Source organism: Halopseudomonas sp. MFKK-1 (assembly GCF_027474385.1).
Lineage (GTDB): Bacteria > Pseudomonadota > Gammaproteobacteria > Pseudomonadales > Pseudomonadaceae > Halopseudomonas > Halopseudomonas aestusnigri.
In genome coordinates, this window is record NZ_CP114836.1 from 461,078 (window position 1) to 517,363 (window position 56,286).

At 61.5% G+C, this 56,286-nt stretch carries 57 protein-coding genes and 3 tRNA genes (2 of these 60 only partly in view); 27 read left to right on the plus strand and 33 right to left on the minus strand.

What is annotated here, in order from left to right; all coding sequences use genetic code 11:
• Positions 1–69, plus strand: the 3' end of a protein-coding gene (locus tag O5O48_RS02040) for a Tim44 domain-containing protein (RefSeq protein WP_269688021.1). It extends 789 nt beyond the left edge of the window; 69 of the gene's 858 nt are visible here — the last part of the coding sequence; its start codon lies beyond the left edge, outside the window; it ends in the stop codon at positions 67–69.
• Positions 70–278: 209 nt separating this feature from the next.
• Here the strand turns inward: O5O48_RS02040 and O5O48_RS02045 are convergent, their stop codons facing one another.
• A complete protein-coding gene (locus O5O48_RS02045; RefSeq protein WP_269688022.1) occupies positions 279–833 on the minus strand; it encodes a response regulator transcription factor in 555 nt (184 codons plus the stop codon).
• Positions 833–2,101 carry an ATP-binding protein gene (locus tag O5O48_RS02050; protein WP_088274615.1) on the minus strand — a complete coding sequence of 423 codons (1,269 nt, stop codon included), beginning with the start codon at positions 2,099–2,101 and terminating at the stop codon, positions 833–835. The genes O5O48_RS02045 and O5O48_RS02050 overlap by 1 nt, the downstream gene beginning before the upstream one ends.
• Positions 2,102–2,253: 152 nt before the next feature.
• Here O5O48_RS02050 and O5O48_RS02055 point away from each other — a divergent pair, with 152 nt between their 5' ends.
• Entirely contained in the window at positions 2,254–2,955 is a 702-nt protein-coding gene (locus O5O48_RS02055) for an SIMPL domain-containing protein (protein WP_228245402.1), read from the plus strand.
• A gap of 31 nt (positions 2,956–2,986) precedes the next feature.
• Here the strand turns inward: O5O48_RS02055 and O5O48_RS02060 are convergent, their stop codons facing one another.
• Together O5O48_RS02060 and O5O48_RS02065 are read right to left on the minus strand one after the other, a co-directional pair.
• Positions 2,987–3,202: a hypothetical protein gene (locus O5O48_RS02060; protein WP_088274611.1), complete on the minus strand. Its 216-nt coding sequence runs from the start codon at positions 3,200–3,202 to the stop codon at positions 2,987–2,989.
• A 62-nt stretch (positions 3,203–3,264) separates the two neighbouring features.
• Positions 3,265–3,948, minus strand: coding sequence for an energy-coupling factor ABC transporter permease (locus O5O48_RS02065; RefSeq protein WP_269688023.1), 684 nt, complete (start codon positions 3,946–3,948; stop codon positions 3,265–3,267).
• 147 nt (positions 3,949–4,095) lie between these two features.
• On the opposite strand from O5O48_RS02065, the gene O5O48_RS02070 reads away from it, so the two are divergent.
• Together O5O48_RS02070 and O5O48_RS02075 are read left to right on the plus strand one after the other, a co-directional pair.
• Positions 4,096–4,272: a DUF3094 family protein gene (locus tag O5O48_RS02070; RefSeq protein ID WP_088274608.1), complete on the plus strand. Its 177-nt coding sequence runs from the start codon at positions 4,096–4,098 to the stop codon at positions 4,270–4,272.
• 105 nt (positions 4,273–4,377) lie between these two features.
• Positions 4,378–5,703 carry an NAD(P)/FAD-dependent oxidoreductase gene (locus O5O48_RS02075; RefSeq protein ID WP_088274606.1) on the plus strand — a complete coding sequence of 442 codons (1,326 nt, stop codon included), beginning with the start codon at positions 4,378–4,380 and terminating at the stop codon, positions 5,701–5,703.
• 571 nt (positions 5,704–6,274) lie between these two features.
• Here O5O48_RS02075 and O5O48_RS02080 read toward each other — a convergent pair.
• The 6 genes from O5O48_RS02080 to O5O48_RS02105 form a co-directional block, all read right to left on the minus strand.
• A tRNA-Lys gene (locus O5O48_RS02080) sits at positions 6,275–6,350 on the minus strand.
• 14 nt (positions 6,351–6,364) lie between these two features.
• Positions 6,365–6,441, minus strand: a tRNA-Pro gene (locus tag O5O48_RS02085).
• A 12-nt stretch (positions 6,442–6,453) separates the two neighbouring features.
• Positions 6,454–6,529: transfer RNA gene (locus tag O5O48_RS02090), tRNA-Asn, on the minus strand.
• A 325-nt stretch (positions 6,530–6,854) separates the two neighbouring features.
• Positions 6,855–8,402, minus strand: coding sequence for a phosphoenolpyruvate carboxykinase (locus O5O48_RS02095; RefSeq protein ID WP_088274604.1), 1,548 nt, complete (start codon positions 8,400–8,402; stop codon positions 6,855–6,857).
• A 176-nt stretch (positions 8,403–8,578) separates the two neighbouring features.
• A complete protein-coding gene (hslO, locus tag O5O48_RS02100) occupies positions 8,579–9,460 on the minus strand; it encodes an Hsp33 family molecular chaperone HslO (protein WP_269688024.1) in 882 nt (293 codons plus the stop codon).
• A 32-nt stretch (positions 9,461–9,492) separates the two neighbouring features.
• Positions 9,493–9,900, minus strand: coding sequence for an RNA-binding S4 domain-containing protein (locus tag O5O48_RS02105; protein ID WP_233049005.1), 408 nt, complete (start codon positions 9,898–9,900; stop codon positions 9,493–9,495).
• Positions 9,901–10,002: 102 nt separating this feature from the next.
• Between O5O48_RS02105 and rimB the strand changes: the two genes are divergently transcribed.
• Entirely contained in the window at positions 10,003–10,464 is a 462-nt protein-coding gene (gene rimB, locus O5O48_RS02110) for a retropepsin-like aspartic endopeptidase RimB (RefSeq protein WP_228245405.1), read from the plus strand.
• 57 nt (positions 10,465–10,521) lie between these two features.
• A complete protein-coding gene (gene rimK, locus O5O48_RS02115) occupies positions 10,522–11,427 on the plus strand; it encodes a 30S ribosomal protein S6--L-glutamate ligase (protein ID WP_088274596.1) in 906 nt (301 codons plus the stop codon).
• 207 nt (positions 11,428–11,634) lie between these two features.
• Here rimK and yrfG read toward each other — a convergent pair whose 3' ends face one another.
• On the minus strand, positions 11,635–12,309 hold the full coding sequence (gene yrfG, locus O5O48_RS02120) for a GMP/IMP nucleotidase (protein ID WP_269688025.1): 675 nt from the start codon (positions 12,307–12,309) through the stop codon (positions 11,635–11,637).
• A 138-nt stretch (positions 12,310–12,447) separates the two neighbouring features.
• Between yrfG and nudE the strand changes: the two genes are divergently transcribed.
• Positions 12,448–13,014 (plus strand): ADP compounds hydrolase NudE, encoded by a 567-nt coding sequence (nudE, locus tag O5O48_RS02125; RefSeq protein ID WP_269688026.1) that lies wholly within the window; start codon positions 12,448–12,450, stop codon positions 13,012–13,014.
• Between the two features lie 12 nt (positions 13,015–13,026).
• Positions 13,027–13,674, plus strand: coding sequence for a peptide-methionine (S)-S-oxide reductase MsrA (gene msrA, locus O5O48_RS02130; protein WP_269688027.1), 648 nt, complete (start codon positions 13,027–13,029; stop codon positions 13,672–13,674).
• Positions 13,675–13,683: 9 nt separating this feature from the next.
• Here msrA and O5O48_RS02135 read toward each other — a convergent pair whose 3' ends face one another.
• On the minus strand, positions 13,684–15,192 hold the full coding sequence (locus tag O5O48_RS02135; RefSeq protein ID WP_269688028.1) for an HDOD domain-containing protein: 1,509 nt from the start codon (positions 15,190–15,192) through the stop codon (positions 13,684–13,686).
• 125 nt (positions 15,193–15,317) lie between these two features.
• On the opposite strand from O5O48_RS02135, the gene O5O48_RS02140 reads away from it, so the two are divergent.
• Together O5O48_RS02140 and O5O48_RS02145 are read left to right on the plus strand one after the other, a co-directional pair.
• Positions 15,318–16,061 (plus strand): helix-turn-helix domain-containing protein, encoded by a 744-nt coding sequence (locus O5O48_RS02140; RefSeq protein WP_228245409.1) that lies wholly within the window; start codon positions 15,318–15,320, stop codon positions 16,059–16,061.
• Positions 16,062–16,146: 85 nt separating this feature from the next.
• Entirely contained in the window at positions 16,147–17,013 is an 867-nt protein-coding gene (locus tag O5O48_RS02145) for a DMT family transporter (RefSeq protein ID WP_332367348.1), read from the plus strand.
• A 3-nt stretch (positions 17,014–17,016) separates the two neighbouring features.
• Here O5O48_RS02145 and O5O48_RS02150 read toward each other — a convergent pair whose 3' ends face one another.
• From O5O48_RS02150 to O5O48_RS02165, 4 genes are read right to left on the minus strand one after another with little or no spacing between them, the layout of a single operon-like run.
• A complete protein-coding gene (locus O5O48_RS02150) occupies positions 17,017–18,195 on the minus strand; it encodes an AI-2E family transporter (RefSeq protein ID WP_228245410.1) in 1,179 nt (392 codons plus the stop codon).
• Positions 18,192–18,464, minus strand: coding sequence for a hypothetical protein (locus O5O48_RS02155; protein ID WP_228245411.1), 273 nt, complete (start codon positions 18,462–18,464; stop codon positions 18,192–18,194). Before O5O48_RS02155 ends, O5O48_RS02150 begins: the two co-directional genes overlap by 4 nt.
• Entirely contained in the window at positions 18,433–18,912 is a 480-nt protein-coding gene (locus O5O48_RS02160; protein WP_228245412.1) for a hypothetical protein, read from the minus strand. Before O5O48_RS02160 ends, O5O48_RS02155 begins: the two co-directional genes overlap by 32 nt.
• Entirely contained in the window at positions 18,909–19,208 is a 300-nt protein-coding gene (locus O5O48_RS02165; protein WP_140418569.1) for a glycine zipper domain-containing protein, read from the minus strand. The genes O5O48_RS02160 and O5O48_RS02165 overlap by 4 nt, the downstream gene beginning before the upstream one ends.
• A 310-nt stretch (positions 19,209–19,518) precedes the next feature.
• On the opposite strand from O5O48_RS02165, the gene O5O48_RS02170 reads away from it, so the two are divergent.
• Positions 19,519–20,697, plus strand: a complete 1,179-nt coding sequence (locus O5O48_RS02170; protein WP_269688029.1) for a saccharopine dehydrogenase family protein — start codon at positions 19,519–19,521, stop codon at positions 20,695–20,697.
• Positions 20,698–20,813: 116 nt separating this feature from the next.
• Here the strand turns inward: O5O48_RS02170 and O5O48_RS02175 are convergent, their stop codons facing one another.
• The gene (locus O5O48_RS02175; RefSeq protein WP_269688030.1) at positions 20,814–21,656 is read right to left on the minus strand and encodes a 23S rRNA (adenine(2030)-N(6))-methyltransferase RlmJ; all 843 of its coding nucleotides are present in this window, start codon (positions 21,654–21,656) and stop codon (positions 20,814–20,816) included.
• Between the two features lie 152 nt (positions 21,657–21,808).
• On the opposite strand from O5O48_RS02175, the gene O5O48_RS02180 reads away from it, so the two are divergent.
• Positions 21,809–23,035 (plus strand): ubiquitin-like protein, encoded by a 1,227-nt coding sequence (locus O5O48_RS02180; RefSeq protein ID WP_269688031.1) that lies wholly within the window; start codon positions 21,809–21,811, stop codon positions 23,033–23,035.
• A 36-nt stretch (positions 23,036–23,071) separates the two neighbouring features.
• Here O5O48_RS02180 and O5O48_RS02185 read toward each other — a convergent pair whose 3' ends face one another.
• Entirely contained in the window at positions 23,072–24,871 is a 1,800-nt protein-coding gene (locus tag O5O48_RS02185) for a GspE/PulE family protein (RefSeq protein WP_269688032.1), read from the minus strand.
• A gap of 70 nt (positions 24,872–24,941) precedes the next feature.
• Complete coding sequence (locus O5O48_RS02190) at positions 24,942–26,345, minus strand: CYTH domain-containing protein (RefSeq protein ID WP_269688033.1); 1,404 nt, start codon at positions 26,343–26,345, stop codon at positions 24,942–24,944.
• 127 nt (positions 26,346–26,472) lie between these two features.
• Between O5O48_RS02190 and O5O48_RS02195 the strand changes: the two genes are divergently transcribed.
• The 5 genes from O5O48_RS02195 (at position 26,473) to O5O48_RS02215 (ending at position 32,556) form a co-directional block, all read left to right on the plus strand.
• Positions 26,473–27,150 (plus strand): TIGR00153 family protein, encoded by a 678-nt coding sequence (locus O5O48_RS02195; RefSeq protein WP_228245417.1) that lies wholly within the window; start codon positions 26,473–26,475, stop codon positions 27,148–27,150.
• A gap of 91 nt (positions 27,151–27,241) precedes the next feature.
• A complete protein-coding gene (locus O5O48_RS02200; protein WP_228245418.1) occupies positions 27,242–28,501 on the plus strand; it encodes an inorganic phosphate transporter in 1,260 nt (419 codons plus the stop codon).
• An 86-nt stretch (positions 28,502–28,587) separates the two neighbouring features.
• On the plus strand, positions 28,588–29,736 hold the full coding sequence (argE, locus tag O5O48_RS02205) for an acetylornithine deacetylase (RefSeq protein ID WP_269688034.1): 1,149 nt from the start codon (positions 28,588–28,590) through the stop codon (positions 29,734–29,736).
• A gap of 63 nt (positions 29,737–29,799) precedes the next feature.
• A complete protein-coding gene (gene argA, locus O5O48_RS02210; RefSeq protein WP_269688035.1) occupies positions 29,800–31,083 on the plus strand; it encodes an amino-acid N-acetyltransferase in 1,284 nt (427 codons plus the stop codon).
• Between the two features lie 168 nt (positions 31,084–31,251).
• Positions 31,252–32,556: an OprD family porin gene (locus tag O5O48_RS02215; protein WP_233048998.1), complete on the plus strand. Its 1,305-nt coding sequence runs from the start codon at positions 31,252–31,254 to the stop codon at positions 32,554–32,556.
• Between the two features lie 59 nt (positions 32,557–32,615).
• Here O5O48_RS02215 and O5O48_RS02220 read toward each other — a convergent pair whose 3' ends face one another.
• Positions 32,616–34,097, minus strand: a complete 1,482-nt coding sequence (locus O5O48_RS02220) for a carboxylesterase/lipase family protein (protein ID WP_269688036.1) — start codon at positions 34,095–34,097, stop codon at positions 32,616–32,618.
• On the opposite strand from O5O48_RS02220, the gene O5O48_RS02225 reads away from it, so the two are divergent.
• The 3 genes from O5O48_RS02225 to O5O48_RS02235 all read left to right on the plus strand — a co-directional run bounded on the left by O5O48_RS02225 (position 34,072) and on the right by O5O48_RS02235 (position 38,236).
• Positions 34,072–34,437: a hypothetical protein gene (locus O5O48_RS02225; protein ID WP_269688037.1), complete on the plus strand. Its 366-nt coding sequence runs from the start codon at positions 34,072–34,074 to the stop codon at positions 34,435–34,437. The genes O5O48_RS02220 and O5O48_RS02225 overlap by 26 nt on opposite strands.
• A gap of 44 nt (positions 34,438–34,481) precedes the next feature.
• Positions 34,482–36,320, plus strand: a complete 1,839-nt coding sequence (gene ilvD, locus O5O48_RS02230) for a dihydroxy-acid dehydratase (RefSeq protein WP_269688038.1) — start codon at positions 34,482–34,484, stop codon at positions 36,318–36,320.
• A gap of 236 nt (positions 36,321–36,556) precedes the next feature.
• Positions 36,557–38,236, plus strand: a complete 1,680-nt coding sequence (locus O5O48_RS02235; RefSeq protein ID WP_269688039.1) for a putative bifunctional diguanylate cyclase/phosphodiesterase — start codon at positions 36,557–36,559, stop codon at positions 38,234–38,236.
• A gap of 3 nt (positions 38,237–38,239) precedes the next feature.
• Here the strand turns inward: O5O48_RS02235 and O5O48_RS02240 are convergent, their stop codons facing one another.
• Genes O5O48_RS02240 through O5O48_RS02255 form a run of 4 tightly spaced genes read right to left on the minus strand, consistent with a single transcriptional unit; the run spans position 38,240 to position 41,126 of the window.
• The gene (locus tag O5O48_RS02240) at positions 38,240–38,752 is read right to left on the minus strand and encodes a dihydrofolate reductase (RefSeq protein ID WP_269688040.1); all 513 of its coding nucleotides are present in this window, start codon (positions 38,750–38,752) and stop codon (positions 38,240–38,242) included.
• The gene (locus tag O5O48_RS02245) at positions 38,749–39,543 is read right to left on the minus strand and encodes a thymidylate synthase (protein ID WP_233048993.1); all 795 of its coding nucleotides are present in this window, start codon (positions 39,541–39,543) and stop codon (positions 38,749–38,751) included. The genes O5O48_RS02240 and O5O48_RS02245 overlap by 4 nt, the downstream gene beginning before the upstream one ends.
• Positions 39,540–40,334, minus strand: a complete 795-nt coding sequence (lgt, locus tag O5O48_RS02250; protein WP_088274555.1) for a prolipoprotein diacylglyceryl transferase — start codon at positions 40,332–40,334, stop codon at positions 39,540–39,542. Before lgt ends, O5O48_RS02245 begins: the two co-directional genes overlap by 4 nt.
• A 9-nt stretch (positions 40,335–40,343) precedes the next feature.
• Entirely contained in the window at positions 40,344–41,126 is a 783-nt protein-coding gene (locus tag O5O48_RS02255; RefSeq protein WP_228245425.1) for a sulfite exporter TauE/SafE family protein, read from the minus strand.
• Positions 41,127–41,351: 225 nt separating this feature from the next.
• Between O5O48_RS02255 and O5O48_RS02260 the strand changes: the two genes are divergently transcribed.
• The 3 genes from O5O48_RS02260 to O5O48_RS02270 all read left to right on the plus strand — a co-directional run bounded on the left by O5O48_RS02260 (position 41,352) and on the right by O5O48_RS02270 (position 43,596).
• Positions 41,352–42,128: a DUF4397 domain-containing protein gene (locus tag O5O48_RS02260; protein ID WP_269688041.1), complete on the plus strand. Its 777-nt coding sequence runs from the start codon at positions 41,352–41,354 to the stop codon at positions 42,126–42,128.
• Positions 42,125–42,655 (plus strand): DUF4397 domain-containing protein, encoded by a 531-nt coding sequence (locus O5O48_RS02265; protein ID WP_269688042.1) that lies wholly within the window; start codon positions 42,125–42,127, stop codon positions 42,653–42,655. Before O5O48_RS02260 ends, O5O48_RS02265 begins: the two co-directional genes overlap by 4 nt.
• Before the next feature lie 185 nt (positions 42,656–42,840).
• Entirely contained in the window at positions 42,841–43,596 is a 756-nt protein-coding gene (locus O5O48_RS02270) for an NRDE family protein (RefSeq protein ID WP_269688043.1), read from the plus strand.
• Between the two features lie 3 nt (positions 43,597–43,599).
• Here O5O48_RS02270 and ptsP read toward each other — a convergent pair whose 3' ends face one another.
• A complete protein-coding gene (gene ptsP / locus O5O48_RS02275; protein WP_088274548.1) occupies positions 43,600–45,867 on the minus strand; it encodes a phosphoenolpyruvate--protein phosphotransferase in 2,268 nt (755 codons plus the stop codon).
• 2 nt (positions 45,868–45,869) lie between these two features.
• Positions 45,870–46,358, minus strand: a complete 489-nt coding sequence (rppH, locus tag O5O48_RS02280; protein ID WP_088274547.1) for an RNA pyrophosphohydrolase — start codon at positions 46,356–46,358, stop codon at positions 45,870–45,872.
• A 156-nt stretch (positions 46,359–46,514) separates the two neighbouring features.
• Here rppH and O5O48_RS02285 point away from each other — a divergent pair, with 156 nt between their 5' ends.
• The gene (locus O5O48_RS02285; RefSeq protein WP_228245429.1) at positions 46,515–47,168 is read left to right on the plus strand and encodes an HAD family hydrolase; all 654 of its coding nucleotides are present in this window, start codon (positions 46,515–46,517) and stop codon (positions 47,166–47,168) included.
• Positions 47,169–47,361: 193 nt separating this feature from the next.
• Here the strand turns inward: O5O48_RS02285 and O5O48_RS02290 are convergent, their stop codons facing one another.
• Positions 47,362–48,555 (minus strand): class I SAM-dependent rRNA methyltransferase, encoded by a 1,194-nt coding sequence (locus O5O48_RS02290; RefSeq protein WP_269688044.1) that lies wholly within the window; start codon positions 48,553–48,555, stop codon positions 47,362–47,364.
• Between the two features lie 114 nt (positions 48,556–48,669).
• Here O5O48_RS02290 and O5O48_RS02295 point away from each other — a divergent pair, with 114 nt between their 5' ends.
• On the plus strand, positions 48,670–49,554 hold the full coding sequence (locus O5O48_RS02295; RefSeq protein ID WP_088274542.1) for an HDOD domain-containing protein: 885 nt from the start codon (positions 48,670–48,672) through the stop codon (positions 49,552–49,554).
• A 28-nt stretch (positions 49,555–49,582) separates the two neighbouring features.
• Positions 49,583–50,098, plus strand: a complete 516-nt coding sequence (locus tag O5O48_RS02300; RefSeq protein WP_228245431.1) for a glycine cleavage system protein R — start codon at positions 49,583–49,585, stop codon at positions 50,096–50,098.
• 42 nt (positions 50,099–50,140) lie between these two features.
• Here O5O48_RS02300 and trkA read toward each other — a convergent pair whose 3' ends face one another.
• The 5 genes from trkA to O5O48_RS02325 form a co-directional block, all read right to left on the minus strand.
• Positions 50,141–51,529, minus strand: coding sequence for a Trk system potassium transporter TrkA (gene trkA, locus O5O48_RS02305; protein ID WP_088274886.1), 1,389 nt, complete (start codon positions 51,527–51,529; stop codon positions 50,141–50,143).
• 27 nt (positions 51,530–51,556) lie between these two features.
• Positions 51,557–53,005: a TrkH family potassium uptake protein gene (locus O5O48_RS02310; RefSeq protein ID WP_088274538.1), complete on the minus strand. Its 1,449-nt coding sequence runs from the start codon at positions 53,003–53,005 to the stop codon at positions 51,557–51,559.
• A 63-nt stretch (positions 53,006–53,068) separates the two neighbouring features.
• Entirely contained in the window at positions 53,069–54,124 is a 1,056-nt protein-coding gene (locus O5O48_RS02315; RefSeq protein WP_269688045.1) for a DUF2955 domain-containing protein, read from the minus strand.
• 8 nt (positions 54,125–54,132) lie between these two features.
• Positions 54,133–55,197, minus strand: coding sequence for an HlyD family secretion protein (locus O5O48_RS02320; protein WP_269688046.1), 1,065 nt, complete (start codon positions 55,195–55,197; stop codon positions 54,133–54,135).
• Complete coding sequence (locus tag O5O48_RS02325) at positions 55,194–55,682, minus strand: MarR family winged helix-turn-helix transcriptional regulator (protein ID WP_228245434.1); 489 nt, start codon at positions 55,680–55,682, stop codon at positions 55,194–55,196. Before O5O48_RS02325 ends, O5O48_RS02320 begins: the two co-directional genes overlap by 4 nt.
• A 173-nt stretch (positions 55,683–55,855) precedes the next feature.
• Between O5O48_RS02325 and O5O48_RS02330 the strand changes: the two genes are divergently transcribed.
• Positions 55,856–56,266, plus strand: coding sequence for a PH domain-containing protein (locus tag O5O48_RS02330; RefSeq protein ID WP_269688047.1), 411 nt, complete (start codon positions 55,856–55,858; stop codon positions 56,264–56,266).
• Positions 56,267–56,280: 14 nt separating this feature from the next.
• On the opposite strand, the gene mgtE is transcribed toward O5O48_RS02330, so the two are convergent.
• Positions 56,281–56,286, minus strand: the final stretch of a protein-coding gene (gene mgtE, locus O5O48_RS02335; RefSeq protein WP_228245436.1) for a magnesium transporter. Its footprint extends 1,617 nt past the window's final position; the window shows 6 of its 1,623 coding nt (coding positions 1,618–1,623); its start codon lies beyond the right edge, outside the window; its stop codon occupies positions 56,281–56,283.

Genomic DNA, 56,286 nt, shown 5'->3' on the forward strand with positions numbered 1-56,286 from the left:
TGGGCGCTGGAACGCGCCGATGGCGACAATCAGCCGTGGATTATCACGGGAATTCGGCAGAACGGCTGAGCGCGCCGCAGGCGCGCACTTAGCCGTCAGCGGCAAGCGGCAAGCGGCAAGCGTGCTAAACATGCGCTTCGGCTCAGGACCGTCAAATGTTTCCTAAAAAACTTTGACGCCATTGCCCGCCTCAAGAAAAAACCGCGCGATTAGCATCAGCGCGGTTTTTTCTTGTAGCTTGTAGCTTGTAGCTTGCCGCTTGCAGCTGGCGCGAAGCGCTAGCGGCGCACCGGCCTCTTCTGCAGTTTGCGCTGCAGAGTCCGCCGGTGCATTCCCAGCGCCCGGGCGGTCGCGGAGATATTGCCGTCATGTTCGGCCAGTACGCGCTGGATGTGTTCCCACTGCAGCCGGTCAACCGACATCGGGTGCTCAGGCACCAGCGACTCGGGATCGGCCTGTTCCGACAGCAAGGCAGTCAGAACGTCGTCGGCATCGGCGGGTTTGCACAGGTAGTTGCAGGCGCCGCGCTTGATCGCCTCTACGGCGGTGGCAATGCTTGAGTAACCGGTCAGGATCACGATACGCAGATCCGGATACAGCTCCAGCAGCTTCGGCATCAGCACCAGCCCGGAGTCTCCTTCCATCTTCAGGTCCAGCACCGCGTAATCGGGCCGACGCTCACGCGCGATGCGCATGGCCTCGTCTGCTCCGCCTGCGGTTTCTACCTGCAAGCCACGGCGACTCAATGCCCGCGCCATGACCCGGGTAAAGGTCGGATCGTCATCCACCATCAGCAGCAGCGGCTGATCTTCCTGAGTCGTCTCTTCAGTCATCAATTTTCTCCTGTCACCACCGGCAACCGTACTTCGGTGAGGGTACCACCACCATCCTGATTAAACAGCTTTACACTACCGCCCAATCGCGAAACGGCGGCCTGACTGAGGAACAGCCCAAGCCCGAACCCCTTCTTGCCCTTGGTCGTGACAAACGCGGTACCCAGCTGTTCGGCAATATGCAACGGCACACCCGGACCATGATCCCGAATACGCAGAATAATCTGGCCGCTGTTCCAGTGCAGACTGATCTGAATGTTGTCCGGACAGGCATCAGCGGCATTGTTCAACAAGTTGAGAATACCCTGACCCAGCTCAGGCGTCGCCCGCAACAGAGGCGCAGGCTCCTGCGGCAAGGGTTGCAGTTGCCAGGACGCCTCGGGGCGCATCAGTTGCCAGCGCGCCAGCATCGCACGCAGCCACTCGTCACCCGCCTGTACCTTCTCCGGTTGACGGCGACTGTCTTCCGCACTGCGCACCATGTGCTGCAGGCTCTCCTTGCACAGCTTAACCTGCTCCTGCAGAACGGTAAGGTCCTCCTGCAACTGCGGATCACTGTAATCCTTGCTGATTTCCTTGAGCAGCACACTCATGGTCGACAGCGGCGTAGACAGTTCATGGGCGGCGCCAGCGGCGACGCTCGCAATCCCCAGGAGTTGAGCATCTCGCGCGCTCTGCTCGCGGCGCTCGGCCAGCCGATCAGCGTGCAGACGCAGCGCGTCGGCCATCCGCACGACAAACAGGCTGATCAGGCCGGCGCTCATGGCAAAGTTGAGCCACATGCCGATGACGTGCAGATTGATGAGGCCGCCGGCGAGTGGAATCTCGAAGGCGTTGAGCGGCATATACCAGACCAGCAGCGCACTGTAGGAGGTCACCGCAACGATCGCCAGGATGGCGGTAAAGAACCAGGGGAGCGTCGCGGCGGCAATGGTCAGCGGTACAAGATAATAAGACACGAAAGGGTTGGTCGGGCCGCCCGAGTAATAAAGCAGGACGCTGTGGATCGCCATATCGAACAGCAGCTGCAGGGCGTACTCGACACTGGTGACCGGCCAGCTGCTGCGCAGCCGCAGCAGCGTCAGAATGCTTACTCCCGCCGAGACACTCAGGGTGATCAGCAGCGGCGTCCAGGGTAATGGAAACCAGCCGCTGAGATAGGCCGCCATCACCGATATGCTTTGGGCCAGCAGGACCAGCAGACGAATCAGTACTACCCGCCAGAGATTCTGACTCGACGGCGAGAGGGCCAGCGTATTGAGGCTCATAAGGGTTCGGTGCGGCACGCAAAAAACTCCAGTATAGGAAGCTCGACGAATGGCGCCGAGGTGACACAGGGTCGCACAATCAGGCGCAGCCGGGAATCGGGAACCAGCAGCGTTTGCATGGGTCTGACTGTGCACTGAACAAGGAGAACACCATGGGTAAACCACTTCTGCCAATGACTGGCCTGCTGCTCGCCGGATCGCTGCTTGCCGGCGGCGCCCAGGCGGATGACATCCGCTACAACCAGATATCGCTGCGCACCCAGGTCGAGCAGGCGGTCAATCATGACACCATGCAGGTGACCTTCTACACCGAAGCCCAGGACCGCGACCCGGCCAAGCTGGCCGAAACCATTACCCGCCGCCTCAATGCCGGTCTGGAAACCGCACGCAAGGCCAGCGGCATCCGCGTCAGCAGCGGTAACCGCAGCAGCCACCCGGTCTATGACGAAAAGGGCGAGAATATCGTGGGCTGGCGTGAACGCGGTGAGATCAGCATCGAGGGCAGTGACTTCGCGGCCATCTCGGCGCTGACCGGCCAAATGCTTGGCGAACTCAGCCTCGGCAGCATGCAGTTCAGCCTGTCGGCCGACAGCCGCAGACAGACCGAGGACCAGCTTATCGCCAAGGCCATCGAGGCGTTCAAGGCCCGCGCCGATATCGCCACCCGCAGCCTTGGCGGCAGCGACTACAAGATTGTCAACCTGAACCTCAATACCCAGTACATGCAGCCAATGCGCTACCGCGCCGAAAAGGTCATGATGGCTGCCGACATGTCAGGCAGCGCGCCTGAGGTGGAAGGCGGCCAATCCGACGTCACTGTCAGCGCCGACGGCGTGATCGAAGTGCGCGACTGACCTGTCAGCAACAACCGTTCATGCGCCCTGCTCAGGGGCGCATGAAGGCGTACTCTTCATCGTCATCCAGGTTGTTGGCGAGAAAGTTCAGTTCACTGGCAATATCCTGCTGCGTGCGCGCCTTTTTGTAGACCGCAATGACTTCACTCATCAGCGCGCGGGCCAGCGCCTGCTCGTCATGGCCGGCAGCGGCGGCCTTTTCGATGGCCTCAGCCATGACCTGTTTGGCAATTGTGTAGGCAGACATGTCTTCTCTCCTCTGTGGTAGCTCATTTGAACACCCGGCACGGCGCACGACATTGATCTGCCTCAGGATTTGTCATCGTCCAATGGCGCCTGCAGGTAACGATCGGTATTGAACGTCTCAACCCAGTCCGGATGAAAGACAATCAGCGCGGCGATTACCGTGCCATTGATAAAGGCCTCGGGAAACATGACCAGCAGCAGATACCCAAACAGCTCGACCAGGCTGTCCGGCGCCTGCAACTGGCCGGACCAATGCAGCAACCCCATGCCACTGAGCACCGTACCCACCGCGCTGAGACCGGCGGCAAAGAAGCCACTGATGAAGATATACAGAAACAGATTTCGGGGCTGCCTCGACTCCAGCGCCCGGGCTATCGCCACCGTGATCAGCACCGGCACCAGCAACCGCAGCAGACCGTTGGCTCCCAGAGCAGCAACGTCGTCCTGACCCAGCAGCACCAGCGCCAATTGCGCCAGCGCACCGGCCACCAGTGCCAGCGGCCAGTCGAGAATCAGAGTCACTGCGGTTACACCGATGAAATGCATGGTCAGACCGCTATCGAACTCGCGGCGAACCAGCCAGAGTACGGCCAACGCAAACGCGCTGCCGTAAAACAGATGCTGACGACGGCTGTCGGCGATCAGCTCAACCCAGCTGACCCGCGCCAGCGCCCACAGCGTGGCCGCGCCGTAAATCAGCAGACAAAGCGTCAACTGCAGGGGTGTCAGTAGTGCATCGGACAGCATGGCGACCTCCAGAGCCGGTGGCAGCGATGATAGCAGGCTGATCCAAAGGAGTAATGCAATCACCCCGGCAAGGGTCTAGAATGACCGCAAAGTCAGTCAAGCCTTAGCCGCAGCAACGTACTGCAACGACACAAGAAGGCCATCCCAATGCCCAGCCGACTCCACCCCGAAGACCAGAAGCGCGTTGACGAATACCTGTCCTCCCCGGTTCACCGGGTCGAGCGCCGCCCTTTTCGCGTATGGATCCTGATCGCCCTGGTGGCGGGCTCGGTCATTGGTCTGGGCCTGCTGTCACGCCTGCTGGCCCAGTTTGCGGTTGCCTGATCATTCGGCCAACCGGTCACTGCCCGCCACTCCAGCCCTGACGCCCAGCGTGCCCGCTTTCGGCCGTTGACTGACGCCCGTTTCCATTATCCGTGAGAAACCAAGATGTCAGACTCCAACGCATCTCCCGCAGTACCACCGCGCATTGTCGTTGTCGGCGGCGGCGCCGGCGGGCTTGAGCTAGCCACCCGACTGGGGCGCAAACTGGGCCGCAAGGGCAAGGCCAGAATTACCTTGGTCGACGCCAACATGACCCACATCTGGAAGCCGCTGCTGCACGAAGTCGCCGCCGGCTCGCTCAATTCGACCGAAGATGAGCTGAATTACGTCGCCCAGGGCAAGTGGAACCACTTCAACTTTCAGTTGGGCGCCATGACGAGTCTGGATCGCGAGCGTCGGACCATCCAGCTGGCCGCCATCCATGACGAGAACGGCGACGAGCTGATCGCCCCACGCGAGCTGGACTACGACTACCTGGTGATCTCCGTCGGCAGCACCACCAATGACTTCAATACCCCGGGTGCAGCCGAGCACTGCCTGTTCCTCGACACCCGCGCCCAGGCCGAGCGCTTTCATCGCAGCCTGCTCAATCAGTACATGAAAGCGCAGGCAAGCGAACGTGGCACCACCCGAGAGCCCATCAACGTTGCCATCATTGGCGCCGGGGCCACCGGGGTTGAACTGTCTGCGGAACTGCACCACGCAGCGCAGATGCTGCGGGCCTACGGCTTCAACCGGATCAGCCCGGAAGACCTCAATATCAACATCATCGAGGCCAGCCCGCGCCTGCTGCCGGCACTGCCGGAACGCATCAGCGGCCCGGTGACCGAAATCCTGCGCGACCTCGGCGTGCACCTGCACACCGGATCACCGGTCAAGGAGGTCAAGGCAGACCGACTGGTACTCGGTAACGGCGAAGAGATTCCCGCCAGCCTGAAGGTCTGGGCTGCCGGCATTCGTGCGCCGGCATTTCTGGCAACCCTCGGCATGCCGACCAACCGGATCAACCAGCTGGAAGTGGACCGCACCCTCAAGGTCAACGGCGAAGAGCGCATCTATGCCTTCGGCGACTGCGCCGCCTGCCCCACTGACGAGCCCGGCAAGTTTGTTCCACCACGCGCGCAGGCCGCCCACCAGCAGGCCAGCCTGCTGGCAAAAAACCTCTGCCGCCTGCTGGAAGGCAAGCCGCAGAGCGAATACACCTACCGCGACTACGGCTCGCTGATCTCGCTGTCGAGCTTCAGCGCCGTCGGCAACCTGATGGGCAACCTGACCGGTAACGTGATGCTGGAGGGGCGTCTGGCAAGGATGTTTTACGTGTCCCTCTATCGCATGCACCAGATGGCCCTGTACGGCGTTCCACGTACGTTGATGCTGATGTTGAGCGACCAGTTCGGCCGACCGACCGAACCGCGCCTGAAGCTGCACTGAGCGCCTCTGAGGCCACCAACAAACCCCGCCACGTGCGGGGTTTTGTTTTGGTGCGTCGCGAACTATCGACTGGGTGGCGCGACAGGCAAGAGACCAAAGCCGTTAACCAAATAGCCGAATGATGGAGTGGGCACCGGGGTTCGTCCCGTTTACGCGGGCGAGTAGCGCAGGGCCGGCGGGAAAAAGAGTCGCAGCATGTTTGAGGGGCGCAGCCCCGAGTTCTGCGACTCCCCGTCGGCCAGAGCAACGCAGCGAACCCGAAGGGCCGCGTAGCCGGGTGCCCGGGGGATCGCCAAGGGGGGCCGGGCAAGCGCCCCCCTTGGCTCGCCGCGAAGGCGAAAAGCGGATTCAGTGGCAGCGCAATACAGGAACTAACCGCGCTACTTGCCTTTCCATGCTTAAACGGCGCGCTCGAGGTGGATGCCGGGGCACACGCTTGTTAACAAACGAGACTACAGACGCAGCCATGGCATACCCAGACGCCAACCACAAACGCGAAAAAACCCGCACAAGGCAGGCCAGGAGAACTGATTCAGATAGAAAGGAAAGGTACTGCGAGGAAGGTTTTGAGTGGTGGGTCGTGTAGGATTCGAACCTACGACCAATTGGTTAAAAGCCAACTGCTCTACCAACTGAGCTAACGACCCATGCTCAAAAAAACTGGTCGGGGTAGAGGGATTCGAACTCTCGACATCCTGCTCCCAAAGCAGGCGCGCTACCAGGCTGCGCTATACCCCGTTTATCTCAAGTTGGCTCCGCGACCTGGACTCGAACCAGGGACCCAATGATTAACAGTCATTTGCTCTACCGACTGAGCTATCGCGGACCGGCCTTGAAACATCTCAACAGCGGCAGTGGTTGGTAACACATATCCCCTGCTGAGGCGCGCCATTTTACCGACCAGCGCAGGAGTGTCAACCCTTTTTATCTCTTTTATTTCAATGTTCTATCGAAAGCCGTGGCAATCGATCCCCCTTCCGTATGGTCACCACCGGGAGGGGTGTACATCTGCCATGTTTTCGCGCCGCAAAGGCACCTGCCCGGACGCAGACGCGACATTGGCGAACCAGCATCGCACATCGCCAAACGGCAACCCTGAAAACACGAAACCCGCCATCGGGCGGGTTCCGTTAACGCGTATTGTCTGCGGCTTAGCCCAGTTGTGGACCCGCAGCGACGATGGCGTCAGACACGTCGAACTTGGTGAAGTTGTCGACGAACAGCTTGGCCAGATCCTGCGCCGCCTTGTCGTAGTCTGCACTGCTCGCCCAGGTGTTACGCGGGTTCAAGAGCTTGGTTTCAACACCAGGCACAGCAACCGGAACGTCCAGATTGATAACCGGCAGGTGCTCGGTCTCGACACCAACCAGCGCGCCAGACTGAATTGCCGCAATGATCGCGCGGGTAGTCGGAATACTGAAGCGGCTGCCGGTACCGTACGGGCCACCGGTCCAGCCGGTGTTGACCAGGTAGACCTTGCTGCCGAACGCATTGATGCGCTTGATCAGCAGCTCGGCGTACTCGCCGGCGGGACGCGGGAAGAACGGCGCGCCGAAGCAGGTAGAGAAGGTCGACTTGATACCGCCGCCCGAACCCATTTCGGTCGAACCGACCAGCGCGGTGTAACCGGACAGGAAGTGGTAGGCGGCCTGCTCGTTGTTCAGGATGGACACCGGCGGCAGCACACCAGTCAGGTCACAGGTCAGGAAGATGATCGCGTTCGGCTCACCGGCCATATTGGCAACAACGCGCTTCTCGACGTGCTCCAGCGGGTAGGCGGCACGGGTGTTCTGGGTCAGACTGACATCGGTGTAGTCGGCATGACGGGTAACCGGGTCGATAACCACGTTCTCGACGATGGAGCCGAACTTGATGGCATTCCAGATGACCGGCTCGTTCTTCTGCGACAGGTCGATGCACTTGGCGTAGCAGCCACCTTCGATGTTGAACACGGAGCCTTCTGCCCAGCCGTGCTCGTCGTCACCGATCAGGTTACGGGACTCGTCGGCAGACAGGGTGGTCTTGCCGGTGCCGGACAGACCGAAGAACAGGGTGGTGTCACCATTGTCGCCGACGTTGGCGGCACAGTGCATCGGCAGCACGTCCTTGGCCGGCAACAGGAAGTTCTGCACGGAGAACATGGCTTTCTTCATTTCACCGGCGTATTGCATGCCGGCCAGCAGGACCTTGCGCTGGGCGAAGTTGATGATCACGCAGCCTTCGCTGTTGGTACCGTCACGCTCAGGCTCGCAGACGAAGTACGGGGCGTTCATGATCTGCCATTCATCGCGAGAAGCCGGGTTGTAGGCTTCCGGATTGATGAACAGGGTGCGACCGAACACGTTGTGCCATGCCGTCTCGGTTTCCATCACGACCGGCAGGTAGTGGGCCGGATCGGCACCAACGTGGACGTGGGATACGAAGCTTTCGCGCGCGCCCAGATAGTCGGCAACGCGGGCCCACAGGGCGTCAAACTTGTCAGCCGGGAACGGACGGTTTACCGCGCCCCAGGCAATCGCAGAGCTGGTGGACGGCTCGTCAACGATAAAACGGTCCATCGGCGAGCGGCCGGTACGTGCACCGGTCTTGACTACCAGAGCGCCAGTATCTGCCAGTTGGCCTTCGTTGCGCTGAATGGCCAGCTCGATCAGGTGTGCCACGCTCAGGTCGGTGTACACGGTATTGGTAGCTTGCGTCATCAAACAGGGTCCTCTTCGACTTTGACCGAATGTATCTATCTAAAGACCGACCGATTCGGCCTAAGTCCGTGGGGGTTCAGGTTGGTTTTCGTCCATTGACTCAGCGCGGACTCAGCGCGCAGGCGCGCCATTATGCCAAAAAAAAGACAAAGTCGCTAAGCCCGCGCCGTTGTCGTTTAATGCAAACCCTTCGCGTGCTCGGCTGCAGCGGCAAAAAGCGCCTGCACCGCGGGCTCATCAAAACGGTAACGGCTATTGCAGAACTGACAGTCGACCGTGATCTCACCGCCCTGTTCTTCTAGCAGCGCGAGGACATCGTCCTGCCCGAGGCTGACCAGCGCATTGCCGGAACGCTCCATCGAGCAGCTGCATTCGAAATGCACCGGCTGCGCGTCAAACAGTCGCACCTCTTCCTGGTGATAGAGGCGATGCAGCAGGGTTTCGTTATCCAGACCAATAAGCTCTTCGGCGGTAATGGTATCGGCCAGCACGTTCAGGTGTGCCCAGGTATCGGCGCGCTCCTGCTCGTCCTTCTGACGGTCGGCCGGCAGCGCCTGCAGCAGGAAGCCGCGGGCTACGCGACCATCGGCATGCAGCCGGAAACGGGTCGGCAGCTGCTCGGAGTTGGCGAAGTAGCTGCCCAGCGATTCGGCCAGCGAGCCGCCTTCCAGCGACACGATGCCCTGGTAGCGCTGCCCCTTGTCCGGATCGATGGTAATCGCCAGCACGCCGTCGGGCATCAACTCACCGAGGGTTTCACCGCTGAGATCGTCGGCATACCGGGCGATGCCGCGCACCCCCTGTTTGCTGGAACACTCGACCATCAGGGTCGACAGCGGACCGCTGGAACGGGCCTGCAGAATCAGCAGCCCGTCGAATTTGATGGTGGTCGAGAGCAGCACCGCGGCTGCCAGCATTTCACCCAGCAGCGCCTGAACCTGCTGCGGATAGGGGTGCTTGGCGAGGATTTCGCGGTAGCTCTGATCGGCGGACACCAGCTCGCCGCGCACGTCGGCGTTTTCAAACAGAAAGCGTTGGGTAATGTCCTGAGCGGCCATGATGCACCTTCAAAAGGCGCGATTATACCCAATCAGTCCTCGGCCGGTGTATTACGTTCATCGCGAAAACGGAAGATCTGCCGGCGCTGCTTCTTGCTCGGCCGGCCGTCACTGATCTGCCCGCCGGCGCCCAGCGCCTTGCGTTGCGCCGCTGCCGCCTCGCGTGCGGCAATGCTGCCCTCGCTCTCGCGATAGAGCAACTGCGCTTCAGGCGCGCCACGGCGCTGCTCGGACAGCACCAGCACCTCTACCGTCTTCTGATCCAGCCCCTGACGAATGCTCAACACATCGCCGACACGGATCTCCTTGCTGGCCTTGCAGCGCTCGCCTGCGCACTGCACCTTCCCGCCTTCGATGGCCGCCTTGGCCAGCGAACGGGTCTTGAAAAAACGGGCCGCCCAGAGCCATTTATCCAGGCGGACTTTGCCTTCTTGCTGCATCGGGTTTGTACTCCTCTCGCAGGCGCACTATAACAGGCTTGTCGAAACCGGAGACTTGCAGCATGATGCGCGCCCAATGGCCCCGGGCCTGGAGATACCGCTGTGAAAACCTTTGATCATCTGAGCGTGATCGGCCTGCGAGAGTGGGTCGCGCTGCCCGAACTCGGCATAAGCCAGATGATCGCCAAGATCGACAGCGGCGCCAAAACCTCTGCCCTGCATGCCAGTAACATCCGCACCTTCGAGCGTGACGACCAGACCTGGGTTCGCTTTGATGCGCACATTGGTAGCCGTACCCGTCAATACACCCGGAGCTGTGAAGCCCGCCTGGTCGACTTGAAACGAATCAAGAGTTCCAACGGTCAGATGCAGGAGCGTCACGTCATCCGCACACCGATGGTACTGGGTGATCGACGCTGGGACGTTGAGATAACCCTGACCTGCCGAAAAGCCATGCGCTATCGCATGCTGATCGGCTGCACGGCGATGCAGGATGCCCAGCTGGTAATCAATCCGGGACTCCGTTTCGTGCAGGAAAAGCCCCTGCTCGAAACGCCTCGCTGATAGACCATACCCTTACATACCCCCACTACAGCGCATTGCAGCGTCAAGGGACCCAGAATGAAGATTGCGATTCTGTCGCGTAACGCCAATTTGTACTCCACCCGCCGGTTAATCGAGGCGGCGACAGAACGTGGCCACGAGGTGCGGGTAATCGACACCCTGCGCGCCTACATGAACATCGCCAGCCACAAGCCGTCGATTCACTACAAGGGCGAAGAGCTGGAAGGCTTCGACGCGGTGATTCCGCGTATCGGCGCCTCTATCACCTTCTACGGCACTGCAGTACTGCGCCAATTCGAGATGATGGGCGTGTTCCCGCTCAACGAGTCGGTAGCCATCAGCCGCTCGCGCGACAAGCTGCGCTCGCTGCAACTGCTGGCCCGCAAGGGCGTGGGCCTGCCGGTAACCGGCTTCGCCCACTCCCCCGACGACATTCCGGACCTGATCAGCATGGTTGGCGGCGCGCCGCTGGTGATCAAACTGCTGGAAGGCACCCAGGGTATCGGTGTGGTGCTGTGTGAAACCGAAAAGGCCGCCGAGTCGGTGCTAGAAGCCTTTATGGGCCTGAAAGCCAACATCATGGTGCAGGAATACATTCGCGAAGCCGGCGGCGCTGACATTCGCTGCCTGGTAGTAGGCGACAAGGTGATCGCTGCCATGAAGCGTCAGGCCAAGCCCGGCGAATTCCGTTCCAACCTGCACCGCGGTGGCAGCGCCAGCCTGATCAAGATCACCCCGGAAGAGCGGATGACCGCCGTACGGGCCGCCAAGGTCATGGGCCTGAGCGTGGCCGGGGTCGACATCCTGCGTTCCAACCACGGCCCTGTAGTCATGGAAGTGAACTCCTCCCCAGGTCTGGAAGGCATCGAGACCACCACCGGCAAGGACGTCGCCGGCCTGATCATTGACTACATCGAGAAAACCGCCCGACCCAACCAGACGCGCACCAAGGGGAAGGGCTAGGGCAAGCCACAAGCCACAAGCCACAAGCCACAAGCCACAAGCCACAAGCCACAAGCCACAAGCCAAATCAGGATGGGTTCGGCGCCGCGGCCATCAAGTGTTTCCAAGCGCTATTTGCGGCGACGCGCAGTCAAAAGAAAACCCGCGCGACACAACACCTCACGGGGTCGTCTTGTAGCTTGCGGCTTGAGGCTTGGAGCTACCGACTCAGCCCGCGCTAGCGCGGGTGATGTCGGCAGACAGCTCCGCGTAATCCTCCACCGCCTCAAACTCTTCGGTATCTCGCCGCGCGCCTCGGCTGTCGGGCTCGCGCACGGCCAGCAGGTGGGCAATGCCATATTCGCGCGCTGAACGCAGCACACTGAGGCTGTCGTCGATAAACAGCGTACGCTCGGGGTCGAACGGCATGTCGGCCTGCAGGGCGTGCCAGAACGCCTGGGTTTCCTTGGGGTAGCCGTAATCGTGGGAGCTGATCAGCCGCTGAAACCAGGTACGCAACTCCACCCGCTCCATCTTCAGCGACAGTGAATCCCGATGAGCGTTGGTGATCAGCACCACCTGCCGGCCACTGCGTTGCAGTGCCCGCAGGAAGGTGTCGGCGTCCGGGCGCAGGCTGATGAGATGCGCAATCTCGCGCTTCAATTCGACAATCGGCAGCCCCAGCTCACGGGTCCAGTAGTCCAGACAGTACCAGTCCAGCTGGCCCTGAATGGCATTCATCATGGCGTACAATTCCGTCTTGGCCCATTCAATCGACTGGCCGTGATGACGGGCATAGCAGGCCGGCATGTGCTCCAGCCAGAAGTGGTTATCAAAGTGCAGATCGAGCAGTGTGCCGTCCATATCGAGCAGCACGGTATCAATTGCATTCCAGTTGAGCATTGGCGGTTGGGCTTGGGCTTGAGGTGCGGCTATGATACCAGCGGACGCGCTGGTTGACTCAACCCACCCTGAACACCAAAGCTCAGGCGGCGATGCTCAGCACGTCCCACGCAATCGGTCGATCACCACGGAGCCCCCATGCCGCAGAAGCCGGAAACGCTGGAAGCAAAGATTGTCGCCAAGAGCCGCCTGTTTACCGTTGAGCAAGTCCAGTTGCGCTTCAGCAACGGAGTGGAGCGGACCTATGAACGGCTGGTCAACAAGGGTCAGGGTTACGGTGCCGTCATGGTGGTTGCCCTGCGCGACAACCGCACCGCGGTGCTGATCGAGGAATATTGCGGCGGCACGGACGACTATCAGCTGTCACTACCAAAGGGGCTGGTTGAACCGGGCGAGGACGTGCTGGAGGCCGCCAACCGCGAACTGATGGAAGAGGCCGGTTTTGGTGCAGAACAACTGGAATTTCTGACCCATTTGTCGCTCTCGCCGGGTTACATGAGCCAGAAGATCGCGGTAGTGCTGGCCCGCAACCTGTACGAAAAACGCCTGCCGGGCGACGAGCCAGAGCCGATCCGGGTGGACCAGGTCGATCTGTACAAACTTAGCGAACTGAATGCCCGCAGCAACTTTACCGAAGGCCGCGCCCTGGCTGCCCTGTATCTGGTGCGTGACCTGCTGGAACAGCGCGGCGAACTGCAGCGCTGAAGGAGCCGAAAAATGTTCTTCCAACGCCTACCTGAACACAAGCTGCGCCTGCCCACGGCCGAAGAGGCCTTACCCGGTCGCGACACTCCGATTCAGACCAGCCAGACCACCCATAGCGTCCTGGGTACGCCACTGCATCCCCCCTTCCCCGAGCAGATGCAGACGCTGATCGTCGGCCTTGGCTGCTTCTGGGGTGCCGAGCGACGCTTCTGGCAGGTGCCCGGCGTATACAGCACTGCAGTTGGCTACGCCGGCGGCCTGACGCCCAACCCGACCTACGAGGAAGTCTGCTCCGGAATGACCGGCCATAACGAGGTGGTGCTGGTGGCGTTCGATCCGGAGGCGGTGTCACTGCAGCACCTGCTCAAGGTGTTCTGGGAATCGCACAACCCGACCCAGGGCATGCGCCAGGGCAATGACCAGGGCACCCAATACCGATCCGGCATCTACGTCAGCGACATGGCCCAGCGCGCCATCGCCGAGGCCAGCAAGGCCAACTATGCCAATGCGCTGCAGGAGGCCGGCCTGGGCGAGATCACTACCGAGATCCTGCCCGCGCCAACCTTCTACTACGCCGAGGACTACCACCAGCAGTATCTGGCCAAGAACCCCGGCGGCTACTGCGGTCTGGGCGGCACCGGAGTGTGTCTTCCGGGTTGAACAAACGGCTCAGCGCTGACTGAGCCGCTGCAGGCAAAGCCCGGTCAGCTCGGCGACGCGCTTGAAGGCCGCCAGCTGACTGGCACTCAGCGCTCGGCCCGACAGCCGCATATCGCCATAGAGCACACCCACCCGGCGGCTGCCGGCGATAACGGGCGCGATCGCAAACGGACCGCTACCCACCAGTTCGACCACCGCCGGGGTTACCAGTGATTGCAGCTCCTGACTCTTCGGACCGCCGAGCCAGAGGCAGTCGCGCTGTGCCAGTGCATGACCGAAAATATGCTTCGACCCATCGTCACAGGGCAGCGCAAAGGTTTCCCTCCAGCGCTGCGTGCCCTTGCCGATGGCCGTACGCACCCTGAACTGGGTCTGCTGCTCCGCCAGCACCATCAGGGCAATACGCTCAATCCCGGCGCCACGATGCAAACCCTGCATGACGGTGTGCAGAATGGTATCCACATCCATCGGCGCGCGGGCCATCAGCTTGAGATGGTCAACCGACAGCTTGAGCATTTCCAGATTAGGCTGCAGCAGCGGGTCCGCCTCCACCTCGGGTTTGCGCTCTGCCGATACTTCATCGACCGAAGGCCGCCCGGGTACCACCTCCATCTGCAACAAGGCGGACAGATCCAGAGGCAGATCATCCGCGCGCGGAATCCATTGCTGCAGATCGGCGTTGGAGCAGTTGCCGGCGATGCGCACCGCCTCCTGCCCACTGCCCACCAGTTGCTGCCAGGCATGCTCGGCATCGGTACCGATCAACTCGGCAACCGGCTCAATCAGCGCCTGAACCGACTCATGGGTCCAGCCCTTGCCGGCTACCCGCTCGGCCAGTGTGCTGCCCAGAGCCACCGCGCGGGCGGCGGGTCCGTCGCTGTTGCGACTGGCCTGGATCAGCTGACCGATCTCGCCCATATTCCAGGTCTTCAGCAGGCCGACGGTCAACTGGTCGAAGGTCACGCCGATTTCGCGCTTGAGCACCTTGTCCGGGTCCACTCCCGGTTCATTGAGGCTGGCAACCAGACGGTCGGCGGTCTTGCCCGCATGGCTCCAGAACGCCAATTCACCGATATGGCTCAGCAGGGTGGCGATAAACACCTCTTCCTGCTGGCGCTGGTTCAGATACTGCGCCATGTTGCGCGCCTGCACAGCTCCGTGAAAGGAGCGAGCAAGCAACGCCTGTAGCTGTTCACGTGGGGAGTTTTTCAACAGACCATCCAGCAGGCTGACCGACAGACCGATCATCCGCACCTGATCAAAGCCCACCACCACAACCGCGCGAGAAAGCGTCTTGATCACCTCGCGGCCGGGGTTGCAGTAGACACTGTTGCTGACACGCAGCACCTTGGAGGCCAACGCTGCATCGCGCATCAGCACCTCGGTCAATTGGGCGACCGAGGCGGTTTCAGACTGCGACAACCGCAGCAGATCGTGAACTACCACGGCCATGGCCGGCAGCTCGGCGCGGTTCAGACGCTCCAGCCAGGAACGCAGGCCATGAGTCTCGTTATTCAAATCGGTCATCCGGGCAAAGAGTGAAGCGAACTCAAATGATACCATTGTGATATCAACCATGGCAGCTTCCGTGCCCCTGTCGCCGACCGCTGTGCAAGCAGCCCACGCTTGCATAGAATAGCCCGATGTCGACGACCCGCCTTGATATTCATCACTACTCCGGTGACGCTGCCGCGCACACCCATGAAGAACAGGCACAACTGGTGTTTGGGCTGCAAGGCACCCTTGAGTTGGCCTTCAACAACGATGGTGGTCCGGTGCAGGCCGGCCGCGTAGCGATCATCGCCGCCAGCGACCGTCACGCGTTCTTCAGCCCTGATCAGGGCCGCTGCCTGGTCCTCGACGTCGATCCTGATGCGCCGCTACCCGGGCTGGAACCGCAACGTGACAGCCAGCTTCAGCTGCTCGAGCACAGCCGCCTGAGCCCGTTGACGCCAGCCCAGACCCGGCTGGTCAGCAGCCTGGCCGGCCTGATTGACCAGCAACCCTGGCTGGCCGAGCAAAGTGCCGCCCTGCTGCTAGGCTCCCTGCTGGGCCAGCCGGCACCAGCCAGGCGCCTGCCACTGGAAAAGCTCAATGCGTTCATCGAGGCTCACATGGCGTACCCGCTTGAGGTGGCTGACCTGGCACGTCTGAGTGGCCTGTCGTCCTCGCGCTTCAATCACTGGTGCCTGCAGGATCTGGGCTGCACACCGCTGGAGTACCTGCGTCGTCGACGCCTGCTACGCGCACGTCAGTTGCTTGAGCACAGCCGCCTGCCTGTCAGCGAGATTGCTGCGCGTTGCGGCTATGGCAGCCAGAGCGCCTTCACCCAGGCCTTCCGCAAACACTGGCAGCAGTCACCCAGCAGCCTGCGCAAGCAGCACTAGCACGACAAATTTCAGCAGCCTCGCAACAGCAGCGTATGGGCGGGCACGCTACCATCGCGCCCTGTTACCCGTGTTTGAGACCGCCATGACCAACCTGACACACAATCGTGCCCTGCTTTTCATGCACGTTGCCGCCTTGCTGTTCGGCCTGACCGGGGTGTTCGGCAAGCTGGCCAGTACCACTCCGGACGCAATCGTGCTTGGCAGAGCGCTGTTTGCTGTGGTTGCGCTGGTGCTCTTCGCGCAACTGGGCAGTTTGCCGCTGGTCCGCCAGCTGACACGCCGTCACCTGGCCAGCCTGGTGCTGTGCGGTGTATTTCTGGCGATCCACTGGCTGACCTTCTTTCATGCCATCAAGCTGTCCGGCGTCGGCATCGCCACACTCGGCTTTGCCAGCTTCCCGGCGTTCGTGGTGCTGCTGGAGGCGGTGTTCTGGCGCGAACACCCAAGCCGACAGGATCTGGTCAAGGTAGGACTGGTCTGCGCCGGGCTGCTGCTGATCCCCGCCGAGTTCAGCCTGCAGGCCGAAAATACGGAAGGCTTGCTGTGGGCGATCCTCTCGGGTTTCTGTTTCGCCGCCGTATCGGTCGGCAACCGGTTGACCAGCGGGCACCTGCACCCGGTACAGATCGCCTGCTGGCAAAGTCTGGTGGTAGCGCTGATCGCATTGCCCACCGGCACCCTGGCGCTGGCGCAGATGCCGGCACTGGACTGGCTGTGGATCGGCTTGCTGGGCGTATTCTGCACCGGGCTGGCGCAGGTGCTGTTTGTCTCCAGCCTGCGCGTGCTGAACGCGCGCACTGCCTCGCTGTTCTTCGCGCTGGAACCGGTATACGGCATTCTGATTGCCTGGTGGCTGTTCGCCGAGCAGCCCACCCTGCGCATGCTGATTGGCGGGCTGCTGATCATCAGCGCGGTACTGATGGTACGCCGCGCACCCACGCCCGCCTGAACCTCAGATCGGGCTTTCGATCAGTTTCACCCAATGCGGCAGCAGGTTAAGGCGGTCGGCGGCCAGCTTCAGGCAGACCAGCAACGGCACAGCGATCAGCACGCCGACTACACCCCACAACCAGCCCCACAGAATGAGCCACAGCATCAGCACCAGCGGATGCAGCCGCATCCGCTGCCCCAGCACGGTTGGGGTAATAAACTGCGCTTCAACCAGGTTGATACAGAAGAACACCAGCGCGGGCAACAACGCCCCCAGGCTTGGGCCGTACTGCAACACACCGGCCAGACAGAGCACCAGCATGCCGATGACCGGGCCGACATAGGGCGCAAAATTGAGCAAGCCGACCATCACCCCCCAAAGCAGCGCGTCCTCTACACCCATCAGCATGAGGACCCCGGCGGTAACAGCTCCCAGCAGTGTGTTGATCAGACTGACGGTCAGGATGTAGCGCGACAGCTCACGCTGAACCTGCTCCAGCAACTCGGTAGCCGCGTGCTTGTCACGGACCTGCGGCAGCACCCGGATAAAGGTGCTGTAGAGTGACGGACCGAAGATCAACATGAACAGCACCAGCACCAGAAAGGTGAAAAACTGCGCAAGGACCGCAGGCGTCGCCCCCAGCGCCTTGACCATCACCTCCATACCGCCCTGCATGACCCGGTCCGACAACGCCGGATCGTTACCGGAAGCGGACGCAGAAGCCGGCGCAGGAGCAGCCTTCTCCTCCCGGAACCAGCCAAACAGACGGAGCCCATCAGATTCCTCCGCTTCCTGAGGCGCTGGAGCCTGCGTCGGCGCCAGCCGCCGACCAAAGGCGTCCAGCTCCTGCGACAACTGCGCCGACAGCTCGGGCAGGCGCTTGATCCATTTCTCCGCCGGCTCGGCCAGCTGCGTACCCAGCAGGGTAAAAGGCCCGCCGATCGCCGTCAGCAACAGCAGGGCAGAAAAGGTACGCGGCACATGGAAGCGCTTGAACAGGGCAACCAGCGGACTCAGCAGCAATGCAAACAGCGCGGCCACCACCACCGGCAGCAACAACGTCTTGGCAAAATACAGGGTATAGAGACAGGCCAGTGCCAGCAGCCAGATCAATACCTGCCGGCTGGACTGATCACCGCGTGGCAGTTCACTGGACTGACCGGATTCGCCCTGCCCGGATATCTCGCAGTGATCGCTCACAGCGGGCTCCACAACTGCCGAACCATGCGCAACAGGCTCTCGGCCATCGGCAACAAGCGAACACCGAGCATCCCGAGCGAGCGTGAACGCCCGGCACCCAGACGCTGGCTCAATGCCCCGGCCAGCGCACCGCTGCCAACCAGCAGCGCCGGGGGAATCCTGCCCAGCTGATGCTGCACCAGCGCACCGCTCAAGTGAACAATATCGATGCGCAACGCCAGCTGGTGGTCCAGTTGCTCAATCTCGGCTATCAGCTGTGCTCGCTTCATGTGCGTCTCCCTGCATCAGGCGTTTCAGGTGGGCTTGGGTGCGGCGAAAGCCGAGCGACTCCCGATAACGCTTAAGTTGCCGCAGCAACAGCGCGATTCCGAGCACATGCAGCGCCAGCACGCACAGCAGCGCGACGGCAACCTGGCCACTCGACTGCCAGATCAGCCAGCCCAGCAGCAGACTGAACAGCAGCCAGGTGAACAGCACTAGCGGCACAAGCAGCAGCGAGAGCAGCAGCATCCGTCGGGCATCGCCCAGCGTCAGCTGCCACTCAAGGCGCAGCAGGGTAGCCAGTTCACCACCCGCAGCACTCAACTGGCGCAACCAAGCCGCAGTGTGGTCTACCAGCTCGCTTACCGCCTTGAGCGTGTCGGCATCCTGCGCGGCTGAACGGGAGTCGGCTTGTTGCTCATCAGATTCCTGCGGCGATTCACGCTCGTCGCTCATTTGCGCGAAAACAGCTGAGCCAGCACGAATCCGGCTGCGAATGCGATCCCCAGGGTCGCCAGCGGTTTTTCACGCACATAGCTGGTTGCCTGATCACCGAGCGCCTCGGCCTTTTCCCGGCCCTTGAGCAATTGCTCGAGCGCATCCTGCCTGACATCCATGCCGGCTGCCTGGGCCGCCGCCTTGAAGTGATCTCGCGCCTCCAGCAGCTTCTCGTAGGCCTCCCCGACAGCCGCTTTGCTGGCCGCAAGTTCGGCGTCTTTGGCTGCGGGTTGGGTTGTCTTTTCTGCTGCCATTTCGATCTCCTTGACCTGTTTGCTGGTACCGCTCGGCGTCGCCAACGGCTCCACTACTATAGGCGCCGGGGGCCAGTCGCGTCATCGGTCCGGTTTATTCGTGATCATTCGCCCTGCCGAAATCCGCTTCGGCGCATTTACTCTGCCTGGCAGGCAGGCGACGCTGAGCAGCAACAACGCTCGACGAACGCCCGATCTGTGCCAGACTCAATGCCAGCGTCGGCAGAGCCCTCAGCATTTGGGACTGGCTCAGACACGGCAAGTTCAGATCGACTGCGCACCCGACCCTGCAAACCATGAGGACCCTTTGATGAGCAACACCCGTGAGTTCGACGTCATCGTTTACGGCGCGACCGGCTATACCGGCCGCCTGGTAGCCGAGTATCTGTGCCAGGAGTACGGCAACGACAGCAACCTGCGCTGGGCCATGGCCGGCCGCAGCCAGAGCAAGCTGGAAGCCGTACGCGATGAAATCGGCGCGCCGTCCAGCACGCCGCTGGTCGTTGCCGATACCGAGGACCTGGCGAGCCTGAAAGCGATGGTTGAGCGCACCAAAGTCGTGCTGACCACTGTTGGCCCGTACCAGCTCTATGGTCCGGAACTGGTACGCATCTGCGCGGAAACCGGCACCGATTACGTGGACCTGTGCGGCGAGCCGGCCTGGATGCGACAGATGATCGACGCCCACGGCGAGACGGCGAAGCATAGCGGCGCACGTATCGTCTTCTCCTGCGGTTTCGACTCCATTCCCTTTGATCTGGGGGTCTACTTCCTGCAGCAGGCCGCGAAGGAGCAACTCGGCTGTGCGCTGCCGCGCGTCAAGGGTCGGGTACGCAAGATGAAGGGCACCTTCTCCGGCGGTACCGCCGCCAGCCTGAAGGCAACCATGGCAGCGGCCAAGGCCAACCCCGAGATATTCAAGCTGCTGGCCAATCCGTTTGCCCTGACACCCGGCTTTACTGGCCCGGCGCAGCCCCCGGCAATGAAGCCCGAGTACGACGAGTCACTGGGCAGCTGGGCAGCCCCGTTCATCATGGCTGCCATCAACACCCGTAACGTCCATCGCTCCAACGCGTTGCTGGGCCACGCCTACGGCGAAGATTTCGTCTACGACGAAATGCTGCTGACCGGTCCCGGCGAGCAGGGCGAAGCCATCGCCAAGGCGGTTGCCGGCGACAAGTCACTGGCCAGCGATGATGCGCCGAAACCGGGCGAAGGCCCCAGCAAGGAAGAGCGCGAGACCGGCTTCTACGATGTGCTGTTTATCGGCGAAGCTGCCGACGGCCGCAGCCTGAAAGCCAGCGTTGCCGGCAAGCGTGACCCCGGCTACGGCTCAACCTCACGCATGATCGCCGAGAGCGCGATCTGTCTGGTGCGCGACGCCACCGAGACCCAGGGCGGTATCTGGACGACCGCTCCGGCGATGGGCGACAAACTGATCAAGCGCCTGCAGGAGCACGCAGGGCTGACGTTCAAGCTGGAGAGTTGAGTCCAACGGCGGAGAAGCCTGCGGCGTTCTCCGCCCTACCTGACTCATCGCGCGATAATCCAGGCGGGCGCGGCATGCCGCGCCCCTACGCCAATGCGCCCCGGTGCACTCTGATATCAGGGCGCGCCGGCGAGCCAATCCATCCGCCAGCTGCCGCCACCGGCCTGCGCCAGTTCGCGGCTGAGCCACGGCAGCACCTGTTCCAGCTCCTCCCAGATCGGCCACGGCGGATTGATCAGCATCATGCCGGAACCGTTCAGGCCCAGCTGGTTGTCGACCGGACGCACATTCAACTCGACTCGCAACGCCTTGGGCGCGCCGCTGTCCGCGATACCCTGATAGAAGTCCTTGAGCAGACGCTGATCCTTGATCGGATACCAGATCGCAATGACCGTTTGCCGCATGCGACTGATCGCCTGCGCGACACCGGCAACGCAGCGCTCCAGGTCGTCGGTCTTCTCGAACGGTGGGTCCAGCAGCCAGAGCGCACGTTTTTCCGGCACCGGCAAAAAGGCCTTGGGCAATTCATAACCGTTGCGCTGATGCACCGCAATATCCGGCTGACCGGCAAAGTGCTCGCGCAGGGTTTCGGCGTCTTCCGGATGCAGTTCGCTGACGATCATGCGGTCCTGCTCGCGCAACAATTCGGCCATGATCTGCGGTGAGCCCGGATACCAGCGCAGCGCGCCATCGGGGTTGTGGCGGGCGACTGCGTCGCGGTAATCAGCCAGCCATAGCGGCAGATCGTCACGCTGCCAAAGCCGGCCAATGCCGTCGACGTACTCGCCGGTCTTGCCCGCGGCCTCGCCCTGCAGATCGTACAGCGCCGTACCCGCATGGCTATCGAAACAGCACAGCGGCGTCTCCTTGCGCTGCATCAGCTCCAGTAGGCGGCGCAGCAGCGCATGTTTGAGAACGTCGGCGTGATTGCCGGCGTGATAGCTGTGGCGGTAGTTCATGGGCGGTCCCGCGGAGATACGTGAGCGAAAGCGCGCATTCTAGCAGGCATCTAGCGATGGCATCGCGCGACCGTGCACCAGCGCGTGCAACCGCGACCGACAAGGCGTACATTTGGCACTTTGCCATCAAACAACCACACACGGACGTCCACGTGAAGCCGATCCTCAATACCCTTCTCGCCGCACTGCTGCTGTGCGCCTCCCTGCCCAGCTTTGCCATGCAGATTTTCGTCACAACCCTGACCGGCCAGAAGATCGCGCTGGAGGTAGAGTCAAACGACACCATCGAAAACGTCAAAGCCAAGGTTCAGGACAAGACAGGCATCGCTCCCGAGAATCAGCGCCTGATTTTTGCCGGCAAGCAACTAGAGGAAGGCCGCACACTCGGCGACTACAACATCCAGAAAGAGTCGACTCTGCACCTGGTGCTGCGTTCACTGCTGACGCCATCGCGCCTGCAAAGCCTCTCAGAGCAACCACTGCTGCTGCAGGGAGCCATCGCCCAGTCGTCACTGGTGCTGCATGGCAGTCACGGCACTCCGCTGGAGATGCGCGCCGAACCCGGCACCCAAAGCTGCCTGTGGGCGTCGGGCGACTGGGGCACGGATAACCGTGCGCAGAGCGACGGTTCACTCAAGCTGGCAGAGCTGGGGGGCTGCTGGGTAATCAATGACAGCCGGGCCCAGATCGGCGTCGGCCTGGGCAAATCCTGGAGCCAGCAAGACACGTCGTTCGGCGGCACGCAGGATCAGCGCGGCGAGTATCTGGTCGTGGAGCTGATCAGCCCGGTCAGCCTGCTCGGCAGCAATGCATGGGGCACCTTAAGCGCCTACTACAGCGAGGCCGCCTTGGATCTTCGACGCGGCTATCTAAACAATGATGCGGCGGACAGCTCGGTCGGCAAGACCGACGCCAGCACCTGGGCGCTGCGCCTGCGCACCGACTGGGAAAACGCCGGCTCGCTGGCCGGCGCCGGCTTGTCACCCTTCGTCGAACTGTCCCATAGCAAGGCCGAGCTTGACGGGTACAGCGAACGCGCAGGTCAGGCCCCGGCGGTCTTCGCCGACAGCGACCTGTCGACCTCGGAGGCCCGTGCCGGTGTCAATGCATTGAAACCACTGACCCCCACCTTCAGCCTGACCTCGGGCCTGGAAGCGGTACACCGTTTCGATGAGTCGAGTTCCGACGTGCGCGGCACGCTGGGCGGAATAGACACTTTTGCAATTGACATCAGCAGCGCCAAAGACAGCTGGCTACGCGCCTCGGTCGGCGGCATCTGGAGGCTCTCGCCGTTCAAGCTGATCGTCAGTGCCAACGCCACCAGCGAAGGCCAGGAGCCGGACACCTGGCTGGCCATGCACGTGGTCGGTTCGTTCTGAGTGATACCTCGCCGAGCCTGATCGGGCTCGGCGAGCTCAGCTTTGCTGACTGTTCGGCGTCACCCGTAACACTTCCTCGATCGTAGTCAGCCCGGCGCCGACCTTCTGCGCGCCGGACAGGCGCAAACTGTGCATCCCTTCCTTGTAGGCCTGACGCCGCAGCTGCGCGATGTCGGTGTCGTTATGTATCAGCGCCTTGATGCCATCGCTCAGCATCATCAGCTCATACACACCCGCGCGGCCGCGATAGCCGGTCTCCCGGCATTCCAGGCAGCCCGCAGCGGCGTGCGAACGGGTCGGCAGCGGTGCACTCCACGGCTGGGTCAGATCCACCCAGGCCTCCGCGTCCACCGGTGCCGGCGCCTTGCAGTGCGGGCACAGCGTGCGCACCAGTCGCTGGGCCATCACGCCCAGCACTGTAGCCTTGATCAGATAGGGCGCAACGCCCAGTTCAATCAGCCGGCTGACCGCGCTGGGTGCATCGTTGGTGTGCAGGGTCGACAGCACCAGGTGCCCGGTCAGCGCAGCCTGGATCGCCATCTCGGCGGTCTCCAGGTCTCGAATCTCGCCCACCATGATGATGTCCGGGTCCTGCCGCATCAGCGCGCGCACGCCGCTGGCAAAGTTGAGGTCGATGTTGTGCTGCACCTGCATCTGGTTAAAGCTGTCTTCAACCATCTCGATGGGATCTTCGATGGTGCAGACGTTGACCTGCGGCGTGGCCAGTTGTTTGAGCGTGGTGTACAGCGTGGTGGTCTTGCCGGAGCCGGTCGGCCCGGTGACCAGCACAATACCGTTGGGCTGGCTGACCATCTGCTGCCAGCGGCGCTGATCCTCAGCGGAAAAGCCCAGCTGATCAAAACTGCGCAGCAGCACATCCGGATCGAAGATCCGCATCACCAATTTTTCGCCAAAGGCGGTCGGCAGGGTCGAGAGCCGCAGCTCGACTTCATTGCCCTTCGGCGCCCGGGTCTTGATCCGGCCGTCCTGCGGCTTGCGCTTCTCCGCCACATTCATCCGGCCAAGGGTTTTCAGCCGGCTGACCACCGCCATGGTGACCTGAATCGGAAATTGATAAACGGTGTGCAGCACGCCATCGATACGCAGACGCACGCAACCGGAATCGCGCCGCGGCTCGATATGAATATCGCTGGCACGCTGCTCGAAGGCGTACTGGAACAGCCAGTCGACGATGTTGACCACATGGGCATCGTTGGCGTCCGGCTCCTGACTCATGCTGCCCAGGTTAAGCAGCTGCTCGAAGTTGCCGACACCGCTGGCCTTCTGATCGGTCGCATTGGCGCCGGTCACGGAGCGAGCGAGTCGATAGAACTCCACCGAATAGCGCTGCAGGTCTTCCGGATTGGCAATGACCCGGCGGATATCGCGCTTGAGCACATGCCGCAGGTTGTCTTCCCAGCTCTGGACAAAGGGCTGGGCACTGGCAATGGTGACCTCCCGATCATTCACTTCCACCGCCAGAATCCGGTGACGCTGGGCGAACGCAAAGGACATCAGTGGTGTCACCGCCGACACGTTGATCTTCAGCGGATCAATGCGATACCAAGGCTGGTCGCTCTCGCTGGCCAGCCAGCGGCTGAGGCAGTCCAGATCCAGTGTTTTGCCCGGTCGCCCCAGGTCATCGACATTCTGACCGGCGATAAACTCCAGCGGATGCAACTTAGCGGTATCACCTACGGCCGCCCGGCGCAGCGTAACCAGGTGGTCGGCGCTGTCCTGACTGATACGCCCCTGCGCGACCAGCGCGTTAAGAAAATCACCCAGATCCAGCGGCCGATCAGTACCCGGTATTGCCAGATCCGCCAACCTCTTCATACCCTGCTCCCCTACCCGTCCGTTCGCTTGTTTCACGGCTGCGATCCGGCAGCCGCCTTTCAGCCAGCTGTCAGTTGTTCAGTTCACGCCAGGCGTTGAGTCTGCGCAGGCGCACACCCTGTTTGCGCAGCGCGGCCAACAGCAGGTCACGCTGCTCGTCAGCGACCTGCGGATACTGTTCAAGCAGCGCCTGCAGCTTGTTCAGCTCACCGAACAGGCGGTCCGGTTCGGATACATCGAGCCACTGCCGAAACTGGGCCAGCAACATGTGCAGACGGCCCAGACGAGGCAGTTGATCCAGCCACTCGCTAGCCATATGCTCGGAGTCGTTATTGTGCGGCACACGCAGCTCCTGGATTTCCTTACCGACCGCTGCCAGCAGCCAACGCTCCAGCGCCAGGCCTGCCACCCGATCGCCGCGCGGCGGACGATTCTGCGTCCAGCGACGCTGCTGCAGCCAGAGCGCCAGCTCGACAAACAGCGCGCCCCAGCCCGGCTGCTCAAGCTGATGATCAAACTCGGCTTCGGCTGCGCGGCGTGCCGCTTCACCTTCGGCATCATCGGCCCAGCCCGCCAGTACCAGCGGCTGAAACAGGGCCAACAGGGCATCCAGCGGGCCGACAAAGGGGCTTGCAGCAGAGCGCGGCAACGCAAGATCGAACACGGCAAAGGCCGCACGCAGTTGTGCCAGCGCATCGGTCAGTTCACGGAACAGCTTCCACTGACGGGCATGGCGATACTGTTCCGCCAGACGCTGAACGCGGCCCAGCAACTGACTGAAAAGCTCGGCGATAACCTCGTCGACGACGGTATCCGCCTGCCAGCGCGGGGGCTCCAGCCGCAGACTGAAACTGCGCGCGTCAAACAGCCGATAACCACGCTCGGCCTTGCTGATATCACATGGCATCAGAGGCAGTTCGCGGGCCAGCGCATGTGCCAGCTCCAGCAGTGCAACCGCCGGCCCCTGACGCACCTCCAGCTCCAGCTCGCTGATCGGCTCGCTACCGCTGTCGGTTCGCACCTCGCCTTCGTCCAGCGCCGCCTCGACCTCGACCCTCTCGCCATCGCGCTCCCAGCAAAGCTGCGCGCGGGTACGCTGAAAATCGGTGGTAAACACCGGCTGCAGGCTGGTCTTGTCCAGCTCGGCCAACTCGGCCGGCCAGCAGCTGTCGTCCAGCAGAGCCAGATCCAGCTCACCTTTCTTGAGATACCAGTCCCACTCGTTGCGCTCGGACAGACCTGCGACACTTTGTCCCCGGCTCTTGAGCGTCTGGATAAAGGTGTCGCCATCGCGGCGCAACCGCAGCGCCACCCTGGCGGCGGCGAGATCACGGTTGGCTGTATCAAAGTACTGGTTGTACAGCGGGCCGCTTTGCCAGTCGCCCTGACGGCGCTCATTGAGCAACGGATGGGCGCGCAGCGCTGCCAGTACATCGGCACTGGCGCGCAGCTTGATTTCGGTTTCTTTGACCATGGGACATTCTCGGCAACACCGTCGGCAGTCGATGCCAACGATGAAAAGTGTTCAATTGTTTTCAATTTGATGACGGCTGCAAGCTCAACACCTATACTTTGCGGCCTCAATTCCAGCGGGAGGCGTCATGCCACACAATCCGTTCCTCACTCTGTTCGGTCGTTCACCGATCGGCCCAATGCAGCAGCACATTGCCAAGGCCCACGAATGCGCGGCCCAGTTGCTGCCCTTCATCGACGCACTGCAGGCCGAGGACTGGACCGAAGCAGAGCGCCTGCAAAAGCAGGTGGCCCAGCTTGAACGCGAAGCGGACAAACTGAAGAAGGATGTCCGTGTTCACCTGCCCAAGAGCCTGTTCCTGCCCGTACCGCGCTCCGATCTGCTGGAGCTGCTCAGTGTACAGGACAAAGTCGCCAACCGTGCCAAGGATATCGCCGGCCTGATGTTCGGCCGCCGTATGGTGATTCCGCCAAGCCTGTTCCCCGACTTCCGCGCGTTTGTACAGCGCTCGATCGATGCCGCGGCTCAGGCACTGAAGGCCATGAACGAGCTGGACGAGCTACTGGAAACCGGATTTGCCGGCCGCGAGGTCACCCTGGTCGAGCGTCTGATCGAGGAACTGGACCGCATCGAGCATGACACCGACAACATGCAGATCGGTCTGCGTGCGCAGCTGTTCAAGCTCGAGAAGGACTGGCCACCGGTTGATGTGATGTTTCTGTACCAGATCATTGAATGGATTGGTGATGTCGCCGACCGCGCCCAGCGCGTTGGTAACCGCCTGGAACTGCTGATGGCCCGCTAGGAAGCGACCGAACGGCCAGCAGCACCATGACGGACTTTCCGCCCTGACGGAAAGCCGCCAGCCCATGCACCCGTTTTAGAGTATTAGAGATATGACCCTGATTGCAGAGTACGGCTCCATCCTGCTGATCCTTGCCTGTCTTTTCGGCTTCTTCATGGCCTGGGGCGTCGGCGCCAACGATGTTGCCAATGCCATGGGTACTTCGGTCGGCTCCCGCGCGCTGACCATCAAGCAGGCAATCTTCATTGCCATCGTCTTCGAGTTTCTCGGCGCCTACCTGGCCGGCGGATCGGTAACCCAAACCATCCGCAGCGGCATCATTGATGCAGAGGCGATCAGCCCCGATCAGATGGTGTTCGGCATGATGGCTTCACTGCTGGCCGCCGGCACCTGGCTGCTGGTCGCCTCGATCAAGGGCTGGCCGGTATCGACCACCCACTCGATCATTGGCGCAGTCATCGGTTTTGGTGCCGTCGGCGTCTCGATGGAAGCCGTGCACTGGGAAGGCGTCACTCCGATCGTCGCCAGCTGGGTAATCTCGCCGCTACTGTCAGGCATCGTTGCCTTCATGATCTTCATCAGCGTGCACCGGCTGATTCTCGATACCGAAAACCCCTTCAGCAATGCCAAGCGCTACGTTCCCTTCTATATGTTTGCGGTTGGCTTTGTCGTCACCATCCTGACCCTGACCAAGGGCCTCAAGCACATCGGCCTCAACCTCAGCGGCTGGCAAAGCCTTGGGCTGGCCGTGATTGCCGGCATACTGGTTGCCGGGCTGGGTGTGACCCTGCTGAGCCGCATCAAGGCCGACCCGGAAGCGGACAAAACCTTCCACTTCGCCAGTGTGGAAAAGGTGTTTGCGGTATTAATGATCTTCACCGCCTGCGCCATGGCCTTCGCCCACGGTTCCAATGACGTCGCCAATGCCGTCGGCCCGCTGGCCGCCATCGTTGGAGTACTGCACTCCGGCGGCGAAGTGGCGAGCAAGTCGCTGGTACCCGGCTGGGTTCTGCTGCTTGGCGCAATCGGTATCGTTGTTGGTCTGGCCACCTACGGCTACCGCGTCATCGCCACCATCGGCAAACACATTACTGAACTGACGCCGAGCCGCGGCTTTGCAGCCGAACTCGCTACTGCCACCACGGTCGTCGGAGCGTCTAGCATCGGCCTGCCGATCTCTACCACCCACACCCTGGTAGGGGCGGTCCTCGGGGTCGGCCTGGCCCGCGGCATTGGCGCGCTGAACCTGCGCGTGATCGGCACCATCTTCAGCTCCTGGGTCGTTACCCTGCCAGCCGGCGCCATTCTCTCCATCATCTATTTCTATATCCTCACCGGGATTTTCAGCTGACTATCCGCCAGCGGCGGCGTAAGCTGAAGCAACACGTGCGTCGGGTGTTCTGACAGGCAGAACACCCGCCTCAACCGGAGTTGCCCATGCCCTTGCCGCCACTGAAGGATCAGTTCGACGCCCTGCTGAGGCTCCCTTCGATCAGCTGCACCCAGGCAGACCTGGATCAGAGCAATCTACCCGTAGTAGAACTGCTGGCCAGTTGGCTGAACGATCTGGGTTTTGAATGCCGCATCCTGCCGATTGCCAATCAGCCCGGCAAGGCCAACCTGCTCGCCAGTTTTGGCAGCGGCCCCGGCGGCCTGGTCATGGCCGGCCATACCGACACCGTTCCCTGCAATCCGGAGCGCTGGCAGCACGATCCCTTCGCCCTGACCGAAGCAAACAACCGCTGGTATGGACTGGGCAGCTGCGACATGAAGGGCTTCTTCCCGCTGATCATCGAAGCGGTGCGCAGCTACCTGAACCAGCCGTTCAAACACCCGCTGATCATCCTCGCCACTGCCGACGAGGAAAGCTCCATGAGCGGCGCCCGGGCACTGGTGGCAGCCGACTTCAGCCAGGCACGCCACGCGATCATCGGCGAGCCCACCGGCATGCGGCCAATTCGCCTGCACAAGGGCATCATGATGGAGCGCATCGACATCATCGGGCAGGCTGGTCACTCGTCCGACCCGAGCCTTGGCCACAACGCCATGGAGGCCATGCATGCGGTGATCGGCGACCTGCTGCAACTGCGCGGAGACTGGCAAAAGCGCTGGAGCAACCCGCTGTTCGGCGTGCCCACCCCGACGCTGAATCTGGGCTGCATTCATGGCGGTGACAATCCGAACCGGATCTGTGCCAAGTGCGCGCTGGAGTTCGATATCCGCCCGCTACCCGGCATGAACGGCGACGAACTGCGCGCGGCGATCCGCGAACGGCTTTTGCCGATCGCGGCCGAACACCAGGTACAGATCGACTATAAGCCGCTGTTTCCCGGCGTGCCGGCCTTCGAGACCCCCGCTGATGCGCCGATCGTCCGGGCCTGCGAAGAGCTGACCGGGCAAAGCGCCGGTGCTGTCGCCTTCGCCACCGAGGGGCCATATCTCAACCAGCTCGGTATGCAGACACTGATTCTGGGGCCCGGGGATATCGATCAGGCGCACCAGCCGGACGAGTTTCTCGCCCTGGACCGCCTGCAGCCCACCATCGATCTGCTGCAAGGGCTGATCCGACGCTTTTGCCTGCAGTAACAGGGCCGCTTGAAGCCTCACCCGCAAACCCCTTTAATAGCTCTTTTGTCTGGAACACCGCGCATGCTCGACTACGTCAACTGGTTCCGTCACTCGACGCCCTACATCAACCAGCACCGGGACTGCACCTTCGTGCTGCTGCTGCCGGGCGAAGCCATGATCCACGCCAACTTCAACAACATCATCCACGACATCATGCTGCTCAACAGCCTTGGCGTGCGTCTGGTGCTGGTGCATGGTTCACGCCCGCAGATTGAGGAACGACTGGCCCTGCGCGGCATTCGCTCGCAGTATCACAATGACCTGCGTGTTACCGACATTGATACCCTCAGCTGCGTGATTGATGCTGTCGGCAGTCTGCGCATCGCCATAGAAGCGCGCCTGTGCGCCCACCAATCGGGTAGCCGGTTGCGGGTAGTCAGCGGCAATCTGGTTACCGCCAAGCCCATTGGCGTGGTAGACGGGGTCGACTTCCACCATACCGGCGAAGTGCGCAGGATCGATCGCAAGGCCATCACCCGCCATCTCGACGAGCAAAATATCGTGCTGCTCTCCAGCCTCGGTTACTCACCAACCGGCGAGGCATTCAATCTGGCCTGCGAAGATGTCGCCACCAGCGTGGCCGTTGCCCTGGGCGCCGACAAGCTGATTCTGTTTGGCGAAGATACCGGCATCCGGGACGAGGATGGCGAACTGCTGCGTGAACTCAAGCCCACCCGCGCAGCGCCACTGCTGGCCAATCTCGGCAACAGCCAGCCCGGCACCCTGCTGCAGGCGGCATGCAAGGCCTGTAACGCCGGTCTGCGGCGTAGCCATATTGTCAGTTTTGCCGAAGACGGTGCTCTGCTGACCGAGCTGTTCACCCGTGACGGCGGCGGCACACTGGTCAGTCAGGAAGCCTTTGAACAGATTCGCGGCGCCAGCATCGACGATGTCGGCGGGCTGCTGGAGCTGCTGCGCCCGCTGGAAGAGGCCGGTATTCTGGTGCGCCGCTCACGCGAAGTCCTGGAGACCGAAATCGGCCAGTTCACCCTGATCGAACGGGACGGTCGCATTATCGGCTGCGCCGCGCTGTACCCGCTGGAAGGCTCCAGCGCTGCAGAACTGGCCTGTGTCGCGATCGACCCGGCCTACCGCCAGGGCGGCCGGGGCGATCAGTTGCTGCAACACATTGAGCGTCAGGCACGCAGCCTGAAGATCGATACCTTGTTCGTGCTGACGACCCGTACAGCTCACTGGTTCCGCGAACGCGGCTTCGAACCAAGCAGCGTAGAGCGGCTGCCTGCCAAACGGGCGGCACTGTACAACTTGCAGCGCAACTCAAAGGTATTTGAAAAAAAGCTATAAGAAAATAACTTTTTATTCCTTCTAGAACCTAAATATTTCACTTATGTTACGGCGTCGCCTGAACAGCGATGCCGCAACTTCTGTTCCGCCCGAGCCCTGAAGCCTACCTCCAGAGTGCAAATGCCGACAGCCCAAGCGCGGCACGCCCACTCTACTTCGGAGCTTCCAATGAAACGCCACACCCTTGCCAGCGCCATCGCCGCAAGCCTTTTCGGCCTGTCCCACTCTGCCGCCGCCAGCGCGCTGATCGAAAACAGCAAGGCCACCCTGGATACCCGCAATTTCTATTTCAACCAGGACAACCGCAGCGGCGACGCCGCTCCGTCCTATGGTGAGGAATGGGGCCAGGGTTTTGTCCTCAACTTCCAATCGGGCTACACCGAGGGGGCTGTCGGCCTCGGCTTTGATGCGATAGCGCAGCTGGGCATTCGCCTGGACTCGGGCGGACGCACCAGCAAGGCCGACCGCAGCCGCAACCCCGGCAATCTGTTCCCGCTCGACAGCAATGGCCGCGCCGCAGACGAGTTCAGCCGCATCGATTTTGCCGCCAAGGCGCGCATCGCCAACACTGAACTGCGCTATGGTGCACTGCAGCCCAAGCTGCCGGTTCTGACGTACAACGACGGTCGCCTGCTGCCGCAAACCTTCCGCGGCGCACAGATAAGTTCCGGCGATATCGACAAACTCAAGCTGACCGTCGGCGAGATTCGTCAGGCCAGCGGCCGCGCGTCCAGTGACTACGATGACCTGCGCATTGCCGGCGGTAGCGAACGGGTCGACCGCTTCCGCTACGCCGGCGGCGACTACGTCCTGACCGAGAACCTGACCACGTCCTACTACTTCGCCGAGCTGAAGGACTACTATCGCCAGCACTACCTCGGAGCAGTGCATAACCTCGCCCTGGGCGACGGCAAGCTGACCACCGACCTGCGCTACTTCGACAGCAATGCCCACGGCGCCAACGACGACCGGCGTGCGGGCTACGGCGCCAGCGGTTTCAACAACAACGGTGAAGTTGACAACCAGGCGGCCAGTGCGCTGTTCACTTTCAGCCAGAGCGGCCACAGCCTGGGCCTGGGCTACCAGCACCTGAGCGGCAACAGCAACTTCCCGTTCATCAACAACGGCGACGGTGCTACCGCCTACCTGATCACCGACTCGCAGATCGGCAAGTTCCAGCGTGCCGGTGAACGTACCTGGCTGGCACGCTACGGTTACGACTTTGCCGCCGCCGGCGTGCCCGGCCTGAAGGCGACCGCCAGCTACCTGCGCGGCACCGATGTGGACAGCGCCGTTGCCGGGGCTGACAGCGAATGGGAACGCGACCTGCGTGTGGATTACAAGGTGCAGAGTGGCTACCTGAAAGACCTTGGCATCTCCCTGCGCCACGCCAGCCTGCGCAGCGAAGTCGCCGGCCAGCGCGATGTCGACGAGGTACGCGCCATCCTCAGCTACAGCTTCGTACTGCGGTAACGCCAGAGGTGGGCCGGAACACCGTCTCCGGCCCACCTCCGCGAACAAGACAGGTCGTATCAGACCTCGGGAGTCCAGTAGTCACAGCGATGCACGCTGCGAAACACCGAACGGGAAAGAGGCTGTACCTCAGGTGTCTCGAACGAGACCATGCCACCGGCACTATCACCGTAATCCACCCAGTTCAGGTCTTCGTGACCTGGACTACCCGAACGGGCGAAGGTCGTCCAGGCACGGCTCATGATATCGGCCAGGGCAACCTGGTCATCGGTTGCGCCCCGCAGCCTGAAGGAATCGTCAGTACCGAACAGATAGGCCAGTTCCGAGGCATGGGTAGCACCCAAGGTCAGCCAACTCGGAGCGACAATACCTGGCGACGGCGCGTCGCGATCGGCAAACTCGTAGACGAATAGCGGCTGGCTACCGTTCTCCGCAACGCTGGCTGCCTGCACGCTGGCATTACAGGCAAAATTACCATCAGTGCCCACCGCAGTCATCAACGCCGCGTAATCATCGCTGAAGTCAGACGCCGGATAGAGCGCGACAACATTCGGCGTTTCCACCGGTCCAACGCTATTGTTGAGCAGAAACTGGTAATTCGCCTGAGTGATCGGATTCAACTCCCCGCGGCTGGCCAGAAAATAACTCCATTCATCCGAGTTGGTTCCCATCAGCAACGGCACATCATTAAATTCGCCTGCTGCCAGGCCTTGATTGACCGAGGCGGGCAATACATCAGGCCGCAATGTCGGTGTCACCGTCCCGGGTGCGATAGCCATAATATGCGCAACACTTTTGCTGCGCATGCACTCAACTTCTTGCGCAGCTGTCGCTGCATCACAGCCGAGAAGGGTAGCGAAGCCCTCTCCGGCACTTTCGGCCACCGCCATTGACGCCTGCACCCTGCTGTAGGAGCCACTTTGCACGATCGCCTTGGCAAACAGTCCGCTGGATGCTGGCGACACCAGATGACTCAGCACACTCAAACCTCCCGCAGACTCGCCAAAAATGGTGACATTGGCAGGGTCACCAGCAAAGGCTTCGATATTGTCCTGCACCCACTGAAGCGCCATCTGCTGATCCAGAATACCGTAACTACCGGACGCGCCCTGCTCCTCAGTCAAACCCGGATGAGCGGTAAAACCCAGCTTGCCCAGGCGGTAATTTACCGTCACGACAACAATATCCTCCGCAACCAGCCGCGGGGGTACATAGGTGCCACCACCTGAACCAAACACAAAGGCGCCACCATGGAACCACACCATCACCGGATGCGGGCCCCGAGTTTTGGGGGTAAACACGTTCAGGTACAGACAGTCCTCGGCCTCGTCGAAGGTCAGCCCCGCCTGCGGACAGGCACTGCCGTAGGCATCTGCAGCGCGCTCCTCGTCCCAGCCAGCTGCTGCCTGTGGCGCAGCGAAGCGCAAATCCCCGACCGGTGCTGCAGCGTACGGAATTCCCAAGAACTCGAAATAGCCCTCTTGCTCAACCCCGCGCACATCACCAGAGAGGGTGGTGCGCAAATCGGCTGGTTCTTCCACCTTCGCGCTACCATCAGAAGATGAGCCACCGACACCGGACAGGCAGGCGGCCAGGGAAAAGGACGTTGTCACCACCGCTGTCAGCGCCAGCCGCAAGGCAGGAAAACTCGAAAGCAATGTCTGCACAGGCGTCGTCTCCATTTACTTTGTTTATCTGCCCGACGGCAACCGCCCACGATTAAACCGGGCTGCCGGAGCGCTTCCTGTTTACCGCCGCTCCTTACTGATCCAGAGGCCGAAAAAGCGCGCTCGATATCAACACAACATCTCGCCGCAATGCTCTGTAACTCAAAAAGACTACATGCCGACGCCCGCGACACGGCTGCATGCCGCCCCGTGAATTGGTATGCTTGCCCGACTGCACTACACCACGAGAATTCCGTCATGCCTGATTACCGCTCGAAAACCTCCACCTTCGGCCGCAACATGGCCGGCGCCCGCGCCCTGTGGCGCGCTACCGGCATGAAGGACGAAGACTTCAAGAAGCCGATCATCGCGATCGCCAACTCCTTCACCCAGTTCGTGCCCGGCCACGTTCACCTGAAGGACCTGGGCCAACTGGTCGCCCGGGAAATCGAGAAGGCTGGTGGCGTGGCGAAGGAGTTCAACACCATCGCTGTCGACGACGGCATCGCCATGGGCCACGACGGCATGCTCTACTCGCTGCCCAGCCGCGAAATCATCGCCGACTCGGTCGAGTACATGGTCAACGCCCACTGCGCCGACGCCATTGTCTGCATCTCCAACTGCGACAAGATCACCCCCGGCATGCTGATGGCTGCCCTGCGCCTGAATATCCCGGTGGTGTTCGTCTCCGGCGGCCCGATGGAAGCCGGCAAGACCAAACTGGCCAGCCACGGTCTGGATCTGGTTGACGCCATGGTCGTCGCTGCCGACGATTCCTGCTCCGACGAGAAGGTCGAAGAGTACGAGCGCAGCGCCTGCCCGACCTGCGGCAGCTGCTCCGGCATGTTTACCGCCAACTCGATGAACTGTCTGACCGAAGCACTGGGGCTGTCACTACCGGGCAACGGCTCGACGCTGGCCACCCACTCTGACCGCGAGCAGCTGTTCCTGCGCGCAGGTCGTCTGGCGGTCGAGTTGTGCCAGCGCTACTACGGCGAAGGTGACGAGTCGGTTCTGCCGCGCAACGTAGCCAGCTTCAAGGCGTTCGAGAACGCCATGACGCTGGACATCGCCATGGGCGGTTCGACCAACACTATCCTGCACCTGCTGGCTGCCGCCCAGGAAGCCGAAATCGACTTCGACCTGCGCGACATTGACCGCCTGTCGCGCAAAGTGCCGCAGCTGTGCAAGGTGGCACCGAACATCCAGAAGTACCACATGGAAGATGTGCACCGTGCTGGCGGCATTTTCTCGATCCTCGGTGAACTGGCCCGTGGCGGCCTGCTGCACACCGACGTCAGCACCGTACACAGCCCGACCATGGCCGACGCCATCGCCCAGTGGGACATCACCCAAACCAGCGACGAAGCGGTCCACACCTTCTTCCGCGCCGGCCCGGCGGGTATCCCGACCCAGACTGCGTTCAGCCAGAGCACCCGCTGGGACAGCCTGGACGCTGACCGCGCCGAGGGCTGTATCCGCTCGGTCGAGCACGCCTACTCGCAGGAAGGCGGCCTGGCCGTGCTGTACGGCAACATCGCGCTCGATGGCTGCGTGGTCAAGACCGCCGGTGTAGACGAGTCCATCCACGTATTTGAGGGCAGCGCCAAGATCTTCGAAAGCCAGGACGCGGCGGTAAAAGGCATCCTCGCCGACGAAGTGAAGTCCGGTGATGTCGTGATCATTCGCTACGAAGGTCCGAAAGGCGGCCCGGGCATGCAGGAAATGCTCTATCCCACCAGCTACCTGAAATCCAAGGGTCTGGGCAAGGAGTGCGCACTGCTGACCGACGGCCGCTTCTCCGGCGGCACCTCTGGCCTGTCTATCGGCCACGCCTCCCCCGAAGCCGCCGCTGGCGGGGCTATTGGCCTGGTTGAGGACGGCGACCGCATCCTGATCGACATCCCCAACCGCAGCATCAACCTGCTGGTCTCGGATGAAGAGCTGGCCAAGCGCCGTGCCGCGCAGGACGCCAAGGGCTGGAAACCGGCTGCACCGCGCCCGCGCAAGGTCAGCACCGCGCTGAAGGCCTACGCCCTGCTGGCTACCAGCGCCGACAAGGGCGCAGTACGCAACAAGGCGCTGCTCGACGACTGATACACCACTCCCTCGCGCGCAGGGGCCCCGCCCCTGCGCCAACTTCCCGCCATAGCAAACAAATAGGCAAAAGCAAAGACAAAAATCCGGCATTACAGGCCATTAGCCATACCGCCTGTCGGAGATTTTGCGCTGTTTGACACGAATGAATGGGCTGTCAAAGCGTGACGGCGTTAACATACAGCGGTGACAAACCGTGCATGGACGAATAACACCAGCTGACTGGGCCCGCACTCATGGAACGCGCAGCACGCAAGATATTGGTGGTTGAATCAAATCCGGCAAAGCGGGCACACCTGCTCGATCTGTGCCGCGCCCCTTCGGCCGGCCCATTTGAAGTCGATATCTGCACCAGCGTACGCGACGCAGCCACCCGTCTGAGTGCCAGCGACTACGACGCCTGCCTCCTGCCCAATGAACCCAGCCTGCTGCAGGACGCCCGCCGAGCCAGCACCGAAACCCTGTTGCTGCTGATCAGCGACGACGACAGCCCCGAGCGTGATAGCGCCGCCATAGACGGCGGTGCGGACGACATCCTGCCGCGAGAAAGCCTCAACGCCGACGCACTCACGCGCGCACTGATCAACGCGGAGCGTCGTCGAAGCAGTGGCGAGAAACTGCACCAGATGGCACGCCAGGATCCGCTGACCGGCCTTGGCAATCGGGCCCTGCTCGAGTCCGAGCTGGACCGCATGATCCTGCGCGGGCAACGCAGCCCGACCGGATTCGCCCTGCTCTATATCGACTTGGACTACTTCAAGCAGATCAACGACACCTTCGGCCATGGCCTGGGTGATCTGCTGCTCGCCGTGATCGCCAACCGGCTGCGCCGAACCATGCGTCAGGATGACCTGATCGCACGGATAGGCGGCGACGAGTTTGTTGCCCTGCTCAACGACCTGCACGACCCGAACGATGCCGCCCTGATCGCCAGCAAGATCATTCATACGCTGAGCGAGCCTATTACCCTCAGCGGTCATCATCTGCTGGTGTCAGCCAGTGTCGGCATTGCCACCTTCCCCGGCCACGGCGCCACCGCTGCCGAACTGCTGCAACACGCCGATCAGGCGCTGTATCGCGCAAAAGCCAACGGTCGTAACGGATATGCCTTTTTCAACCCGCAGCGCGATGCCGAAACCCGCCACAATCTGGACATTGAGCAGGGTCTGCGACACGGGTTGCTCGAGGGCCAGTTCCGCCTTCACTATCAACCCATCGTCGATACCAACCACGGCGATACCGTGGCCTGGGAGGCGCTGCTGCGCTGGCAGCACCCGCAACTCGGCTTGCTGACACCGGATGCCTTCCTCAAGCTGGCCGAGCACAGCGGGCTGATCCTGCCGATGGGCCACTGGGTTATCGGCCAGGCGCTACAGGCGGTAAAACAGTGGCTGGATGCCGGCATACATTGCCGACTGTCGATCAACATCAGCGATCGCGAGCTCAAGCAGCCGCGCTTTGTGGACCAGTTGCGCCAGCTCCTGCTGCGAAGCAAAGTGCCGCCGCACATGATTCAGCTGGAGCTGCGCGAAGACACGCTGCTGCAGCACGCCAGCCAGGCAACGGCACTGTGCACTGCGCTGCACGACCTGGGCGTAGAAATCTGGCTGGATCACTTTGGCTCGGAATACGGTGCGCTGGGCTACCTTAACCGTCTGCCAATCAAGGGCGTAAAGGTCGACTGCCGCGCGCTCAGTGAAAACCCGTCCCCCGAGCAGGGCGAGTACCTGCATAACCTCATCACCCTGTCACGGGGCATGAACAAGCAAGTCGCGGCCAACTATGTCGAGGACGCGCGCGTTGCCGACCAGCTCTCGCGCTGGGGCGGCAACCTGCTTCAGGGATACTGGATCGGCAAACCGCGGCCCCTCGAGGAACTGATCGGGCAGGCCGCGTCATCGCCTGTCCTCAACTGACCCTCAGCGCCGGCGCTCAAGCACCTGGTAGGCGTGGGCGGGGTAGCCGTCACCGGCAGCCACTGCCCGCTCACTGACCAACAGCCACTGGGCAGCATCCAGTTCCGGGAACCATGCATCCCCGTCCGGCGCCGATTCAATACGGGTCAGATACAACCGGTCGGCATCTTCCAGGCACTGGCGATACAAGGTCTCGCCACCAATCACCATCACCTCGTCGACGCCATCAATCGCCGCTTGCTGCTCGGCGAAGTCGAGTGCAGCTTCTATGGAGTCGAACACCTCGGCACCCGGCAGCTGCAGGCCCGACTGGCGGCTAACCACAATATTGGTGCGACCCGGCAGCGCTCGACCCAGCGAGTCAAAGGTCTTGCGGCCCATGATGATCGGCTTGCCCAGGGTGGTCGCCTTGAAGTAACGCAGGTCCTCCGGCAGATGCCAGGGCATGGCGTTATCCAGACCGATCACCCGGTTACTGGCCATGGCGGCAATCATGGCAACTTTGACATCACTCATACCGCCACCGGCGCCTTGATGTGCGGATGCGACTGGTAGCCCACCAGCTCGAAATCCTCGAAACGAAACGCCAGCAGATCGGTCACCTCGGGGTTCAACTTCATGGTCGGGAGCGGCAGCGGCTCGCGGGTCAGCTGCAGATCGGTCTGCTCGATATGGTTGGCGTACAGGTGACAGTCGCCGCCGGTCCAGATGAACTCGCCTGGCTGCAGATCACAGACCTGCGCCACCATCAGTGTCAGCAGCGCGTAGCTGGCGATATTGAACGGTACACCCAGGAAGATATCCGCCGAGCGCTGATACAGCTGGCAACTCAGCTTGCCGTCGGCAACATAGAACTGGAACAGCGCATGACACGGCGGCAGCGCCATCTGATCAACCAGCGCCGGGTTCCAGGCCGACACGATCAGGCGGCGCGAGTCCGGATTGCTCTTGATCATCGCAATCAGCTTGCTGATCTGATCAATGGATTCGCCGTTTGGCGCCGGCCAGCTGCGCCACTGGTAGCCGTACACCGGCCCCAGATCGCCATTCTCGTCAGCCCATTCATCCCAGATCGAGACGCCGTTTTCCTTCAGGTAACGGATATTGGTGTCACCCTGCAGAAACCACAACAGCTCATGGATGATGGACTTGAGATGACATTTTTTGGTCGTCACCAGCGGAAAGCCCTCAGCCAGATCAAAGCGCATCTGGTGGCCGAACACGCTGTAGGTGCCGGTGCCGGTACGATCACTCTTGAAGGTGCCGTTCTCGCGCACGTGGCGCATCAGGTCGAGATACTGTTTCATGCGGTGCGCCCCTCACGCCGGTAGGCCAGCCCCATCAACAGGGCGCCAAGTAAAATCATGGGAATACACAGCAGCTGGCCCATGGTCAGCCACCCGAAAGCAAGATAGCCGAGTTGGGCGTCCGGCACACGGACAAACTCGACGGCAAAACGGAAGCAGCCATAGCAGATGGCAAACAGGCCGCTAACGGCCATGGTCGGGCGCGGCTTGCGCGAGTAGAACCAGAGGATGGTAAACAGCGCGACGCCTTCCAGCGCAAACTGATACAGCTGCGACGGATGGCGCGCCAACTGCTCGGGATCGGTCGGGAAGACCATCGCCCATGGCACGTCGGTCGCCTTGCCCCACAACTCGGCATTGATAAAGTTGCCGATGCGGCCGGCCCCCAGACCGATCGGCACCAGTGGTGCAACGAAATCGACCAGTTCGAAAAAGCGCTTGTTGTGCTTGCGCGAGAACCACAGCAGCGCCAGCAGCACGCCGAGCAAGCCGCCGTGGAACGACATGCCACCCTTCCAGATCTCCAGCACCAGCAGCGGGTTGCTGATATAGGACGCCAGATCGTAAAACAGCACATAACCCAGACGTCCGCCGGCAATCACGCCCAGCGCCACCCAGAACACCAGATCGGACAGCGTCTCCTTGTTCCAGGTCGGGTCAAAATCGGCCAGCCTGCGGCGGGCCAGCCACCAGGCACCGCCGATACCGATCAGGTACATCAGGCCATACCAGTGAATCTTCAGCGGACCAATGGCCAATGCCACCGGATCAATCTGAGGGTAGGTCAACATGCGATATCCCTAGACAAGAAAGTTGATTCCAACACAAAGCAGCAGCAGGGCAAACAGGCGCTTGAGCAGATCCTGGGACAGCCGGTGCGCCAGACGCGCGCCGAACCCCGCGAACAGCATACTGGTAGAAGCAATACCGATCAGCGCCGGTAAATATACATATCCCAGACTCCAGGACGGCAGCCCGGTTTCATCCCAGCCGGTAAAAACAAAGGATATTGCGCCCGCCAGCGCAATCGGCAGTCCGCAGGCCGATGAGGTGGCCACCGCCTGCTGCATCGGCACGCTGCGCCAGACCAGAAACGGTACCGTCAGAGACCCGCCGCCAATACCAAAGATGGCCGATGCCCAGCCGATGACACCGCCAGCAATACCCAGCGACGGCTTGCCCGGCTCAGTCAGCGCCGCCTTTGGCTGCAACTTGAAAGCCATCTGGATGGCCACACAAATGGCAAATACACCAATGATCTTCTGCAGCATGGGTCCGCTGATCTGCGCCGCGGTCAGCGCACCCAGCACGGTGCCGAGCACAATCCCGGCCGTCAGCCAGACAAACAAACGCCAGCGCACAGCACCCTTTGCATGGTGCGCACGAATCGCATTGATCGAGGTGAACACGATGGTTGCCAGCGAGGTACCGACCGCCATATGGGTCAGCACGTCCGGAGCAATGCCCTGCAGGGCAAAACTGTAGACCAGCACCGGCACAATGATCATGCCGCCGCCAACACCGAACAGGCCAGCCAGCGTACCGGCAAAACCACCCAAAACCAGATACAGCAAAAATTCCACAGACACCTCGATAAACCGGCGGCAAACAGCCGGAAACCAGACAGCCCGATAGTGTACTCCTTCCGCCATCATTTTCCTGCAAAGGCACCCAAATAGCGGCATCAAGCCATTATCAGGACCCGTTTTGCATAATTTTTGTATAAGTTATTTTCCGTCATGTACAAGAAAAGCATCTAGGTTAACAGGGCAGTAAATAACCTTCATCCTGATCAAGAGGAACTGACAGTGAAAGCCCTGACTCTTATTCTGGTCGCCATATCCGTCGCGTTGAGCGGCTGTCTCGGCGGTGGTGGTGGCAGCTCTTCTGCCGGCCCGTCGGCGGAAGTACGCGTTTTACATGCGGCAGCAGACGCCCCGGCTGTGGATATTTACATCAATGGCGATCTCGCCATTGAGGCCCTGGACACCTTTACCGCCACCGCATTTACCCGGGTACCGGCCGAACCGCTCACCATAGATGTGCGAGCGGCAGGCGCTGCTGCCGACTCCGAGCCCGTCTTCAGCACCGAGGTAACCCCCGTTCGCGGCGAGGACTACACCCTGGTAGCCTACGGCTTGCTGGGCGATGACAGCTTTGACCTGCTGGTTATTACCGACGACATCCAGACACCCGCAGCAGCAACCGCGCGGGCCTTTGTTCTGCATGCCGCGCCCCAGGTCGGCAATGTCGATGTCTATGTCGACACCACAGACGCACTGGGTGACACTCCGCTGCTTGCCGACTTTGCACCTGCTGCCGACAGCGGCGCTTACGTGGAAGTACCCGCCGGGGAATACCGCATCCGCATCACCCCTGCAGGAGACCCGGCAACGATCGCCTACGACTCGGGATTCGTCGAGCTGGAAAGCGGCCCGTCCTACTTCCTGGCAGCCATTCCCCGGGCATCATGCTTCTCCCCCGCGTCCGTTATCGCGCTGCTGGACTCGCCGCCCTTGTCGTTCTGGAAGACCAGCGCGCGCAAGTCCGGGCCCTGCACCTGTCACCTGACGCACCCGCAGTGAATGTCACCGTCGACGGCGACGTCGTTCTGAGTGACGTGTCTTTCAAGGATGTGAGTGACTACCTGCAGGTACTGGCCGGTGACTACACCATTGGCGTGGAAGCCGGCGGAAACGAAGTGGCCAGCCTTCCCGTTACCGTTGAAGCAGGTCAGGCCTACAGCGTACTGGCCACCGGGTTTGTTAATGTCACCGGTGTTCAGGGCTTCACCCTGCGTCCGCTGGTCGACGACCTGACACCGGCGGCTGGTGCCAAGATCCGGGTTATTCACGCCTCACCGGATGCACCCGCGGTAGACGTTCTGGTCAACGGCGATATTTTCGCCGGGCTTGCCGACGTGCCCTACTTCACCGCCTCCGACTACGTCGAGCTCCCCGCGGGCAGTTATGACATCAGCATCAATGTGGCCGACACCACAACGACCGTCATCGACCTGCCCGCCACCGCGCTGGCAGCCGGCTCTATCTACACCGCCATCGCAGTCAATGAAGTAGCTTCCATCGAGCCGCTGCTGGTGGTTGATCCCTGACAGGATACAGGCGGAAAAGGGGCCAGCATCGCCTGGCCCTTTTTTGTGATTCTGACCCGTCCCGCATACGCTGCCAGCATGCCCCCGGAAAACCGCGAATCCCATTTGCAAAACGCTTGGGGCAGCGCACACAGGCCCGATTCCAGGCTACGGATGGTAGACTGGGCCGCAACCAAGGAGCCTCTATGTGTCTGATTGCCTTTGCCTGGCAGCAATCCCCGCAGCAACCCTTGTTACTGATCGGCAACCGGGACGAATTCCATCACCGCCCCACCCGGGCGCTGGACCTCTGGACCCGGGAAGGTCATCCCGAGCTACTGGCCGGCAAGGATATTGAAGCCGGTGGCACCTGGCTGGGAGTCACCCGCGACGGCCGTTTTGCCGCGGTTACCAATATTCGCCGCCCGGGCGTTCCCAAAGCGCCACTGTCGCGCGGGCAGCTGCCGCTGGACTATCTGCAGGGCACCCGGTCACCGGCGGCCTTCGTGCACGCACTGCAGGGGCAGTTGGCAAACTATACCGGCTTCAATCTGCTGGTCGGAGACCGCGAGCAACTGTGGTTTCTCAATAGCGAGCATGGCCAGGCGCGACAGCTCGAACCCGGCATTTACGCTGTATCCAATGCCGATCTGGACAGCCCATGGCCAAAAACGGACTGCCTGCGCAGCGCACTGGCAAACAACCTGGATGCCGACGACGAGACACTGTTTTCACTGCTCGCCAACGATCACATCTATGCTGATGAACAGCTACCCGACACCGGCATCAGCCTGGAGTGGGAGCGCATGCTCTCGGCTACCTTTATCGTCGGACTGCCGGAGTACGGTACCCGCGCCAGCAGCATTCTGCGCCTGCAGGCAAACAACCGCATCCGCCTGACGGAGCGGCGCTTCGGAGCACTTGGGGAGCCGCAGGGAGAAACCTGCAGGGAATGGCGCTGAGCTTCAGCGGGGTTGTGACAGGACCTTGCCCAGGCCCATACCACGCAGTGCCAGATGCAGGGTGCTGAGCACCAGATGGGGGTTATCCAGCTCGATTACCTCATCCAGCAGGGCCTTGGCATCGGACAGTTTGATCTGACGCAGCAGCCACTTCACCTTGGGCAGGTTGGTCGCGTTCATCGACAGCGCGTCACACCCCATCGCCATCAACAATACCGCCGCTGCCGGATCGCCGGCCATTTCACCACACACGCTCATCGGCTTGCCCGCTTCGCGGCAGGCCGTGGCGATCTTGATCAACGCCTGCAGCACCGCCGGGTGCAGCGAGTGATACAGATCCGCAACCCGGGGGTTGTTGCGGTCAACCGCCAGCAGATACTGGGTCAGGTCGTTGGTGCCAACCGAAAGAAAATCGACCAGCTGAATCAGTTCGCGCGCCTGATAGACCGCGGCGGGCACCTCGATCATCACCCCGACCGGCGGCATGGGCACGTCGACGCCCTCGTCCAGTACCTCGCTGTAGGCCCGGTGGATAAGATGCAGCGCCTCTTCCACCTCAAATACGCTGCTGACCATGGGCAACATGATGCGCAGGTTGTTCAAGCCCAGGCTGGCCTTGAGCATGGCCCGGGTCTGGACCAGGAAGATTTCCGGGTGATCCAGGGTAACGCGAATACCGCGCCAGCCAAGGAAGGGGTTGTCTTCCTTGATCGGAAAATAGGTCAGCGCCTTGTCGCCGCCAATATCGAGCGAGCGCATGGTAACCGGCAGCGGGTAAAAGGCTTCCAGCTGCTCGCGATAGATCGCCTGCTGCTCCTTTTCGCTGGGGAAGCGATCCTTGATCATGAACGGCACTTCAGTGCGATAAAGACCAACGCCTTCGGCACCGCGATCCAGTGAGCGCGCCACATCTGCCTGCAAACCGGTGTTGACCAGCAGCGGCATGCGATGACCGTCCAGCGTCACACAGGGCACATCGCGCAGCTTTTCCAGCCCCTGCACCAGCTCACGCTCTTCGCGAACCAGATCAAGATACTGGCGATGCAGCTCCTGCGACGGGTTGGAATACACTTCGCCACGGTTGCCGTCGACGATCAGCTCCATGCCGTCGAGGCGGGTATAGGGCAGATCCAGCGCCCCCATTACCGTCGGAATACCCATCGCCCGGGCCAGAATGGCGACATGCGAGCTGCCCGAACCGAGGACCGAGACCAGACCGGCCAGCTTCTCCTTCGGCACCTGCCCCAGCATCACCGGCGACAGTTCCTCGCTGACCAGAATGGTATTGTCGGGGAACACCAGCTCCTGCCGACCGACCTCCTGCAGGTAGGCCAGGATGCGGCGGCCAATATCCTTCACATCTGCCGCCCGCTCACGCAAGTAAGGGTCGTCCATCAGCTCGAAGCGGGTGACATGCGAGCTGACCACCTCACGCAACGCCCCCTGAGCCCACTGGCCAGTGCGGATGATGTTGGTCACCTCGTTACCCAGCGCGGCATCATCGAGCATCATCAGGTAGACATCAAACAGCGCCAGTTCTTCCGGCCTCAGCTGCGTCGACAGCTTGCTGGACAGCTGCTGCATGTCATCACGCACGCTGTCCTTGGCACGGCGGAACAGCGCAATTTCGGCATCGATATCCTGAATCTGCTTGTCCGGGACCGATTTCAGATCAGCCGGAGGCAGAATCACTACGGCATGACCGATGGCTATGCCCGGCGCGCCGGCCACACCATCAAAGCGGGTGTCCTGGACCACCTCGCCGCCCCACCCCAGCCCGCCGATGGCACCGGTGGCTTCCGCGTGGGCAATGACTCCGGCAAGCTGCGCGCTCATGGTAACCAGGAAGGCCTCTTCGCCCTCATCGAACTGGCGGCGCTCCTTCTGCTGGACCACCAGTACGCCCATCACCCGGCGGTGGTGAATAATCGGCACACCCAGGAAGGAGGCATAGCGCTCTTCGCCAGTCTCGGCAAAGTAGCGGAAACGGGGGTGAGATGCCGCATCTTCGAGGTTGACAGGCTCCTCACGGGTACCGACGTAACCGATCAGACCCTCGCTGGTGCCCAGGGTAACGGCACCGACGGCATCCTTGTTGAGACCTTCGGTCGCCATCAGCACGTAGCGACCGATTTCGGGATTTAGCAGATAAACCGAGCACACCTCTGTGCCCATTGCCTCACGCACACGCTGCACGATGATGTCCAGAGCCGCTGCCAGATCTCTGGCAGAGTTGACCTCCTGAACAATGCGGCGCAGCGTATTGAGCATATTCAACTACCCGGAAGACTGGAGAGCAGTCTCGGCGCAAGTTCTTTCATGGCACGCCGATAGACATCGCGTTTGAAGGGCACAACCTGCCCCAGAGGATACCAGTAACTGACCCAGCGCCAGCCATCAAATTCCGGCTTTGCGCTGCGCGTCATGCACACCCGCTGGTCTTCCGAGGTCAGCCGCAGCAAAAACCACTTCTGCTTCTGACCCACGCAGACCGGCTGCGAATGGCTGCGGATCAGCCGCTGCGGCAAACGATAGCGCAACCAGCCACGGGTGCAGGCAAGAATTTCGACATCTTCAGGCAGCAGACCGACTTCTTCATGCAACTCGCGATACAGCGCCTGCTCGGGGCTTTCGTTACGCTGAATCCCCCCCTGCGGGAACTGCCACGAGTCCTGGCCGATGCGCCTGGCCCAGAGCACCTGACCCAACTCATTGGTCAGGATGATGCCGACGTTGGGTCTGAAACCATCGGGGTCAATCACAGCCACTATCCCTTAATCAATAATCACAGCATTGTTCCACAAAGCACGCTGCAGCAGCAATTACGGAAATGCCACCGATTGATGTCAGTGATTACGGGCATTTACCGGCTGACTCGATTATTCTAGCGGGCCGTCAACCCGCTCAGGAGAACACCCGTGTCACTCGCCATCTTCGACCTCGACAACACCCTGCTGGGCGGGGACAGCGATCACGCCTGGGGCGAGTTTATCGTTGCCCATCGGATTGTTGATCCGGACGAGTACAAGGCGCGCAACGACCAGTTCTTCAACGACTATCTGGCCGGGCGGCTGGATATCCGGGTCTACCTGAATTTCTGCCTGCAACTGCTCGGCGAGCATCCGACCGAACAGCTTGACGCCTGGCACCAGCAATTCATGCAGGAGAAAATCCTGCCCATCGTGCTGCCCAAGGCGCTGGCCCTGATCGAGCGTCACCGTCAGGCCGGCGACACCCTGATGATCATCACCGCGACCAACCGCTTCATCACCGGCCCGATAGCCCGCCATCTCGGCATCGACCTGCTGCTGGCGACCGAATGTGAACGCCAGGATGGCCGCTACACCGGCCAAACCACCGACATCCCGTGTTTCCGTGAGGGCAAGGTGACTCGCCTGGAACGCTGGCTGCTGGAGAACAACCGCACCCTTGAAGGCAGCTACTTCTACAGCGACTCGCACAACGACCTGCCGCTGCTGGGCATGGTCGACAACCCGGTAGCCGTCGATCCCGACGACACCCTCCGCGCCCACGCCGAAGCCCAGGGCTGGCCGGTCATCAGTCTGCGCTGAGGCGCAGCAGCGCTAAGCGGCAAGCGGCAAGCGGCAAGCAAAACCGGATTCGCACCTGCAGCGAGACCCTCAAGGGTTTAAATAAGAAGCTGCATCTAGAGTCAGCATAAAAAAACCGCGCGATTCAACTCCGCGCGGCTTTTTCTTGCAGCTTGTAGCTTGTGGCTTGCAGCTCGCCGGCACGAAGCCGGCGTCAGGCCGGCGTAACCCTACAAAACAACGCCTTGATATAACCGGTTTCCGGAATCGCCGGATGCAGCGGGTGGTCGGCACCCTGAAAGCCGCGCTCGGTAATGATCAGGTTGCGGTCCAAGTGGCGGCTGGCACCCAGCAGGGCGTCACGCAGACGATCCTCTTCCAGATGCATGGAGCAGGACGCCGAGACCAGAATCCCGTCCTTGTTCAGCAGCCGCATGGCCTGCTCGTTGAGGCGTCGGTACGCGGCTTCACCATTGCGAATATCCTTGCGCTTCTTGATAAAGGCCGGCGGATCGGCAATGACCACGTCGAAGCGCTCGCCGGCGCTTTTCAGCTCCTTCAGTGCCGCCATCACATCGCCCTCGACCACCAGCATCTTTTCGGCGACGCCATTGAGCTCTGCGTTGGCTTCCACCCGGTCCAGCGCCGGCGCTGAACTGTCGACACACATGACTTCACTGGCACCAAAGGCGGCGGCCTGAACACCCCAGCCGCCGACATAGCTGTACAGGTCCAGCACCCGCTTGCCGGCCACGTAAGGCGCCAGACGGGCGCGGTTGGCACGGTGGTCGTAGAACCAGCCGGTTTTCTGACCCTCGCGCACCGGGGCTTCAAAACGCACGCCGTTCTCTTCCAGCGCCACCAGGTCAGGCATCTCGCCGAATGCATCCTCAACGTAGGACTCCAGCCCTTCCAGCTTGCGCGCGCCACTGTCGTTCTTGAACAGCACGGCCTGCGGCTTGAACACCTGCACCAGCGCATCAACGATGTCGCCACGCACCTGCTCCATGCCGGGATTGGCGATCTGCACGACGAAGTAGTCGCCAAAACGGTCGATCACCAGCCCCGGCAGAAAATCCGACTCGCCGTAGACCAGACGATAGAAGGGTTTGTCGAACAGCCGCTCACGCAAACTCAGGGCCACCTTGAAACGATGCACCAGCAGTGACTTGTCCAGCGGATGACGGGTATCGCGGCTGAACAAACGTGCACAGATCAGGTTATTGGGGCTGACACAGACCAGCCCGAGAGGCTTGCCGCCCGCGGCTTCCAGCTGCGCCTGCTGACCCGGTTCAAAGGCCGTCAGCGGCGTCAGCGCGGTATCCACCTCGTTACTGAAGACCCACAGGTGGCCTCCACGAATACGCCGGTCGGCATTGGCGTTGAGACGCAGGCTGGGCAATGACATGGGGAACTCCTGAGGCAGGCAAGAAAAATGTATGCAGTTGGCCATTATACAGGGTGCCAAGCTCCCCGGTCTCCGGCTAAACTCGGCAGCTCAAGTCATCAGTGGACCCAGGCCATGACATCGGAGCTCACCGACCAACAGATCAGCAGCGCCCTGCAAGGCATCAGCGTACCACCGCAGCCGCAGATCATGGTCGACCTGCAGATGGAACAGTTGATGCCGGATCCGGATCCCAAGGTCATTGCCCGGCTGATCAGCCAGGACCCGGGTCTCTCCGGCAGCCTGCTCAAGGTCGTCAATTCGCCCTTCTTTGGACTGGCCAACCGGATCAGTTCCATCCAGCAAGCCGTCAACCTGCTGGGCGTCAGCAGGGTGGTCAACATCGTCAATGCGCAATCGATTCGCGGCGAGCTGACCGACGAGAACATCGTCAATCTCAACCGCTTCTGGGACAGCGCGCAGGACGTCGCCATGACCTGCATGACGCTGGCCAAGCGCATTGGCTGCGTCGAGCCGGATGAAGCCTATGCGCTGGGATTGTTCCACAACTGCGGCATCCCGCTGATGCTCAGTCGCTTCCCCTACTACATCGAAGTCATGGAAGAGTCCTACGCGCAGGACCAGATGCGACTGGTCGATGTGGAAAACCAGCGCATGAACACCAATCACGCGGTGATCGGCTACTACACGGCCAAGTCATGGCTGCTGCCGCGCCACCTGTGCGACGCCATCGCCAGTCACCACAATGCCGAGCAGGTGTTCCTTTCCCCGCTGGGCAATGACCCGGTGCAGAAGAACCTGCTGGCCATTCTAAAGATGGCCGAACACATCTGCCGGGCCTACAAGGTGCTGGGCAACCACAACGTCGATCACGAATGGAACGCCGTCGGCAGCGCCATCCTGGAGTATGTGGGCCTGTCCGAGTACGACTTCGAGACGCTGGAGGCCAACTGCCAGGAGATGACGGCGACCGGCGGCGGCAGCTACTATCAGGACTGACCAAGGCCAGCTCCCAAGGAGATCACGCATGACCACCCCGCTCGTAATTACCGTCATATCCGCCGACAAGCCCGGTCTGGTGGAAAGCCTGGCTCAGGTCATCAACCGGCACGGCGGCAATTGGCTGGAAAGCCGCATGGCCCGCATGGCCGGGCAATTTGCCGGCATTCTGCGGGTAGATGTCGCCAACGACCAGCTCGAAGCACTGCGTATTGACCTGGACGGACTCAGCGCCCAGGGCATCAATGTCCAGGTGGCTATCAGTGGCCAGGCAGACGAGCCGCAGCAGCGCACCCTGCAACTGACCCTGGTGGCCAACGACCGCGCCGGTATCGTCCACGAGGTCTCGCGCGTACTGGCCAGCCATGGCGTCAACGTCGAATCGCTGGAAACCGAATGCACTCCGGCACCGATGAGTGCCGACCTGCTGTTCAAGGCGCGGGCGCTGCTGGGTGTGTACCCGCAGACCGATCTCGATGCCCTGCGTGACGCTCTGGAAAATCTGACCGACGACCTGATGGTCGAGCTGCAGGACGCAGACTGAACCGACTGTGCCCGGGGCTGCTGCACGCGGCCCCGGTCCACCTCAAAGCAGGAAGGTAAGACCGACCTGGAACAGCCGCTCTACCGCCTGCATGTCCCGCTTGTCCGGCACGATCACAATGACGTGGTCACCCTCTTCGATCTGGGTGCTGTCATGCGCGATGATCACGTCCTCGCCACGCACCAGCGCGCCGACCATCGCACCGGGGGGCAACGGCAGCTCGTCAATCCGCTTGCCCACCACTTGCGAACTCTGCGCATCGCCGTGGGCAATCGCCTCCATGGCCTCGGCCGTGCCCCGGCGCAGCGAGTGTACGGCAACCACATCACCGCGACGCACGTGAGTCAGCAACGCGCCAATGGTGGCCTGCTGCGGCGAGATGGCGATGTCGATACTGCCGCCCTGCACCAGGTCGGCATAGGCCGGATTACTGATCAGCGTGATAACCGTGCGGGCACCCATGCGCTTGGCCAGCATCGACGACATGATGTTGGCTTCGTCATCATTGGTCAGCGCCAGATACACATCTGCTGATTCGATACTTTCCTCCAGCAGCAGCTCCCGGTCCGACGCGCTGCCATTGAGTACGGTGGCTCGACGCAGGTACTGGGAGAGAAACTGGCACCGCGCCATGTCCTGCTCGATCACCTTCACCCGATAATCGTTCTCCAGCACGCTGGCCAGACGCGCGCCGATATTGCCGCCGCCGGCAATGACGATGCGCTTGTAGGGTTTTGCCCGGCGTCGCAGTTCGTTCAGCACCAGTCGGATATCCGGTCTTGCCGCAACGAAAAAAACCTCGTCTCCGTCCTGGATCAGGGTATCGCCGTCGGGGATCACGGAATGATTTCGGCGAAAAATGGCCGCCACCCGAATCTCCACCGCGGGCAGCCGCTCGCGCAATGTGGCAATGCGCTGACCGACCAGCGCGCCACCGTTGGAGGCGCGCACGGCAACCAGCTGGGCCAGGCCATCGGCGAAATTGATGACCTGCAAAGCGCCCGGATAGCGAATCAGCTTTTTAAGGTGCTGGGTGACCAGCGCCTCGGGATTGATCAGCACGTCAACCGGTACTGCACTCTTGGCAAACAGCGCGCGGTTCTGGGTCAGGTAGCCCTGCTCGCGCACCCGGGCGATCTTGTTCGGCACATTGAACAGTGACTGAGCGACCTGACAGGCAATCATGTTGACTTCATCGCTGTTGGTAACCGCCACCAGCATGTCGGCGTCCTCCGCCCCCGCCTTGGACAGGGTCACCGGATGGGCGCCATGGGCGCAGATCGTCTGCACGCCCTGCGCACCATACAGCTCCTGCAACAGCTGCAGCCGCCCGGCATCACGATCCACCACGGTAATGTGATTTTTCTCGCCGACCAGTTGCTCCACCAGGCTGCGACCAACCTGACCCGCCCCCAGCACGATGATGCGCATCATGCCCTATCCCCTTTAAATTCCGCGTTAGCCACGCCAGAACACCGGCGTAAAAAGCACCATCAGGGTCAGCAACTCCAGCCGCCCCATCAACATGGCGAACGACAACAGCCATTTGGCCGCCACTGGCAGGGTAGCAAAATTACCCGCCGGGCCAATGACATCACCCAGCCCGGGACCGACGTTGGTCAGCGCGGTAGCCGCTGCGGTCAGGCTGGTGATCAAATCCAGGCCCATCAGCGCCAGCAGCAGCGTCACCACGCCCAGCGTCATGAAAAACAGGAAGGAGAACGCGACGGCCGAGAGAATAATGTCATCCTGCACCGGCCTGCCGTTGTACTGGGTGACAAATACCCCGTTGGGGTGAATCAGCTTGCGAACCTGGGTACGCAGAAACAGATAACTGAGCTGAAAGCGAAACACCTTCATGCCGCCGCTGGTGGACCCCGAGCAACCACCGATAAACATCACCACAAAAAACAGGGCGATGCTGAAAGTGCCCCACTGGGTGTAGTCGGCCGAGGCGAAGCCGGTGGTCGTAATAACCGAGACCAGGTTGAAAGTCGCCTGGGTGAAGGCCACGAAGGGCTCGGCCAGATGCAGATCGATCAGATCAGCCGTCAGTAACAGCGATACCGCGCCGATAATGCAGAGGAAGCCGATTACCTGCTGGTTGTTGAGCACATGCAGCGAGGGTCGCCTAAAGAAGGCAATCAGCAAGGTAAACGGCAACGCGCTGAGGGTCATGAACAGAATCGACACCCACAGCACCTCCAGCGGGAAGCGACCCATGGAACGATCATCGGTCGCAAACCCGCCGGTCGATACCGTCGCCATGGCATGATTGATCGCATCAAACAGGTTCATGCCGGCCAACCAGTAACTGAACACACAGCTGACGGTCAGGCCCAGGTAGGTCGCCACCAGCATGCGAGCAAGCGACTGGACCCGCGGGATGGACTTGTCCGACCAGTCGGAGGACTCGGTGTGGAACAGGCGCATGCCGCCGACGCGCAGAAACGGCAGAATCGATACCGCCATACCGATCACCCCCAGACCACCAATCCACTGCAGCAGCGAGCGCCAGAGCAGCAGACTGGGCGCGAGGTGTTCGATACCGCTGAGAATGGTCGAGCCTGTGGTGGTGATCCCGGACACCGCCTCGAACACCGCATCTTCGGCGCTGAGCTGAAAATGACTGAAGAACAGTGGCAATGCGCCAAACAGCGAGAGCAGCACCCAGCTCAGACTGGTGAGCAGATAGAGCTGACGCGAAACCAGATGAAAGCCCTTATCCCGGCAGCCCAGCACCATCGCGAGGCCGCAGCCGAGTGTGACCGCGAACGATGTCAGAAATACCTGCATTTCCGGGTCCTGTCGCCACCAGGCAAACACCGCGACACTGAGCATCAGACCAGCCATGATCAGTACCAGAATGCCGCAAACAAACAGCACCGGACGCAAAAACCGCAACATGCAGAGGGTCCCCAGACAGGAAGATCGGCACATCATACTCGTCGCCCGCGCCGGGCACTACGGTCAGACCGAAACCGCCTTCGGCGCGGCCCAGCGCGTGGCAGCAAATCGATCAAGCAGCAGATGCAACAGATAAATCGCCGACAGCGACAACAACACTGACAGCGACAGTGACCAGAATCGATACAGATCACTGTAGAACAGGTCCTGACGGGGCGTGAGGTACTGACCGAACAGAATCGCCATGGTGGTCAAGGCAGCAAAACCAGCGCCGGATCCACCCTCCAGCATGTGAATGCGGGCAAACAGCATCAGGCAAATCCACAGGCCGGCCGCCACGAACGGCAACACATCAAAGTGGTCCATCAGCACCAATTGAACAACCAGCCCAAGATTGCAGCCCACCAGCGTTCCCAGCGCACGGTTCCAGCCCGCAGGTCCGGCCCCGCGCCAGTTCAGCGGGAACAGCACCAGAATACTGGCGACCTGCGCCGACAGCCCGCTCTGTAAATTGAATACCTGAAATACAATGAACGAGGCAGTGGCGACCGTGGTGGCCAGTATCACTTCGTGACGTCGGGTGCTGGCGGATTTGCGCATCAATGGACGCGGCGCGCGCGGCGCAACATCGGGGAATAGCTGCTGCATCAGCAGGGCGATGAACAGGGTGCTGAAAACCGAGACGATGTTGCTGGCAACAATGTCGCCGATATCGGCCTGAGGATAGCTGGCGAAATGGAGCTGCATCGACATGTTGACCACTGACATGGCACCAAACAGGAAGTTGGCGCCACCGCTCATCTGCCCGAACAGCAGCGCGAACATGCCCATGACCAGCAATGTCATTGGCACCGGTTTGTCACCAAACAGCCCCTGCACCACCAGCACGGCGAGCGAAACCACCAGCATGTTGGCGACAAACTGGCGCAGCATATGGGCGTTAATCACCGGAACAATGCCCAGCAACAGAATCGGCTGCACGACGAAAAAGGCGCCATAGTTCCAGCCCATCAGCTTGCACAGGATAAAACCGAGCATGCCGCCAAAGGCGATGCGCAGGCACTGGCGCACATCGTTGTCGTCCAGATGCCGTTTGCTGGTAAGCAGGATGGGCTTCATCGGCAACCTCAGTAGATGTAGTGCATCAGGCTGAGCAGACCCACCTGTGCCCGGCCAAGCCACCGGGCAGGGCCGCCGACCGGAAACAATTGCACGGTGGCGCGAGCGCCTGTCGGCAACTGCGACAGCAGCCCGGGCTCTTCGTCCAGCACAAGATGGACGCGCTGACGCTGGGCGTCACGCACCCAGCGATCGGATGTTTCCGGTGCAGCCAGCGAACCGTCAGGCAGCAACTGTCCGGCCCGAGTACCGGCTGCAACACCCGCTACGTGAGCCTCGAATACCCGCCCGGGAATGGCATCAAATACAACCGCAGCGGACTCGCCCACGTCCATGTGCGACAGCGACTTCTCGCGAAAATCGGCTACCACATCGGCATCATCGGCAACCAGAGCCATCAGCGCAGCCCCGGCGACCGCATAGGTACCAGGGCGCACCTGCAGGTTGGAGACCACACCGTCGCTCTGGGCGCGCACCTCGGTAAAGCTCAGATTCAACATGGCCTGTTCCAGCGCATTTTGCGCCTGACGCAGGCGCAGATTGCCCTGATCCCCTTCGCCACGCTGCACCTGCAACTGCCGGACCTGCGCCTGCAGGCTGGCCAGCTCCGCCTGAGCAGACTGAGAGCTGGCAACAACCTGCTCGTAGCTTTGCCGAGACACGTTATGACTGGCCAGCAGCCGCTGCAGCCGATCACGCTCGCGGGCCAGCTCCGCGCTGCGCACCTGTGCCGACCGCACCCGCGCCTGCGCAGCCGCGATTGAGGCATCGATACCCGAATTGTCTCGCTCGGCGGCCTCCAGTACTAATTGGGCCTGCTGAACAGCCAGCGCATAAGGCCGTGGATCGATACGCAGCAGAAGATCGCCGGCAACGACATGCTGGTTATCTTCCACCGCGACCTCGACCACTTGGCCGGCCACCTGCGGGGCAACCCGAATAACCGGGTGGATGACCCGCGACTGCGGCGTCACCGGCATCCACAGATCCGCCGCCAGGAAGTAGCAAAACACCACTGCAAACAGCAATAGCGACGCGCGCACCCAGCGCGCAAAAACCTGATCGGGCGTCATTCGCCAGCCTCCCGCTCCCCGCCCAGCAGGGAGCGCACATTCGCCTCCATCGCCAGCAGCACTTCGGCAAAGGCATCCAGCTGGGTGTCACTCAAACCGGCATAAATCTGCTTGCGCACCCTCTCGATATGCACGCCCATGTCGGCAATACGCTGATGGCCTGCCTCGGTAAACCAGAGCGCGTGAACCCGGCGGTCACCGGGGTCGCGCCGGCGCTCGATCAGACCCTGCTCCTGCAACTGATTAAGCGTCCGCGTCAATGACGGCATCTCGATCGCCAGCTCATCTGCCAACATCTGCTGGGTACACCCCTCGCCCACCTTGGCCAGATGCAGCATCACACTCCAGCGCGCCTCGGTAATACCCAGTTCACCAACGGCCTGATTGATTGCGGCACGCCAGAGCCGATGCACTCGCCCCATCGCTGCGCCCATGGAAGGCTTCAACGTTTCGTGCAACGCCAAAGCCGCTTGATCCTGACTCATGGATAACCTCGAATATAGTTAGCCTGCTAACCATAAAGTTTACTCCGATAAACTTATTTAGCAAGCTACATATATTCAACACCGTTAACCGAAACCACCAACCCGCAGCACTGTCCCAGCAGCGGCTAATTCGCTAGAGTGCCCGGCAGCACACATTTGAAGGAAATGCACAGATGTCATACATCGAAGAGTCGCTGTCCAGCGGCGAGGTCATTCACAAGGTTTTTCAACTGCACTGGTTCGCCAAGGTACCGATGTACTGCTGGCTGGTACTCGGTATGGTGACCTTCGGCCTGACCTGGCTGCTTGCGCTGTATGAATACTTTCGCTTGCGCTCCATCGAGCAGGGCGTGACCAACAAGCGGGTGATCCTCAAGACCGGCATCATCAGCCGGCATACCGAAGAGATGAAGCTCAGCTCGATCGAGACCGTCGAGATCGAGCAAAGCATCTGGGGGCGGATGTTCGGCTACGGCACGGTCAAGCTGACCGGCCGCGGCATCAGCGACGTGAAGTTTCGCAACATTGATGATCCGATGTACGTCAAACGCGAGATCGAGAGCGTCAGCAACCCGATCGACTGATCGCCACCTCAGACTCAGAG

Coding starts and splice junctions, on each gene's coding strand:
- O5O48_RS02290 (WP_269688044.1), bottom strand. CDS start 48,555: ATGTCATTGCCCAGCCTGCGTCTCAACGCCAATGCCGACCGGCGTATT.
- O5O48_RS02190 (WP_269688033.1), bottom strand. CDS start 26,345: ATGGTCAAAGAAACCGAAATCAAGCTGCGCGCCAGTGCCGATGTACTG.
- argA (WP_269688035.1), top strand. CDS start 29,800: ATGCTCGACTACGTCAACTGGTTCCGTCACTCGACGCCCTACATCAAC.
- O5O48_RS02050 (WP_088274615.1), bottom strand. CDS start 2,101: ATGAGCCTCAATACGCTGGCCCTCTCGCCGTCGAGTCAGAATCTCTGG.
- yrfG (WP_269688025.1), bottom strand. CDS start 12,309: ATGCTCAACTGGAATGCAATTGATACCGTGCTGCTCGATATGGACGGC.
- O5O48_RS02195 (WP_228245417.1), top strand. CDS start 26,473: ATGCCACACAATCCGTTCCTCACTCTGTTCGGTCGTTCACCGATCGGC.
- O5O48_RS02075 (WP_088274606.1), top strand. CDS start 4,378: ATGTCAGACTCCAACGCATCTCCCGCAGTACCACCGCGCATTGTCGTT.
- O5O48_RS02140 (WP_228245409.1), top strand. CDS start 15,318: ATGTCGACGACCCGCCTTGATATTCATCACTACTCCGGTGACGCTGCC.
- O5O48_RS02170 (WP_269688029.1), top strand. CDS start 19,519: ATGAGCAACACCCGTGAGTTCGACGTCATCGTTTACGGCGCGACCGGC.
- lgt (WP_088274555.1), bottom strand. CDS start 40,334: ATGTTGACCTACCCTCAGATTGATCCGGTGGCATTGGCCATTGGTCCG.
- trkA (WP_088274886.1), bottom strand. CDS start 51,529: ATGCGCATCATCGTGCTGGGGGCGGGTCAGGTTGGTCGCAGCCTGGTG.
- O5O48_RS02105 (WP_233049005.1), bottom strand. CDS start 9,900: ATGCAGCAAGAAGGCAAAGTCCGCCTGGATAAATGGCTCTGGGCGGCC.
- rimK (WP_088274596.1), top strand. CDS start 10,522: ATGAAGATTGCGATTCTGTCGCGTAACGCCAATTTGTACTCCACCCGC.
- O5O48_RS02325 (WP_228245434.1), bottom strand. CDS start 55,682: ATGAGTCAGGATCAAGCGGCTTTGGCGTTGCACGAAACGTTGAAGCCT.
- hslO (WP_269688024.1), bottom strand. CDS start 9,460: ATGGCCGCTCAGGACATTACCCAACGCTTTCTGTTTGAAAACGCCGAC.
- O5O48_RS02240 (WP_269688040.1), bottom strand. CDS start 38,752: ATGAGTGATGTCAAAGTTGCCATGATTGCCGCCATGGCCAGTAACCGG.
- O5O48_RS02295 (WP_088274542.1), top strand. CDS start 48,670: ATGACATCGGAGCTCACCGACCAACAGATCAGCAGCGCCCTGCAAGGC.
- O5O48_RS02155 (WP_228245411.1), bottom strand. CDS start 18,464: ATGAAGCGAGCACAGCTGATAGCCGAGATTGAGCAACTGGACCACCAG.
- O5O48_RS02300 (WP_228245431.1), top strand. CDS start 49,583: ATGACCACCCCGCTCGTAATTACCGTCATATCCGCCGACAAGCCCGGT.
- nudE (WP_269688026.1), top strand. CDS start 12,448: ATGCCGCAGAAGCCGGAAACGCTGGAAGCAAAGATTGTCGCCAAGAGC.
- ptsP (WP_088274548.1), bottom strand. CDS start 45,867: ATGCTCAATACGCTGCGCCGCATTGTTCAGGAGGTCAACTCTGCCAGA.
- O5O48_RS02315 (WP_269688045.1), bottom strand. CDS start 54,124: ATGAAGCCCATCCTGCTTACCAGCAAACGGCATCTGGACGACAACGAT.
- O5O48_RS02065 (WP_269688023.1), bottom strand. CDS start 3,948: ATGCTGTCCGATGCACTACTGACACCCCTGCAGTTGACGCTTTGTCTG.
- O5O48_RS02145 (WP_332367348.1), top strand. CDS start 16,147: ATGACCAACCTGACACACAATCGTGCCCTGCTTTTCATGCACGTTGCC.
- O5O48_RS02165 (WP_140418569.1), bottom strand. CDS start 19,208: ATGGCAGCAGAAAAGACAACCCAACCCGCAGCCAAAGACGCCGAACTT.
- msrA (WP_269688027.1), top strand. CDS start 13,027: ATGTTCTTCCAACGCCTACCTGAACACAAGCTGCGCCTGCCCACGGCC.
- O5O48_RS02200 (WP_228245418.1), top strand. CDS start 27,242: ATGACCCTGATTGCAGAGTACGGCTCCATCCTGCTGATCCTTGCCTGT.
- ilvD (WP_269688038.1), top strand. CDS start 34,482: ATGCCTGATTACCGCTCGAAAACCTCCACCTTCGGCCGCAACATGGCC.
- O5O48_RS02320 (WP_269688046.1), bottom strand. CDS start 55,197: ATGACGCCCGATCAGGTTTTTGCGCGCTGGGTGCGCGCGTCGCTATTG.
- argE (WP_269688034.1), top strand. CDS start 28,588: ATGCCCTTGCCGCCACTGAAGGATCAGTTCGACGCCCTGCTGAGGCTC.
- O5O48_RS02245 (WP_233048993.1), bottom strand. CDS start 39,543: ATGAAACAGTATCTCGACCTGATGCGCCACGTGCGCGAGAACGGCACC.
- O5O48_RS02215 (WP_233048998.1), top strand. CDS start 31,252: ATGAAACGCCACACCCTTGCCAGCGCCATCGCCGCAAGCCTTTTCGGC.
- O5O48_RS02330 (WP_269688047.1), top strand. CDS start 55,856: ATGTCATACATCGAAGAGTCGCTGTCCAGCGGCGAGGTCATTCACAAG.
- O5O48_RS02270 (WP_269688043.1), top strand. CDS start 42,841: ATGTGTCTGATTGCCTTTGCCTGGCAGCAATCCCCGCAGCAACCCTTG.
- O5O48_RS02045 (WP_269688022.1), bottom strand. CDS start 833: ATGACTGAAGAGACGACTCAGGAAGATCAGCCGCTGCTGCTGATGGTG.
- O5O48_RS02185 (WP_269688032.1), bottom strand. CDS start 24,871: ATGAAGAGGTTGGCGGATCTGGCAATACCGGGTACTGATCGGCCGCTG.
- O5O48_RS02070 (WP_088274608.1), top strand. CDS start 4,096: ATGCCCAGCCGACTCCACCCCGAAGACCAGAAGCGCGTTGACGAATAC.
- O5O48_RS02095 (WP_088274604.1), bottom strand. CDS start 8,402: ATGACGCAAGCTACCAATACCGTGTACACCGACCTGAGCGTGGCACAC.
- O5O48_RS02060 (WP_088274611.1), bottom strand. CDS start 3,202: ATGTCTGCCTACACAATTGCCAAACAGGTCATGGCTGAGGCCATCGAA.
- O5O48_RS02175 (WP_269688030.1), bottom strand. CDS start 21,656: ATGAACTACCGCCACAGCTATCACGCCGGCAATCACGCCGACGTTCTC.
- O5O48_RS02055 (WP_228245402.1), top strand. CDS start 2,254: ATGGGTAAACCACTTCTGCCAATGACTGGCCTGCTGCTCGCCGGATCG.
- O5O48_RS02160 (WP_228245412.1), bottom strand. CDS start 18,912: ATGAGCGACGAGCGTGAATCGCCGCAGGAATCTGATGAGCAACAAGCC.
- O5O48_RS02310 (WP_088274538.1), bottom strand. CDS start 53,005: ATGTTGCGGTTTTTGCGTCCGGTGCTGTTTGTTTGCGGCATTCTGGTA.
- O5O48_RS02235 (WP_269688039.1), top strand. CDS start 36,557: ATGGAACGCGCAGCACGCAAGATATTGGTGGTTGAATCAAATCCGGCA.